51 protein-coding genes and 2 pseudogenes (1 of these 53 only partly in view) are annotated in these 53,595 nt (G+C 45.8%); 45 read left to right on the forward strand and 8 right to left on the reverse strand.

Annotation, left to right across the window (positions count from 1 at the left end; translation table 11 throughout):
• The 8 genes and pseudogenes from ACJHX3_RS18705 to ACJHX3_RS18740 all read left to right on the forward strand — a co-directional run.
• Positions 1 to 382 carry the 3' portion of a hypothetical protein gene (locus ACJHX3_RS18705; protein ID WP_042063026.1) on the forward strand. 188 nt of this gene lie to the left of the window's left edge, so 382 of the gene's 570 nt are visible here — the last part of the coding sequence; its start codon lies off the left edge, out of view; its stop codon occupies positions 380 to 382.
• 54 nt (positions 383 to 436) lie between these two features.
• The gene (locus ACJHX3_RS18710; RefSeq protein WP_001348723.1) at positions 437 to 718 is read left to right on the forward strand and encodes a hypothetical protein; all 282 of its coding nucleotides are present in this window, start codon (positions 437 to 439) and stop codon (positions 716 to 718) included.
• A gap of 2 nt (positions 719 to 720) precedes the next feature.
• Positions 721 to 1,335, forward strand: a complete 615-nt coding sequence (locus ACJHX3_RS18715) for a hypothetical protein (RefSeq protein ID WP_094321982.1) — start codon at positions 721 to 723, stop codon at positions 1,333 to 1,335.
• Positions 1,336 to 1,438: 103 nt separating this feature from the next.
• Positions 1,439 to 3,125 (forward strand): annotated as a pseudogene (locus ACJHX3_RS18720) (DUF4942 domain-containing protein).
• Between the two features lie 377 nt (positions 3,126 to 3,502).
• On the forward strand, positions 3,503 to 3,802 hold the full coding sequence (locus tag ACJHX3_RS18725) for a PerC family transcriptional regulator (RefSeq protein ID WP_042063021.1): 300 nt from the start codon (positions 3,503 to 3,505) through the stop codon (positions 3,800 to 3,802).
• 174 nt (positions 3,803 to 3,976) lie between these two features.
• Positions 3,977 to 4,465 (forward strand): MarR family transcriptional regulator, encoded by a 489-nt coding sequence (locus tag ACJHX3_RS18730; protein WP_042063019.1) that lies wholly within the window; start codon positions 3,977 to 3,979, stop codon positions 4,463 to 4,465.
• Between the two features lie 541 nt (positions 4,466 to 5,006).
• A complete protein-coding gene (locus ACJHX3_RS18735; protein WP_094321981.1) occupies positions 5,007 to 9,251 on the forward strand; it encodes an inverse autotransporter beta domain-containing protein in 4,245 nt (1,414 codons plus the stop codon).
• A 177-nt stretch (positions 9,252 to 9,428) separates the two neighbouring features.
• On the forward strand, positions 9,429 to 9,740 hold the full coding sequence (locus ACJHX3_RS18740; protein WP_042063724.1) for a DNA repair protein: 312 nt from the start codon (positions 9,429 to 9,431) through the stop codon (positions 9,738 to 9,740).
• A gap of 37 nt (positions 9,741 to 9,777) precedes the next feature.
• Here the strand turns inward: ACJHX3_RS18740 and apbC are convergent, their stop codons facing one another.
• Positions 9,778 to 10,878: an iron-sulfur cluster carrier protein ApbC gene (apbC, locus tag ACJHX3_RS18745; protein WP_072019449.1), complete on the reverse strand. Its 1,101-nt coding sequence runs from the start codon at positions 10,876 to 10,878 to the stop codon at positions 9,778 to 9,780.
• 157 nt (positions 10,879 to 11,035) lie between these two features.
• Here apbC and metG point away from each other — a divergent pair, with 157 nt between their 5' ends.
• The 10 genes from metG (at position 11,036) to ACJHX3_RS18795 (ending at position 19,729) form a co-directional block, all read left to right on the forward strand.
• Positions 11,036 to 13,069, forward strand: coding sequence for a methionine--tRNA ligase (gene metG / locus ACJHX3_RS18750; RefSeq protein ID WP_094322932.1), 2,034 nt, complete (start codon positions 11,036 to 11,038; stop codon positions 13,067 to 13,069).
• A gap of 159 nt (positions 13,070 to 13,228) precedes the next feature.
• Positions 13,229 to 13,471 (forward strand): DUF1380 family protein, encoded by a 243-nt coding sequence (locus ACJHX3_RS18755; protein WP_032252493.1) that lies wholly within the window; start codon positions 13,229 to 13,231, stop codon positions 13,469 to 13,471.
• A 294-nt stretch (positions 13,472 to 13,765) separates the two neighbouring features.
• A complete protein-coding gene (locus ACJHX3_RS18760; protein WP_032252448.1) occupies positions 13,766 to 14,164 on the forward strand; it encodes a hypothetical protein in 399 nt (132 codons plus the stop codon).
• Between the two features lie 1,585 nt (positions 14,165 to 15,749).
• Complete coding sequence (locus ACJHX3_RS18765) at positions 15,750 to 15,965, forward strand: hypothetical protein (RefSeq protein WP_162535791.1); 216 nt, start codon at positions 15,750 to 15,752, stop codon at positions 15,963 to 15,965.
• Between the two features lie 138 nt (positions 15,966 to 16,103).
• Entirely contained in the window at positions 16,104 to 16,433 is a 330-nt protein-coding gene (locus tag ACJHX3_RS18770) for a hypothetical protein (protein ID WP_022644956.1), read from the forward strand.
• A gap of 153 nt (positions 16,434 to 16,586) precedes the next feature.
• A complete protein-coding gene (locus ACJHX3_RS18775) occupies positions 16,587 to 16,898 on the forward strand; it encodes a hypothetical protein (RefSeq protein ID WP_000749407.1) in 312 nt (103 codons plus the stop codon).
• A gap of 126 nt (positions 16,899 to 17,024) precedes the next feature.
• The gene (locus ACJHX3_RS18780) at positions 17,025 to 17,420 is read left to right on the forward strand and encodes a hypothetical protein (RefSeq protein ID WP_059277745.1); all 396 of its coding nucleotides are present in this window, start codon (positions 17,025 to 17,027) and stop codon (positions 17,418 to 17,420) included.
• Between the two features lie 271 nt (positions 17,421 to 17,691).
• Positions 17,692 to 17,973, forward strand: a complete 282-nt coding sequence (locus ACJHX3_RS18785) for an ABC transporter (protein WP_094307979.1) — start codon at positions 17,692 to 17,694, stop codon at positions 17,971 to 17,973.
• A gap of 137 nt (positions 17,974 to 18,110) precedes the next feature.
• Positions 18,111 to 19,043 carry a hypothetical protein gene (locus ACJHX3_RS18790; protein ID WP_094307978.1) on the forward strand — a complete coding sequence of 311 codons (933 nt, stop codon included), beginning with the start codon at positions 18,111 to 18,113 and terminating at the stop codon, positions 19,041 to 19,043.
• Positions 19,044 to 19,246: 203 nt separating this feature from the next.
• Positions 19,247 to 19,729, forward strand: a complete 483-nt coding sequence (locus ACJHX3_RS18795; RefSeq protein WP_094307977.1) for a hypothetical protein — start codon at positions 19,247 to 19,249, stop codon at positions 19,727 to 19,729.
• A 616-nt stretch (positions 19,730 to 20,345) separates the two neighbouring features.
• Here ACJHX3_RS18795 and ACJHX3_RS18800 read toward each other — a convergent pair.
• From ACJHX3_RS18800 to ACJHX3_RS18810, 3 genes are all read right to left on the reverse strand, one after another.
• Complete coding sequence (locus tag ACJHX3_RS18800; RefSeq protein ID WP_094307976.1) at positions 20,346 to 20,576, reverse strand: hypothetical protein; 231 nt, start codon at positions 20,574 to 20,576, stop codon at positions 20,346 to 20,348.
• A gap of 47 nt (positions 20,577 to 20,623) precedes the next feature.
• On the reverse strand, positions 20,624 to 21,274 hold the full coding sequence (locus tag ACJHX3_RS18805; protein WP_094307974.1) for a hypothetical protein: 651 nt from the start codon (positions 21,272 to 21,274) through the stop codon (positions 20,624 to 20,626).
• 593 nt (positions 21,275 to 21,867) lie between these two features.
• Positions 21,868 to 22,389 (reverse strand): transcriptional regulator, encoded by a 522-nt coding sequence (locus ACJHX3_RS18810; RefSeq protein ID WP_094307973.1) that lies wholly within the window; start codon positions 22,387 to 22,389, stop codon positions 21,868 to 21,870.
• Between the two features lie 102 nt (positions 22,390 to 22,491).
• Between ACJHX3_RS18810 and ACJHX3_RS18815 the strand changes: the two genes are divergently transcribed.
• On the forward strand, positions 22,492 to 23,292 hold the full coding sequence (locus tag ACJHX3_RS18815) for a hypothetical protein (RefSeq protein ID WP_094321871.1): 801 nt from the start codon (positions 22,492 to 22,494) through the stop codon (positions 23,290 to 23,292).
• 122 nt (positions 23,293 to 23,414) lie between these two features.
• On the opposite strand, the gene ACJHX3_RS18820 is transcribed toward ACJHX3_RS18815, so the two are convergent.
• From ACJHX3_RS18820 to ACJHX3_RS18835, 4 genes are all read right to left on the reverse strand, one after another.
• Complete coding sequence (locus ACJHX3_RS18820; protein WP_094307971.1) at positions 23,415 to 24,548, reverse strand: HNH endonuclease; 1,134 nt, start codon at positions 24,546 to 24,548, stop codon at positions 23,415 to 23,417.
• Between the two features lie 140 nt (positions 24,549 to 24,688).
• The gene (locus tag ACJHX3_RS18825; RefSeq protein WP_000118608.1) at positions 24,689 to 25,255 is read right to left on the reverse strand and encodes a hypothetical protein; all 567 of its coding nucleotides are present in this window, start codon (positions 25,253 to 25,255) and stop codon (positions 24,689 to 24,691) included.
• 65 nt (positions 25,256 to 25,320) lie between these two features.
• A complete protein-coding gene (locus ACJHX3_RS18830) occupies positions 25,321 to 25,599 on the reverse strand; it encodes a hypothetical protein (RefSeq protein ID WP_001291061.1) in 279 nt (92 codons plus the stop codon).
• A gap of 2 nt (positions 25,600 to 25,601) precedes the next feature.
• Positions 25,602 to 27,161 (reverse strand): DEAD/DEAH box helicase, encoded by a 1,560-nt coding sequence (locus ACJHX3_RS18835; protein ID WP_094307970.1) that lies wholly within the window; start codon positions 27,159 to 27,161, stop codon positions 25,602 to 25,604.
• An 82-nt stretch (positions 27,162 to 27,243) separates the two neighbouring features.
• On the opposite strand from ACJHX3_RS18835, the gene ACJHX3_RS18840 reads away from it, so the two are divergent.
• The 26 genes and pseudogenes from ACJHX3_RS18840 to ACJHX3_RS18965 form a co-directional block, all read left to right on the forward strand.
• Positions 27,244 to 27,924, forward strand: a complete 681-nt coding sequence (locus ACJHX3_RS18840) for a ParB/RepB/Spo0J family partition protein (protein ID WP_000382660.1) — start codon at positions 27,244 to 27,246, stop codon at positions 27,922 to 27,924.
• Positions 27,924 to 28,592, forward strand: a complete 669-nt coding sequence (locus ACJHX3_RS18845) for a ParB/Srx family N-terminal domain-containing protein (protein ID WP_000161986.1) — start codon at positions 27,924 to 27,926, stop codon at positions 28,590 to 28,592. The genes ACJHX3_RS18840 and ACJHX3_RS18845 overlap by 1 nt, the downstream gene beginning before the upstream one ends.
• Positions 28,589 to 29,254 (forward strand): ATP-binding cassette domain-containing protein, encoded by a 666-nt coding sequence (locus ACJHX3_RS18850; RefSeq protein WP_001717191.1) that lies wholly within the window; start codon positions 28,589 to 28,591, stop codon positions 29,252 to 29,254. Before ACJHX3_RS18845 ends, ACJHX3_RS18850 begins: the two co-directional genes overlap by 4 nt.
• Positions 29,251 to 30,141: a hypothetical protein gene (locus ACJHX3_RS18855; protein WP_000129633.1), complete on the forward strand. Its 891-nt coding sequence runs from the start codon at positions 29,251 to 29,253 to the stop codon at positions 30,139 to 30,141. Before ACJHX3_RS18850 ends, ACJHX3_RS18855 begins: the two co-directional genes overlap by 4 nt.
• 9 nt (positions 30,142 to 30,150) lie before the next feature.
• Positions 30,151 to 30,417: a hypothetical protein gene (locus ACJHX3_RS18860; protein WP_000176292.1), complete on the forward strand. Its 267-nt coding sequence runs from the start codon at positions 30,151 to 30,153 to the stop codon at positions 30,415 to 30,417.
• 196 nt (positions 30,418 to 30,613) lie between these two features.
• On the forward strand, positions 30,614 to 31,246 hold the full coding sequence (locus ACJHX3_RS18865) for a hypothetical protein (RefSeq protein WP_000215413.1): 633 nt from the start codon (positions 30,614 to 30,616) through the stop codon (positions 31,244 to 31,246).
• Positions 31,246 to 32,499 (forward strand): phage terminase large subunit, encoded by a 1,254-nt coding sequence (locus ACJHX3_RS18870; protein ID WP_410236197.1) that lies wholly within the window; start codon positions 31,246 to 31,248, stop codon positions 32,497 to 32,499. The genes ACJHX3_RS18865 and ACJHX3_RS18870 overlap by 1 nt, the downstream gene beginning before the upstream one ends.
• Positions 32,500 to 32,528: 29 nt before the next feature.
• Positions 32,529 to 34,103, forward strand: coding sequence for a phage portal protein (locus ACJHX3_RS18875; protein ID WP_094321869.1), 1,575 nt, complete (start codon positions 32,529 to 32,531; stop codon positions 34,101 to 34,103).
• Between the two features lie 21 nt (positions 34,104 to 34,124).
• Positions 34,125 to 35,012 (forward strand): DUF6651 domain-containing protein, encoded by an 888-nt coding sequence (locus tag ACJHX3_RS18880; RefSeq protein ID WP_000780587.1) that lies wholly within the window; start codon positions 34,125 to 34,127, stop codon positions 35,010 to 35,012.
• Between the two features lie 25 nt (positions 35,013 to 35,037).
• Positions 35,038 to 35,913 carry a major capsid protein gene (locus ACJHX3_RS18885; protein WP_001130338.1) on the forward strand — a complete coding sequence of 292 codons (876 nt, stop codon included), beginning with the start codon at positions 35,038 to 35,040 and terminating at the stop codon, positions 35,911 to 35,913.
• 73 nt (positions 35,914 to 35,986) lie between these two features.
• Entirely contained in the window at positions 35,987 to 36,907 is a 921-nt protein-coding gene (locus ACJHX3_RS18890) for an Ig domain-containing protein (RefSeq protein WP_094307967.1), read from the forward strand.
• Between the two features lie 44 nt (positions 36,908 to 36,951).
• Positions 36,952 to 37,386 (forward strand): hypothetical protein, encoded by a 435-nt coding sequence (locus tag ACJHX3_RS18895; RefSeq protein ID WP_094307966.1) that lies wholly within the window; start codon positions 36,952 to 36,954, stop codon positions 37,384 to 37,386.
• Complete coding sequence (locus ACJHX3_RS18900) at positions 37,386 to 38,219, forward strand: hypothetical protein (RefSeq protein WP_000057118.1); 834 nt, start codon at positions 37,386 to 37,388, stop codon at positions 38,217 to 38,219. Before ACJHX3_RS18895 ends, ACJHX3_RS18900 begins: the two co-directional genes overlap by 1 nt.
• Positions 38,220 to 38,298: 79 nt before the next feature.
• Complete coding sequence (locus ACJHX3_RS18905) at positions 38,299 to 38,643, forward strand: hypothetical protein (RefSeq protein ID WP_001027663.1); 345 nt, start codon at positions 38,299 to 38,301, stop codon at positions 38,641 to 38,643.
• Positions 38,634 to 39,107: a hypothetical protein gene (locus ACJHX3_RS18910; RefSeq protein ID WP_094307965.1), complete on the forward strand. Its 474-nt coding sequence runs from the start codon at positions 38,634 to 38,636 to the stop codon at positions 39,105 to 39,107. Before ACJHX3_RS18905 ends, ACJHX3_RS18910 begins: the two co-directional genes overlap by 10 nt.
• A gap of 1 nt (position 39,108) precedes the next feature.
• Positions 39,109 to 39,492, forward strand: a complete 384-nt coding sequence (locus tag ACJHX3_RS18915; protein WP_000469440.1) for a minor capsid protein — start codon at positions 39,109 to 39,111, stop codon at positions 39,490 to 39,492.
• Positions 39,493 to 39,566: 74 nt separating this feature from the next.
• A complete protein-coding gene (locus ACJHX3_RS18920; RefSeq protein WP_000072377.1) occupies positions 39,567 to 40,313 on the forward strand; it encodes an Ig-like domain-containing protein in 747 nt (248 codons plus the stop codon).
• A gap of 55 nt (positions 40,314 to 40,368) precedes the next feature.
• Entirely contained in the window at positions 40,369 to 40,686 is a 318-nt protein-coding gene (locus tag ACJHX3_RS18925) for a hypothetical protein (RefSeq protein WP_000163861.1), read from the forward strand.
• A 125-nt stretch (positions 40,687 to 40,811) separates the two neighbouring features.
• Complete coding sequence (locus ACJHX3_RS18930) at positions 40,812 to 41,036, forward strand: hypothetical protein (protein ID WP_000952686.1); 225 nt, start codon at positions 40,812 to 40,814, stop codon at positions 41,034 to 41,036.
• Positions 41,037 to 41,043: 7 nt separating this feature from the next.
• Positions 41,044 to 45,609: a tape measure protein gene (locus tag ACJHX3_RS18935; RefSeq protein WP_094307964.1), complete on the forward strand. Its 4,566-nt coding sequence runs from the start codon at positions 41,044 to 41,046 to the stop codon at positions 45,607 to 45,609.
• 42 nt (positions 45,610 to 45,651) lie between these two features.
• The gene (locus ACJHX3_RS18940; protein WP_053900116.1) at positions 45,652 to 45,987 is read left to right on the forward strand and encodes a phage tail protein; all 336 of its coding nucleotides are present in this window, start codon (positions 45,652 to 45,654) and stop codon (positions 45,985 to 45,987) included.
• 82 nt (positions 45,988 to 46,069) lie between these two features.
• Positions 46,070 to 46,768 (forward strand): phage minor tail protein L, encoded by a 699-nt coding sequence (locus ACJHX3_RS18945; protein ID WP_000511446.1) that lies wholly within the window; start codon positions 46,070 to 46,072, stop codon positions 46,766 to 46,768.
• Complete coding sequence (locus ACJHX3_RS18950; RefSeq protein ID WP_001405045.1) at positions 46,761 to 47,558, forward strand: C40 family peptidase; 798 nt, start codon at positions 46,761 to 46,763, stop codon at positions 47,556 to 47,558. Before ACJHX3_RS18945 ends, ACJHX3_RS18950 begins: the two co-directional genes overlap by 8 nt.
• A complete protein-coding gene (locus ACJHX3_RS18955; RefSeq protein ID WP_024171470.1) occupies positions 47,546 to 48,139 on the forward strand; it encodes a tail assembly protein in 594 nt (197 codons plus the stop codon). Before ACJHX3_RS18950 ends, ACJHX3_RS18955 begins: the two co-directional genes overlap by 13 nt.
• A 17-nt stretch (positions 48,140 to 48,156) precedes the next feature.
• On the forward strand, positions 48,157 to 52,317 hold the full coding sequence (locus ACJHX3_RS18960; protein WP_410236198.1) for a phage tail protein: 4,161 nt from the start codon (positions 48,157 to 48,159) through the stop codon (positions 52,315 to 52,317).
• 144 nt (positions 52,318 to 52,461) lie between these two features.
• Positions 52,462 to 53,595: pseudogene (locus ACJHX3_RS18965) on the forward strand (hypothetical protein); the annotation flags it as partial.

Genomic DNA, 53,595 nt, shown 5'->3' on the forward strand with positions numbered 1-53,595 from the left:
ACATCATTTCGGCGTTCATTACCTTGCTGAAAAAGAGAGAGCTGATAAGTTGCAAGCGACTTTGGATATGGTGAGCGAGACTCAAGGAACTCATGACGGTAACAAAAGTGAGACGATTATTGCCAGCAAAGATCGTGAAATTGCCGGACTTAAGTTTTCTCTAACAATGTTGATGTCTGCATTCAATCTGATGTCTTCTAAGGCGGGTTATAAAATGCCGTCACTAAACAGTGACGATCCAATGGCCGTTCGTCAGCTTTTGGGAGCAATGGCCGACCAGCTCGACGACACAAAGAGTCGCCTTGAAGACATGATGCGTGAGTTAAGCCATCGACATAACCTCGCAACACAGCCACACAAAGCCTTTCAAAGCTCTAATTGATCTGATATGGCCGCATGATCGGCCATATTATGTTGATAAAAACAAGGATGAAAAATGGCATACGGTACAGGGATTTACAACAATAAAGGAATTAACGTTACTGGCTTCCTTACACCTATTTTTTTTCTTGATCGGTTTACGGCATCATCAGGCTCTAAGACGTACTCTAATCCGCCACCGGGTAAATCACTACATGCCGTGTGGTCATTAATGCCTCTTAACAACGACAACTACATCAATTTACCTGTTCCAAATGTTACTATTAATGGAAATACGGTTAGTTGGTCAAATTTATATACGGGGCTTGGTTCTTACATATACACATACTGGGGATAATTATGTTCGGGATGTCAATTACTCAATCAGATGGAAGTTTGTGGATGAGTCCTGAATTTACTCCGCAAAATCTGATTAATAAAGGGACAATGTCTGCATCTAAAGGTTCTGTTTTTAAAACATCAATCCCATCAAACAAATCATGCTTTTTCTTCATAAAAAGCAGTAATAAGGCGAACATGATGTTTATTCATGAACATAGTAACGGATACAATGCTCTCAGATTGCATCAGGTAAATGGTAGCCCCGGAACAATAACAGTTTATGCTTTTTCTGATATGGTGTTACCACATTCTGGCTATGGCATTGCCATGTATAACAGCGCAGGCGCAATGGTGTATCACGGTGAGATGATGCCCCTTGATGCGAAACTTATCACTATTTCTGACCCTCAATTTACAATAGATATGGGGTATCCGTGTGCGGTAATGCCTGCTATGGTTGGGGTTTATAACTTTAGACGAACCGATTACGACAGACCTGTCTATATAACTATGACCGGTGCAACTGGAAACCAAGTATATAACGGTCAATGGTATTCCGGTAACGTCACATGGGATATTAAGAAGATTTATACAAACAAAATCCTGGTTATAAATACCTCAAAGTATGATTAGCAAATACCTTTATTTAAAGGATTGCCTGTTAATTTCTATTTAGTACCTTTTCATTTTTGAAATAATTGCACTATTAAACAAATCTTTTCTTAATGGTGCAATTATGAATACAGCCCTTTCCATCATCGACGATGCCAGCTCAAACACGGCTATCGACTATCGTCAGGAAATGAATGTCATCCACGAAATCGTGGCCGAGTGCGAGAAAGAGATCGACTTCATGTATCAGGTACACGACTTCGTTTATGGCGACGAACGCCACAACATGATTAATCGCCTGCTGAGACTAAACCATCGACCAGATGAAGATCGCTCGCGTTTAAATCGAGGTTGGTTGGATAAAGTCGATCTGGAATGGGTGAAACAGAATATTTGGGCCGAGTACTGGAGGAAGGTCACGGATATGACTAACGTTTTGCTGATCATGCCAGCTTCCCGTCGCGACGAGTGGCGTGAGCAATTTATCGAGGGCAAGCAGGAAGTCATCAAAACTGACAGAACCGGCTATCAGATGAAGGTTAAAGAGTTCGTTGGTGTACCGGAGTTCAAAGCAGAAACGGTCATACCAACGATGCTTAATTTGCTGAATGACAGGCACAAATATCTCTCCGAGCGCGTGTATGGCTTGTTTAAGGCGCTGAGTCCTGCGCACAAGACAAATAAGACGAACGGTTTCAGCGAGCGTCTGATAATCGCTGACTGCATTTCTGATTTCTGGCGGGACAGCGTTAGTGTGAACTATCGCAAAGAGGACTATATCGACGATCTGCGTGTTTTGCTTCATTTCTTCGCGCACAAAGAATTTATTACCATCAACCGCACTGCTGAGGTGCTATCAGCTGCGTATCGGGCAAACGACTGCCAGACCGGTGACTGGATGAACGTCGATGGAAATCTGATGCGCGTGAAGATGTTCAAGAACGGCAACGTTCACTTTGAAATACATCCTGACGTGGCCTGGAAGTTGAATGAGGTGCTGGCTTACAGTATGCCTGCAGCAATCCCCGCGCCATGCCGCAGAGCGCCAAAAAACACGGGCACCAAAGCAGTTCGGGCTAATCCAGAAGACGATCTCCGTCCCGGTTCGCACTGCGCTTCGTGACGGGCGATTGAGCAAAGACAAAGGAGTATGGTACTTCTCTGATTCAGCTCTCCAGAAGTCGCAGGTGGAAGAGCTTGAGCGCACACTGAGCTTCATTGGCGGCGTGCAGGAGAAAAAGCACTGGCAGTTCCCGTATGACATCGGCCATACGCTAAATACGATTGTGGCTACCGGTTTAATACCGGATACAAAATCACACCAGTTCTACCCTACCCCACGCTTGATTGCTGAGTACGTTGCAAGAGCCACTGAATTGAAGCCTGGTGAGAAGCTGTTGGAGCCTCAAGCCGGACGTGGGGATCTTCTGGCCTATATTAACGCCGATCTGGAAGATGTTACCTGCATAGAAATCGCACCTCTCTTTGCTGATATCCTGCGTGGAAAAGGGTATACGAACACGATTTGCTGCGACTTCATAAAGTGGTCTGAGGACAACGCAGGTTATCAGTTCGACAAAATCGTTATGAACCCGCCGTACTCGCTTGGTCGTCATAGAGAGCACACGCTGGCTGCGCTGGGGCATCTGAAAGTCGGCGGGCGTCTTGTAGCAGTATTGCCGGGCACTGCGCCAATACTGGACTGGATGACGATGGATAATTACGTTTATGCCAGAGGGAAGTCGTTTACCAACGAGTTTGAAGACACAGGGATCACAGTCAGCGTATACGTTTTCAAACGCGTTAAATGATAGGTAAACACTTACTTGGTTTGTGTAAGAATGTAGTAACTAAACGATAAGAGAAAAACACATGAACAACCTCCAGTTAGAGCATTTTAACGTCAAAGGCCATTCCGCTTTTCCTTAGTTCATTCGTGATGGCATTGGGTGTTAAGAAATGTATTGACCATAGTGTTAAGGCTATAAAATAAATTTATTTTCCTAATCATTTCATAAAAAATATAGGAAGTCTACATTTTGCAAAACAGCCACATGTAAATTTAGTTTATAACTAAAAGATAAAAATATTAGTGAATATTTTCTTGCATTAGTATTAATTACATGAGTTAGTGTTAAACTCAATTTTTAGGTAGTTAATCTGTAGCATACGTTTGTTTGGAGGGGAAATGGTTAGAGACAAGAAGGCCGAAGATCTTGAGCAAAGAGGACTATGGCGCAGGGCTGCTGTTCGCTGGCAGGAAGTACTGATGGATTATCGACAGGAAGGACAGGTAGACCAACGAATATATGTTAGAGAACAAATACGCCGCTGCATGAAGCAGGCGGTGCCAAAAAACATTGCAGCCAAAGATGTTAGCACATCAAAAGAGTTACGTAAAGCTACGATACGAATAGAAAAAGAAATGGGAATACACCGAGACAGAAAGAAAGCGCATGGAGAACTATATGTTTATAGGAAAAAATAAAATTTATAAACGAAAGGTTTTACTGCTATGTGTTTTGCATTATCTGTAGAAAATTCAGGTGGCGCAAGGAATCTTGAACTGCTATACTTTATTTTACCAGTTTCATTGGGACATAGATATCACACACAGGCTACATGGTTTTTATGAGATGATTATTCAATACCGGATACAACAATGAAAAACGTGCTTTTTCTAGAAAAAATACTTGATTATCAAAAAAATAAAGAGACAGATTATCCTGTTCAGGAGCATTTGCTAATGCAATTATGTATCCGGATTAGCAATAAAATGCAGGACGTCATATCAGATGCGCTAGAGAAGCATAAAATAAACAATACCATGTTTATGGCATTATCATTATTATATTTTACTGATGGTCATTGTTTATCCCCATCTGAAATTAGTAACCTGTTGCAGGTTTCTAAAACAAATATAACGCGAATTACAGATATCTTAGAAAAGCAAAACCTTATCAAACGTGTTGATAATGAACTCGATCGCCGAGGTAAAAATTTATGTTTAACATCAGATGGAGTTTTATTTATACAAAGAATGATACGTGTGCAAAATATAATCATGAAGAAAGTTTGGGAGGGATTATCTGACGATGAACTAAAAATGTTCGAGATGATAAATAAAAAAGCACTGAATAATTTTGATTAGAAATCATGAGTATCGTTAAATGAACATTTAAAAACACTTGCAAACTATAATGCATTTATATAAATAACTACCAACTTCTAAGTTATATAAGTAGAAGGTTGTTATTAATTGATGTGGTATGTGATATAGTGTTCATTATCTCAAAGTTATTTTTTGGATATAGAGCTGACTTTATTTCTTAAAAGGCCTTATTCACGACTTAGGTCATTTATTTCTAATTTATGGATCATGTAATAATAAAAATGTTTTACTTCCCATGTTGTTAGAATAATCATCCTCTCATGTACTGAAATAGCTCCTCCTGTTATTTGGGATACATTATCAAGTAACATTGATTTTAAGTTGTTGCAACATTTTGGTTATAGGTGCCTAACAATCATTAAATCTCAGTTAATTCATGTGTTGTTGCACTTTTTCGTTTGTGATAGCATTCGCGGCCCTGTTGGGGGCATAGACACTCCAATCTAAATATTTCTGGAAGCAAATGCTTTTACTCGCAGTTGCAAATGTTCGTTAACTCGTTCATTAAGAAATTATGTCAATGTTACGTTTAAATAAAACCTATAAACAACAACGTTTCCGCTATTCCGCCTTGGCTAGATGTGTGGCATGGGCAAACATCTCTGTTCAGGTTCTTTTCCCATTAGCTGTCACTTTTACACCGTCAATGACAGCTCAAGCGCATAATGCGGCTTTGCCACGTCTAAGTACGGAAAATACTGCGGTTGCTACTGACAATAATACAGAAAAAAATATCGCGTCGGTTGCCGCGAATGCCGGTAAATTTTTAAGCAGTCAGCCGGATAGCGATACGACTCGCAACTTTGTTACCGGAATGGCTACGGCTAAGGCCACCCAGGAAATCCAGGAGTGGCTCGGGAAATATGGCACCGCGCGCGTCAAACTGAATGCCGATAAAGATTTCTCGCTGAAGGATTCTTCGCTGGAAATGCTTTATCCGATATATGACACGCCGACAAATATGCTGTTCACTCAGGGGGCAATACATCGCACTGACGATCGCACTCAGTCAAATATTGGTTTTGGCTGGCGTCATTTTTCAGGTAATGACTGGATGGCGGGGGTGAATACCTTTATTGACCATGATTTATCTCGTAGTCATACCCGCATTGGTATTGGTACGGAATACTGGCGTGATTATCTTAAGCTGAGCGCCAATGGTTATATCCGGGCTTCTGGCTGGAAAAAATCACCGGATGTTGAGGATTATCAGGAACGCCCGGCGAATGGCTGGGATATTCGTGCTGAGGGTTATTTACCTGCCTGGCCGCAGCTTGGCGCAAGCCTGATGTATGAACAGTATTATGGCGATGAAGTTGGGCTGTTTGGTAAAGATAAACGCCAGAAAGATCCACATGCGATTACCGCTGAAGTGAATTACACGCCAGTGCCTCTTCTGACACTGAGTGCAGAGCACAAACAGGGCAAGAGCGGTCAGAATGACACTCGCTTTGGCCTGGAAGTTAACTACCGGATTGGCGAGCCTCTGGAGAAACAACTCGATACAGACAGCATTCGCGAGCGTCGGGTACTGGCAGGCAGCCGATATGATCTGGTTGAACGTAATAACAATATAGTTCTTGAGTATCGCAAAGCTGAGGTGATCCGTATTGCCTTGCCAGACCGTATTGAAGGTAAGGGCGGGCAGACGGTGTCTCTTGGCCTCGTGGTCAGCAAAGCAACTCACGGCCTGAAAAATGTGCAATGGGAAGCACCGTCTTTGCTGGCCGCAGGCGGTAAAATTACCGGTCAGGGTAACCAGTGGCAAGTAACGCTCCCGGCTTATCGTGCAGGCAAAGACAATTATTACGCGATCTCTGCGGTTGCATACGATAACAAAGGCAATGCCTCGAAACGTGTGCAGACTGCGGTGGTCATTACCGGAGCAGGTATGAGCGCCGATCGTACTACGTTAACGCTTGATGGCCAGAGCCGTATCCAAATGCTTGCTAACGGGAGTGCGCAAAAGCCGCTGGTTCTGTCTCTGCGAGACGCCGAGGGACAGCCAATCACGGGAATGAAAGATCAGATCAAAACTGAACTGACGTTTAAACCTGCCGGAAACATCGTAACGCGGGCCTTTAAGTCCGCTAAATCACAGGCACAGCCAACACTGGGTGAGATCACCGAAACAGAAGCCGGAGTGTACAAGTCTGTCTTCACCACCGGTACGCAATCAGGTGAAGCAACCATTACTGTGAGCGTTGATGGCATGAGCAAAACCGTCACGGCTGAACTGCGTACCACTATGATGGATGTGACAAAATCGACTCTGAGTGTGAATGAGACGTCAGGTGATGTGATTGCCGATGGTCAGAAATCTTACACGTTGACGCTTACTGCGGTGGATACCGATGGCAACCCGGTGGAGGGAGAAGCCAGCCGTTTGCGCTTTGTTCCACAGGACAACAGCGGTGTTACCATTGGCAGCATTTCGGAGATAAAGCCGGGGGTCTATAGCGCCACGGTTTCTTCGACCCGTGCCGGAAACATTGTTGTGCGTGCCTTTAGTGATCAGTATCAGTTGGGCACATTGCAACAAACGCTGAAGTTTGTTGCCGGGCCGCTTGATGCAGCACATTCGTCCATCACTCTGAATCCTGATAAACCGGTGGTTGGTGGTACGCTTACGGCAATCTGGTCAGCAAAAGATGCTTATAACAACCCAGTAACAGGCATCACCCCAGAAGCGCCGTCATTATCAGGTGCAGCCGCTGCGGGTTCTTCAGTCTCAGGCTGGACGGATAATGGTGATGGAACATGGACCGCGCAGATTTCTCTGGGTACTACGGTGGGCGAATTAGTTGTTATGCCGAAACTCAATGGACAGGATGCGGCGGCTAATGCAGCTAAAGTTATCGTTGTGGCTGACGCTTTATCTTCAGGTCAGTCGAAGGTTTCTGTTGCTTCAGATAAAGTGAAAGCAGGAGACAGCACGATAGTGACGCTGGTAGCAAAAGATGCACATGGTAATGCAATCAGCGGTCTTTCTCTATCGGCAACTCTGACGGGGGCCGCAGCTGAAGGGGCGAACATTTCAAATTGGGCTGAGGAAAACGGCGGCACCTATATTGCTACGCTTACCGCTGGTGTAAAAACGGGTGAGATTAGCATTATGCCGCTTATAAATGGTCAGCCCGCCGCCTCAGAAGCAGCGATTTTGACCGTTATCGCCCGGGATATATCATTAACTAATTCCACGCTTGTTGCGGATAATGGAACGCCAATAGTCAAAACAACGACCAAACTGACATATACGGCGAAGGATGCGAAGGGTAATCCTATTAGTGGCCTGAAACCTGAGACACCAGAATTTAGTGGTGTAGCCAATGCTGGAACAGAAAAACCTTCGGTAGGCGAATGGAAAGAGCAGAGCGATGGCACCTATGTTACTACATTAACTTTAGGTTCTGCTGCGGGGCAGTTAGTCATCTGGCCAAGGGTAGACGGCAGAGATGCTGCTTCAAAACCTTTACTGCTGGAGGTTGTGGGTAATACCACCGAAGCAAATATCAACGACATTTCAGTCGAGGTGGATAACCAACTGGCGAATGGACAGTCAGCTAACAAGGTAACACTGACCGTTGTGGACTCCTATGGCAACCCGTTACAGGGGCAAAATGTTACGCTGACTTTGCCTGAAGGTGTAACCAGCAAGACGGGCAATACTGTAACAACCAATGCGGCGGGTAAAGCTGATATAGAGCTGATGTCAACTGTTGCCGGAGAGCGCAATATTACGTTTTCTGTAAATGGCAATCAGAAGTCAGTGACAGTGAAATTCAATGCGGATGCAGGGACCGGACATGCAAGTCTACAGGTTGATACCAACAATCCTAAAGCGGCAAATGGAGCAGATGCCTTTACGTTGACGGCGATTGTTAAGGATCAAAACGGCAACTTGGTTCCTGGAACATTGGTTACCTTTAATTTACCCAGAGGGGTTAAACCGATTACTGGTGATAATGTCTGGATTAAAACCAATGATCGTGGGGAAGCTGAACTGCAGGTGGTTTCCGTGATTGCCGGAACGTACGAAATCACAGCTACAGCAAGAGATAATCAGCCTTCGACGACGCAGAGTATCGAGTTTGTGGCTGATAAAGCTACAGCAACCATTGCCGACATTGCGGTAGCAAATAACTATGCTTTAGCAGACGGGAAGGCTAAACAAACCTACAGAATCAAGGTTGTTGACGCCAATAACAACCTCCTGAGAGGGAGTGAGGTAACCTTGAGTGCAAGTCCAGAGGGGTTAAACCTGTCTCCGAATGGGGAGGTAACAACCGATGAGCAGGGGATTGCTGTTTTCACTGCTACCACAACGAAAGCCAATACATATGTATTAACAGCAACAGTTAATCGGACCAACAGTCAGGTATCGACGAAAACTGCCGAAGCTAAATTCGTTGCAGATGAAAAAAATGCGGTTCTTACAGTATCTCCTGATGTAACTGAACTGGTGGCTGATGGGAACACAACTGCAACGATCAACCTTACTTTAATGGAAGGAGACAATACCGTTGGTGGGACTGTTTGGGTTGACGTTGAGGCGCCGGAAGGGGTGAGTGATGATATGTACAAAATTCTTCCTGCTAAAATAACCCATTTCATTAGTGGCAAAAGTTCTCGTACATTCAGTACCACTGTTGAGGGGGTTTATAAACTGAAATTCACTGCCCTTACATATGGAGGGTACGAAACTGAGTCAAAAACAGTGACTATTCATGCCAAAAAGGCTGATGTAGAGAAAGGAACAAAGTAGTTAAATAAATTAGTAACGGCCACCTCCTCTGGAGGTGGTCAATCATGTGTACTACATTTCTCATTAACGAATTCGATCTCCCTATCTTGGATTTCGGAAAGAAGGTCTTTTTTTACCCGCCAGACATTGCGCTGTTGCATACATTGAGCTTGTTCTGTATGCATAAGGTAAAATGCTATGGGCTTCCCTTCTTCTGTGGCGGATAGCCATCATCGTGAGGGAATATTGCTGGGTGCATTGCTGGTGGTCGATTCCTCACTCACTCCTGTTGATGGATCTCTTCTTGTATGTGCTCGGGATGAGGAATATCGCGTAAAAAGATACCGGAAGTATCCACGTCAGCATCTGGAGGATTTAAGAACCGGTAAGAAGGAAGCATTGCCAAAGGATGACGATGGATGCACGGGCAGCAATGCCGTGTTTGGTGTGATCACTCACATTATCAACGACGTAAGAAGTGGCGAGTTTGATGATTGTCCCGTGATGTAGGAGAACTGATTAGGCGGTGCATTGCACCGCCTTTTTATCACACTGCGCGGAATGCGATTTCGCCAGGTATTACTTCACCTTGCCAATACATTTGGGCAGCAACGCGATCTGCGAGGTCACGATAAATAGCCGTAAATTCGCTATCTGGACGACTAATAACGGTTGGTGTTCCGTTATCCAGATCTTCACGAAGAGAGATATGAAGTGGCATTTGGCCTAACAACTGCGTGTTGTATTTCTCGGCCAGTTTCTGTGCGCCACCGGTGCCAAAAATTGGTTCGTGATGACCGCAGTTACTGCAAATATGCACACTCATGTTTTCGACGATACCCAGTACCGGCACTTCGACTTTTTCGAACATCACAATGCCTTTCTTCGCATCGATCAGCGCGATGTCTTGCGGCGTAGTTACCACAACCGCACCAGTTACAGGAATGTTCTGCGCCAGCGTCAATTGAATATCACCAGTGCCCGGTGGCATATCGAGAACGAGATAGTCCAGATCAGGCCACAGTGTTTCCTGCAACATCTGCATCAGCGCCTTGCTGGCCATCGGTCCACGCCACACCATTGCATTGTCGTCGGTGACCAGATAACCAATAGAGTTGGTTGCCAGGCCATGAGACATGATAGGTGACATGTGAGTACCGTCCGGTGAGGTTGGACGTTGGTTTTCCGCGCCCAGCATGGTTGGAATTGATGGACCATAGATATCGGCATCCAAAATACCAACTTTCGCACCTTCAGCAGCCAAAGCCAGTGCCAGGTTTACCGCTGTGGAGGATTTACCCACGCCGCCCTTGCCTGAGCTGACGGCGATAATGTTCTTAACGCCATTAATGCCTGGTTGGTTTTTGACGCGCTTAAGCGTGGCAATATTGTACGACAGCTTCCAGTCGATAGCCTTTGCGCCAGTGATACGGAGCAGATCACCACTACATTGCTCTTTCAGGTCTTCAAAAGGCTTATTCCACACGAAAGGCATGATTAGTTCGACATGCAGTGTGTCATCCATCAACGCAACATGGTGTAACGCTTTAAGCGTAGTCAGGTTGTGTTTCAGGGTTGGGTGCTGAAAATTAGCCAACGTACCGGCTACCATTGCTCTTAGGGCATCCGGCGATTTGGACTCGCTCATCCCGTCTCCTTTATTTTAATTTGCGCAATTGTCGCCTTGTAGTGTACTCCAGCTACGACATTTAATCATTTATGAGAAATGCTGTTATCACATGGCAGACATAAGGCCATTTTGTTACTATCAAGCCCCTTTTCACTACAAAGAAGTAATGCCTACTATGACCCAAGTCGCGAAGAAAATTCTGGTGACGTGCGCGCTGCCGTACGCTAACGGCTCAATCCACCTCGGCCATATGCTGGAGCACATCCAGGCTGATGTCTGGGTTCGTTACCAGCGAATGCGCGGCCACGAGGTTAATTTCATCTGTGCCGACGATGCCCACGGTACGCCAATCATGCTGAAAGCACAGCAGCTTGGTATCACACCGGAGCAGATGATTGGCGAAATGAGTCAGGAACACCAGACTGATTTCGCAGGCTTTAACATCAGCTATGACAACTATCACTCGACGCACAGCGAAGAGAACCGCCAGTTGTCAGAACTTATCTATACTCGCCTGAAAGAGAACGGTTTTATTAAAAACCGCACTATCTCTCAGTTGTACGACCCGGAAAAAGGCATGTTCCTGCCGGATCGTTTTGTGAAAGGCACCTGCCCGAAATGTAAAGCGCCAGATCAATACGGCGATAACTGTGAAGTCTGCGGCGCAACATATAGCCCGACTGAATTGATCGAGCCGAAATCGGTGGTTTCTGGCGCTACCCCGGTAATGCGTGATTCCGAACACTTCTTCTTTGATCTGCCCTCTTTCAGCGAAATGTTGCAGGCATGGACCCGCAGCGGCGCGTTGCAGGAGCAGGTGGCGAACAAAATGCAGGAATGGTTTGAATCCGGCCTGCAACAGTGGGATATCTCCCGCGATGCGCCTTACTTCGGTTTTGAAATTCCGAACGCGCCGGGCAAATATTTCTACGTCTGGCTGGACGCGCCGATTGGCTACATGGGTTCCTTCAAGAATCTGTGCGACAAACGCGGCGACACTACCAGCTTCGACGAATACTGGAAGAAAGACTCCACCGCCGAGCTGTACCACTTCATCGGTAAAGATATCGTTTACTTCCACAGCCTGTTCTGGCCTGCCATGCTGGAAGGCAGCAACTTCCGCAAGCCGACCAACCTGTTTGTTCATGGCTATGTGACGGTGAACGGTGCGAAGATGTCCAAGTCTCGCGGCACCTTTATTAAAGCCAGCACCTGGCTGAATCATTTTGACGCTGACAGCCTGCGTTACTACTACACTGCGAAACTCTCTTCGCGCATTGATGATATCGATCTCAACCTGGAGGATTTCGTTCAGCGCGTGAATGCCGATATCGTGAACAAAGTGGTGAATCTGGCGTCCCGTAACGCGGGCTTTATCAATAAGCGTTTTGACGGTGTGCTGGCAGGCGAACTGGCTGACCCGCAACTGTACAAAACCTTTACTGATGCCGCTGAAGTGATTGGTGAAGCATGGGAAAGCCGCGAATTTGGTAAAGCGATTCGTGAAATCATGGCATTGGCTGACCTGGCTAACCGCTATGTCGATGAACAGGCTCCGTGGGTGGTGGCGAAGCAGGAAGGCCGCGATGCCGATCTGCAAGCGATTTGCTCTATGGGCATTAACCTGTTCCGCGTGCTGATGACGTACCTGAAACCGGTACTGCCGAAACTGACTGAACGTGCGGAAGCATTCCTCAATACGGAACTGACCTGGGATGGTATCCAGCAACCGCTGCTGGGCCATAAAGTGAATCCGTTCAAGGCACTGTATAACCGCATCGATATGAAGCAGGTTGAAGCACTGGTGGAAGCATCCAAAGAAGAAGTGAAAGCCACAGCCGTACCGGTAACTGGCCCACTGGCTGACGACCCGATTCAGGAAACTATCACCTTTGACGACTTCGCCAAAGTTGACCTGCGCGTGGCGCTGATTGAAAATGCAGAGTTTGTAGAAGGTTCTGACAAACTGCTGCGTCTGACACTGGATCTCGGTGGTGAAAAGCGTAATGTCTTCTCAGGCATCCGTTCTGCTTATCCAGACCCACAGGCACTGATTGGTCGTCACACCATTATGGTGGCTAACCTGGCTCCGCGTAAAATGCGCTTTGGCATCTCCGAAGGCATGGTGATGGCTGCCGGTCCTGGCGGGAAAGATATTTTCCTGCTAAGCCCGGATGCCGGTGCTAAACCAGGCCACCAAGTTAAGTAACTAAACAACCATTCTTCACAATGCCCGGCAACACGCTGGGCATTTTCATATAGACACAATCCCTCCTAATTTACACAAGCCCTAAAACAATTTGTTTTCTACCTTTTGTTGATTGAGATAATAAGCCACATAAGAAAACAAATTATTTAGGAGATGAAGATGTTTGGAACAGCAAAAGAAATCATCGAGAAACTGAAAAACTATCCAGAAGACGAACCCTTACTCATGGTTATGTGGCACAAAGAAGATATTGCTGAAGTAAGGACAGATCTCACTGATGAACAATGCGTACAGGTGATGCAAAAAATCAGACAATGCCATAACGCTGATGTCGGCGTTAATTGGGAGGTTATATCAACTACGGCGAATGAGTTGTTTCCGAACGGGGTGGTAAAATGCTGAAACTCACCAAATTGTATAAGACGACAGTTAGTAGCCCTACCCTCGTTACACAGCATGACTCTGAGTGTCTACCAAATATCTGTTTCGAGCACCATACGATCTCGGACTCAATTGGGTACAGAAACGGAGTATGGGGGAGTCAGGGGAGGGAAGAAAAGCTGCGTGATTACGGTGTCACATAGCAAACCATCAAGAACATTCGAAAGGTGCTCGATGTAGGATTTGATGCGGTACAATTCCACCCTGACGCTGAAATAGAAGATGGTCTGGAAAATTGGAAATTGTGAGGGATAAATGAAATATGCACCATTGGCACTAATATTTTTTGTGCTTTCTGCTAATGCCACGCCAGTTGAAGAGCCTAACACTATCGTGTACCCACGATGCATGAAAATAGATCCGGAAACACACAAGCAATTACCTGGTTACAATATTGTTATGGATATAGGGAATAAATTTAAAATCGTTTCCCCAAATGGGAATTCGGTGATATCCATCTCGCTTGCCCAAAGTGAAAAAGATAGGAACATGTTCGACGCCTCAGTCGGCGATGTTTACTTCTCTCGTTACCATGTTCAACCTGATGGGAACTTTCTATACTCAGCCTGGAGTGAAAAGGCGAAAGTTACAGTGCTGTGTAATGGTAAAAGCGGTGAGCGGCATTACGTTGACCCTATTCATTTCGAGAACTGACTACACAAGTAAACAAATCAATCAGTTGATAATGGCGGTCACAATTTGATTCTTTTCTATAAGAATCCGTTGATCGCCACTACTCCCCTTCCATACCCGCAATCATATCCTTAAATATCAATAAGTTATGGTTGTTTATACAATCAAGAAAACAACTGAATAACAGATCAACGAAACATCAACGCTTTCACCCGATTTGGTCTAAAAAATTGACGTTTTCACACATCACTGCTTATACCCGTAATTCTACGCAGCAGACAGCGCCACAGCGTCCAATTTTCACCGCAGACGACCAAACACACTACCAACAAAAACACACGCTCAAAATCGCTCCCGTTGCGTTACACAACCATATAAACAACTTATTTTCAGGTATAACAAAACAACTAAATAACACATATGCCATTACCAAAAACAACCAACCTCTTTATGGCAGGCTACCGAAAAGACCCACCTCTTCTTCCCAGGCTACCGGACAACCAACCTAACTTTCACAGGCAATCCGAAAACATTCATACGCGCGATACCCACGACACGCCATTCCCCAAACAGCGAAGAAACACCAGAATCACTGAAACCCCAACGAAGCCTGTAACCGCAAGGTTTCTCTCAATCCCAAAAGACACGAAACAGAACAATCACGGGAAACGCCATTACCCAATACACGAATAACTACAAAAGCCTTTCACACACTCCAGACAAACAACTCAAACACAACAACGAAAGGAATCGCCCACCTGCCATTACTCCATACACGGAGAAGAACAATCACCAAAACGACGAGAACACCCCATAGAAGAACCACCGCAAAACGAACGAAACCACATACACCGACAGAGAAAACAACACACCCAATTCACCAACAGAAATAGTCGCCGTATAGAACATTCTGGAAGGAGTGAGCATTAACGCCTATAGAGAGGTTGAGACAGATAAAACACAACATGTATAGCGAAGAAGCCAGGTATGTATAAGTGGGGAGGGAAGGAGGGGTGTCGCCTCCTTTTTCGTATTTATTCAACTCCTGATTTTATCCCCCGTAACACCCCTACGGTCAGCCTTCGGTCCATACAGGGAAAAGGCTGCATCCCGCTACAAAAACGGCTGGGTTGCCTTCGGGGAACGGCTGGGGATTTTCAGGGAAACGGTTGAGTTGCCTGTGTGGATTTCGGGAAAAGGCTCGATGCCGGTTCAGGAACGGCGGCGTACCGGTATAGCGAGAGGGAGAGTTGCGGCTACCCACCTGTAATGTGCGGGAAGAAGAGAGGCGCTCACGTAGGCGGACTTGCTTACCGCTGGATTCCCTCTGAATGCCCAGCTACAGCGTAATTGTGCCAGACAGTCAGCGGGTCACAATCGATTTCAGTAGGTTTTCGGGGAGAAGAAAATTCTGCCCACCAGCCCTGCGGCGCGCGTAGAGCAGAATATCGTAAATACTGGTTCCCGTGTCGTTCCCGGATACTCACTACCCGCCTGGCTTTCCCGACATAAAATCCTTTTCCGCCTTTGTCTTATTGCGATAATAACACCAACAAGTAAACAACATGTTTAGACGTTATATAAACGAAGTGAGGATGAAGAGATGATTAAGATGCCTGTGACGGTTGAGGTGTGGGGCGTGGATTCCCTGGCTGAGTGTCTGGATGCAGTGGGGCCGGAGTTGTACCGCAAGTTGTGGTCGTTCGTCCCGGCAGAAGGGGAACCGCCCAAGGGGAAGGATATCTGGCACCTGCTGAGTGAAGATGAAAAGCGGGAGCTGGTGGACGCGGTACACAGCGAGTTCCCGGGCGACGAAGATTAAGAGTGAGGCCACCAGCACGGTGGCTTTTGTCGCTATTAACCTCCGGGCAGCGCAACACCGTAACGATATACTTTGTGGCCGTTTTCTTACTGGTATTGTTTACGCAATTCAGAAAACAACATGTTTAAGGATTGCTTTATGTTTACAAATATCGACATCAACCAAATCAAGAAATTAACTCAAAAAGAGTTTGATCAGTTTTATGAGTTAGAAGGTTGGTCTTCCACTCTGATCAATTCAAGATGGGTGCTGGAGCTGATGACTCGTGATGACGCACCTGCTTTGATGATTTGCGACATGGGTGAAGATGCTGACTTTATGGATATGAGCGAATTTTGTGTGGACACATACAACCGCAGCCAGAAGTACTACTTCACATGCGATAGCGAAAATGACGTGATTTCTAAGGTCTATCTTCACCTCGTCCAGCATTGGGACGTTCAGGAGTTTCTTGAAGTATTCGAGTAACCCCAACCAAAGCCAGCATTGCTGGCTTAATTTCTCTATAGCCGCAGGGAAGAACCTGCATATCGCTCATGCGCCTGATCAATATGCTTTGTAGCCGTTTTCTTACTGGTATTATTTACGCCATTGAGAAAACAAGTTGTTTACGGAGTTGTGATGAAAAAATCATTGGTTCTTGGTCTGGACAAAGACCAGAAGAGAAAAGAGAAGCCTGCACTGGTTGCTCAATTAACTTTGCTGGACATCGTTGCCAATGGGACCTCTATTCGTCTGTTCCGTGAAACAGCGGTGTCTTTCGATAAAAACACCTTTACTCGTTATGTAATGAATGTTCGTCGCCAGCGTGGAAAAGGCTGGGTGGCATTTCAAAGAATGTGGCCGGAACATCAGCTCGAACTGGCTTTGATGGAAGTTAACCGCGTGGCCCAGCAAGAAATTCAGAGAGCATCAGTGATGGCAATAGCCTGATAATGTGCAAGTGGTAATTAGTCGACAGTACGACAGCCCCGCCATCCTTACGGGGCTTTTTTGTATTGTAAGTACATACTTACGGCTATAAAATAGAAAAATAATCAAGACACTACGGAGAGTGAAATGACCGTTAAACGCGAAAAACTGACAGTTGATGTTTACTATGCCTCTGAAACCGCCGAAGGTAAGAATGTGGCAAAAATCACCGTTGTTACGTACAACACCGAAACTGGTGCCGAAGTACAGGCCAGTACGATCGTGCGTAAAGGTGATGCCTCCGGCGGCGAGTACGCGACTCAATACCAGTCCATTCTCGATGCAACTGACCCGCTGCTGCTGAAAATCGAGAACTACTTCCGCCAGGTTGATGAAGAGGTGTTTGAAACCATGATGAATATGGTTAATTCCGTATTCACCTCCAGCCTGAACACCAGCACCACCTGGATTGGTCAGTATGGTCTGCGCATTACATCCGGCATTCCTGCTGACACCTTAATCCCTGAAAGCGTATTCGCTTAATCCTCTTTGAATGGCGCGTAAACCGCGCCATTTTCTTATACCCGATAACAATTTGTTTTCTGCCTTATCTACACCGCGATAATTACAACAACAAGAAAACAACGTGTTTATTAGGTGGTGAAATAATATGGAATACATTGTTACTGTCGCTTCGTCAGATCGGGAGTCGTTACTTGAGGCTATCAGAAGCATGGAAAACATCATCATGTCAGAGCAGGAGCTTAATGGCTATCTTGAGATGGATGATTTTCTATCAAAATGGAGGTGAAGAATGACTGACTTCACCATTACCACTAAAGCACAAAATGTATTCCTTGAATCATGGCTGGATTTGCCGGAAAAAGAACAGCAAGAAATGGATCATGTGGATTATGACGAGCAGGTAAGCACGCGATTCTTCCACTTTGAGGGATGCGTTTATGACATTGCCGACTTCATGCGAGATGACCGCTTCCCTGAATGGCACGCAAGCTATCCACTAAACGCCTTTGCCATGCTGATGATCCGTGTGGATGATTCAGGGGATACCATCGACATCGGTCTGCTCCACTGAAGAATAAGGTCACCAATGCTGGTGGCCTTAAATGACCACCCTTTGCCTTACTTCCAGATAGTTGCCTTACAAATCTTCTTTTTAGCCTATTTCATTCAGCGATAATTATCACATCGAAAACAAACGAGGAATTAAAAATGAAACCAGTATTTTTGGGACAAATTGACATTAGTGAATTGTTTTCAGTTAAAGATGGGTCCCAATATGACAGTGATTGCCTTGAACTTAATGGTCTTGAATATGAATACAGATTGGCTATTGTGAATGATGGTAAGAAGACATTTTCTGTCGAATGTTTTGAAAATACTTACTTTAAGCAGGTGTTGAGAATAAGACAGCGTGTGGAGATGTCAATTCGGGAAAACATCAAAAATAAATGTGAGTTTCTTGCGATTAAAAATGAAATAGATGCAATAAACTTTGTTACGTTCACTGATAGTGGTCGATTGGCTATGCTGGAGCTATTTCATCTGATCGTTTCTAATAACAGTATAACAGAAGCCTTGATCAGTCTTTCAACTATAGTATCAAAAGAAAGAGAAAACACTGGCGCTTTAATTGTAGAGGAGCTAGGTGGAATACTCGAGAAGATCAAAAATAAAGAGTTGATTATAGAATATGGCAAGGAAAGTAGAAAAAATAATTTACATTCAGCTTTTCGTTCCCCATATGTTGAGCGTTTAAATGGTTCGGCATCTTTTGTTAATTTAGAGTTTAATAGATTCTTTAGTTCTCTTTTTACAGAGTATGGAATTGTTATTGTGGAGGTAAATAATGAGAATGATGTGCCAAAAATCATAGTGCATTCGATGCCGGATATCCCTTTCAATGAGATTGAGAACAAACTGGAGAATTTAGACGATATAAATATAAAAAGCATGGAAGAACTCATAGAGTATCTGGCCGTAGATGCGGTAGCTATGGCTGATAATGATGTGTTTGGGGTTGGTGCACTGCATGAAGGCTATCTTGACGCCCTTGAACTTTACGGAACTGCTCGCTGGTTTCTGTCAGGATTAGTGGATGATGCGCCTTTACTCATCAATACAGATTATTCTTATTCCAGTTGAAAACAAGGCCACCAGCAGTGGTGGCCTTAAATGACCATCCTGTTCCCCGCAGGCTAAAAACACCAACCTCTTACCTCCAGGCAACCGACAAACCCACCTGTTCCCGTCCGGCTACCGCAACTTTCCACTTTGACGCCTTATTCGTACAACGATAATTAACACCAACAAGAAAACAATTTGTTATTTACGATAAGGAATTAATCATGAATTTTATCGCTACTGTAAACGCACCCGCACATGGCAATATCGCTGTAACGTTCTCTGACATTGAAAAACGAGTACTTGGTGCATGGCGCGACAATGAGACGGTAGAACTGTCAGCACAAGAAAAATGCATTATTGCACGCGACATCATTGGCAATCGTCGTTACTCGCGGGTATTTGAGAAAGCGTATGTGGTAAATTCTGGATTCGGAACGTTCGTCTTTCCGGTGCGCTCCGGGCGATTCTGCCAGTCCAAGCTGATTGAGTTCGCTACGCAGATTTCTGTCTGGATTAAAACTCAATCGTCGTTCAAATTTTCCGACGATAAAGCAGTATCGCAGGGGATGCGGATCGCCAACAATGCAATAAAATGCAAAAACATTACGTATGCCGCTGGCGTTGATACATGGAAACTGTTTTGCGCTAACTTTATGTTGAATGTATACGCAAGCAACCGCATCCACATCCTTGATGGCGTGTAACTGAGAAGAGGGCCAGAAACGGCCCTTTCTCTATAGCCACCAGCTGCCGCAGGGAAATTTTCAGAAACGGCGAGGAACGTATTCATGAGCCGACGGGAAACGGCCAGGATTTTTTCGGGAAACGGCTGCATTCGCCTTTATGTAGAAAAAACATCGGGAAGCTGGTGGAATCCAACCAGCGGTTGTCGGACAGGTGAGCGGGGAAATCATGATGACTTTCGTCGCCTGAGACATCCAGATTTCTTTCGTAGCGTAATCACATACGTGATTAAGTGGTGTGATTATGTGAAAAATCACGCGCACATAATACGCGAGCGGATACGGAACAAAACAAAATGCCGATCCGCGCCGACAAATAAACGCGGATCATAAAGCAAGACTAAAAGCCAATGATTAACCATACACCATAACGCAATATAACGCGTTTTAAGCGCGTTAATGCGCTAAGTAATGGGTATATGCTGGTAAGGATATAAAAGCTCGTCTATGGCGTTATTTTTGCGCTTATTTTTATGTTGTTGGAGTGAGTCAAAGACAATAAAAAAAAGCGCCATCATTGGCGCGTTATGGTGGAAGTATTGGAAACGAAAAAAGCGCCCATAGTGGGCGCTCGATTTTATTTATGTAAACTGATTTCAAATCCCATTTCTACAAACGCTTTTAACATTAAAAATATATCAGCGTCATTCACGTCTGCTTTTTTTCGCTCCTGGTCGCTCAATAAGTCAATTTTGCGCGTCGTTTCATCTATAAGCTCGACTGCGCGCCCAGCGTAACCAGCGATCCCAGCGATGCGATTAACAAAATATTCATTGCGCACGTTAACGCCAGCGATAATCATAAACATGATTAAGCTCCTTAAAAGCGCCCATAGTGGGCGCCAGATTCCATTAATTACGCTTTGAAAGCATCAGCCAGATAGTTATAGAAATCATTTTTAATAAAGCGATATTGCTGCGTACCAGCTTTTGCGCTTCCCATTCCTTTGACTTTCTCAACAAGTCCAAGACGTTCGCAAAGATTGATCAACTGGTTGGCTTGAGTATAGCCAGCGTCCAATTTAATTTCGCACGCTTTTTTAGCTTCATTCATTAAATCGAAAACAGCGCCATTAGTGAACGTGTCGATCTCGTCGTTAATCATATCGATTAAAGCGAATACACGAGATCCTGACATATCAGCGACGGAATAAACGCATTTACCAGCTTTAATGGATTTAACCAGATAAACCAGTTTTTCCAGTGAATAACTATTAGTCATTGCATCACGGAAAAATACTTCTGGCGCTTGTTTGCTTGCTTTAATCGCATAGTAGAAAACAGAGCATAATTTTTCGTCTTCAACAGCGTTTACAACGTTGTTGATGAAGTAAGCAAGTTTAGTGGTAGCAGCTTGCATATTTGCTTTATCTGCTTTGGTGTGCGTACCATTTTTATAATATTCGTTATATGTTTGAGTTGCCAGATCTGCTTTTTCTTTTAATTCATTTGTTACAACACGCGCAGCTTCAACGATGGATTTTTTAGATAAGATAATATTGGTCATGGTTTTATTCCTTACAAAAATTAAAATGAATTTATTTTTTACTGTCGTTAGCCAGTTCGCTTTCGACGAGTTCAATTATCGATACGCAAAAAAAGATTGCAAGTGTTTTTTTTAGTTTTTTGCAGGGACGAAAGTCCTAGAAATAAAAGCGAGATCGTCGAAGGTGTTCCCTAAATAAATAATTAATTCCGGCTTATAACCTTATATGTTTATACGGAGTAGAATTGGAGGTGTATTTAATAAATGGCATTTAAAAAAATAACCGGACTTAGCCGGTTATTACCCTTATACATTTATCGGACTGACTCTACAGCCTTACGATTGGTGTCAAATAACGCATCAACGAACTGCACAGAAGAGTTGTTCGATTCACATGGTTCATAATTTTCCACTTGTTCACATAGTTGAGCGGTCTTACCAATGTTTATCCCTAATTTTACAGCTGCTGAAAGTTTAAACATGCAAACTGGTACATTCTGAGACGTTGAGCATACGTCATTCATCAGCGACTGAATAATTGCGATATCATCCTTTGCATTGGCCGAAATTGAGTAAACTAAAAATAAAGATGTCAATAGTATCGATTTCATAACTCAAAACGGTAAAATTCGTTCAACCCAATCGAAGAATACAAGTGTTTTTCTGCCGTCTTCTAACTTAAGAGTGACCTGGCAAGCATCAACGCCTCTTGATATCCCTTCTATTTCACGACCGTCTGCCATGTAGACCCTTATAGATTTGCCGTTTTGGTAAGCCTGACGACATATCTTAAAAAAGTCACGACGTGATGGCTGATTGTCAACATAGTCTGGATGTATTGTTAGCCTACCTTTGAACTCGCGAGCAATGCCATCGATTACACCTGATTCAATTGTGCTAATGCGCTCAAGTGGGAGTCTTATACGATTTTCTTTATCATATGGAAGCGGGCATAAATCTAGCTTATTGCGGGAAGGCATTGTCCCCTGAACGTACATGCAAAACACCTGACCGTCTTCAAGCGTGACTCTTACAGGAATGTTGTTTTTCCGCCAGAACATAAGTATGTTTTCAGCATGTTCGTAGTCTCGTGGCCAGACTTCTGCTGGAATGCCGTAGGTGATGTCTTTAACCATAGTCTACCTTTTTAAGTCTTTTTTGGTCATTATATACATCTCTATGATGCGTAGACAGACTAACCGTACATTCCAACAAAAATTGATTATGGAACAAGTTTCATGAAGAATGGGGTGAATAAAAAATACTCATTAGCATTGTTAATAGCGGCTTTACTATTAACAGGTTGTGATTCTGATGAAGAGCGAGCCATAAATCTGGTCGAGAAGGATATTCGCTCTACACTGCTAGATCCTGATGCTGGTCGGTTCACGAATATGCGAGCTATTCAGTTAGGTGAAAATAGCTATTCATATATGGTATGTGGAGAGGTGAATGGCAAAAACGTCTTGAACGCCTATACAGGTGCGACCGCATTCAATGCACACATCTTTGATGTTCGTGAACGTAACCCGATTGTATTCGTTGCAATGGATAAAAATACCAACTCGGCAAGAGAACGATTACGTTTTGAACGCCAAAATCTAGTATGTAAAGAAAATGGTGTGAAACTTTATCTGGAAAACGAATCTAATATCAGGAAGGAAAAAGAGAAAATAGATGATTTAAAAAAAACTCCATTAGGTCAGGCTGTGTTTGATGCTGCAAGTGATTCGACATATGTGAGTAGAGAGTTGGGCGAATCGAGAGGTGTTAGTGAAGTGTATGCAAGAGAAAATGATAAATATGCTCTTGTTAGCGTCACCAATTATGACACTCCTGACTTTTACAAATTTAGGAAAAAAGATAACGGTGAACTAGAACCTGTTAGAGGACTGTCTTACACCGGCTATCCATTCGCGGTTACACTGTGCCATTCTGAACAAACAGATTATGACAAATGCATAACAGAAGAAGAAATCAAGTTGCTTCGAGACGAAAAGAATAAGCTCGATGATTTTGTCGTGCCACCAGAAGAATAACATATACAAAATATTTAATTGCTGTTAACATTTAATCGTTCAGACATAGGGAAAGTCCTATGCCCTCGACAAATCTTTCTGGTATTGTCGAGGGCATGTTTCACATTTATAGGTAGATAGCGTTAATTGGCGTTTTCGTTCTTCTCTTTTTTGCTAATTTCATCACATGCAAGGTTCATTATGTCTATGTTTTCTTGTTTTTGAAGGTTGCCGACAATTTTTTGGCGCAATTCATAAAATCGCTCGCGTGGTATAGCTTCCTTGTTGCCGCTGATGTGAAGTATTGCGTGACAGCTAGGGCAGACGGCAATCAGATCTGTTTTTGGGTTCACGCTTCGTGCACCTTCGCCTTGTGAAAGTGGGATGATGTGGTGAGCGTGTAGCAGCGTTTTCGTTTCTTTACCGTCAATTTCCTTGCCGTATATTTCCGACATCGTTCTGCAACATAGTTGACACCTGTAGTCTGCGTTTGCCAGAACGTCATTCCTTAACCCGGATACGCGGCTACGATGTTGCGACTGGATTAATCTTGTTTCGCCCTCTATATATTCCTCAACTTCTTCTTTCTGGAGGTCGTAGCTGATTTCTTCTTGAGTTACGTTGTCTTCTGCTTTGGCTGAGACTGCATGAATCTCTTTCTTATTCAACGAGAAAGGTGATTTGAGAGCATCAGCACTGTTTTGCCCTCTTGAATGTTGTGATTTTAGAGCAAGATTGTAAATCTCTTTTAATTTGACATTTTTTTTGTTTGTTCTAAAGAACTTTCTGCTCTCTACTTGTGAGATAATCCCTGATTCTATATATTGAATTAACACACGAAGAAAATGTTCTATAGATTTTTTACTTTTGAATGAAAAGGAATAGCCGACTTTCTTTCTCAACTCGTTTTCGCTAAAGAACTCTTTCAGATTTTCGTCGTCAGTCAGGTTAATGGTTGCACCTGCCCAGGTTGAAGCTTCTACAATTTCAGGAATAACCTCTTGGTCGCCAAGCTGATTGTTTATTTCATCCAGCATTTTAAAGACTGTCAATATTGGATACGGATTCGTCACCAGACCGTTAGAGGATTTCGTTCTAGGCCCATTCTTTTTTATAATGATGGGGTGCTGTTGAGAAGTTTTCTTTAATTGTAAATAATAAAGGTTTATATTATTATTCGTTGATATACCTGCCGGTTTTATCAAGGATAATTTTTCATCACATGCAATATCATCTATTATATTTCTTAGGTCACACGTTTTTATAAATTGACGCATATATCCTCCGAATTTCTTCGGAGGCGGAGCCTACAAATATCGTTCAGCCAATCAAGAAATTTTTTCAGCCGGAGGTGTACATTTCAAAAAATGTGACGAATGTCACATGCAGGTGCTCTCATACACCTGCATGTAGACTATTAATCATTCAATAATCTATATTTTCTTTTGATTAAATCTTCACCTTTTTTGGTGAACACAAAACCAAATTGCGATTTTTTGTTTAGACGAAGGACTCTGTTATCCAACGCATCGGTTGATGGAATCAATGTTTGATCATCTATCCAATTAAGTAGCGTAAGAAAGTTCAGCAGCCTCAACGTTGTTGTGCGAAGCTCTTTCGATATATTTTCAATGCTGGCAATTCGTCTTTCTTTTTTCTCAGGTGGTACAGATAATTGTTCTTGAGGTTTCGTGGATAGATAATCAATTTCGTTTGCTGCATCGAATGATATGTGTGGCGTAATTTTGCTAAAAAAGCCTTTCGCTGACTCACTTGATAATAAACCAGACCTATTCATATCGTTTGTTATTCTGTACAGGAGTGGACTGTGTTTCATTTCAGGATAACGTTGATAAAAGTTAAGCAATTCAAAAGCAGCATTAGCGCCAACAAGAAAATCAGAAGGATCGCTGACTTTCCAGAAAGAATGATTTTTCTTAGCGCCAGTGGTGTCAACAAATGATAATTCTTTTAACCAACTCATGATGTGCTCCTTTCTAACAAGTGAGCACATCATAGAATTAGTAGATAGGGGGTAAATATGAAATGTTACGGCAACCTGCTCAGTATTTCCTCTAAATCTTTTTTTGTCATATTGGAGTTTTCATAGATGCGCATGATTTTCTCACGCGTCTTAGCGGAAACCCCAACGGCAGATGTGACTTTGTCAAATTCAGCCATAGTCATCGTCTCCAGAATGGCATTGATAACTTCAGCCTTAGACATCTTGATTTTTTTCTCTTTGAGTTTTATTTGAAATTTTCCAAGTTTTTCATTGGCCTTATCAGACAATGCCACTTGGCAATAAGTTGTTTTTTTTTCGCTCATAACTAATCTCGTTTCAGAATTCCAAAATCGAATGCGCCATCAACAGGCAATACACCTTCCGCAAAGCCAGGTGTGGTGTCGATGATGTGTTTTCGCTCATAAGAGTGAGACAACAGGTATTTGTTGCTAGTGTCAATGAAATCAGTGATAAAACACACGTTTGCCTGATTCTTCTTGGCTCGTAAGCCACGACCGACACGCTGCCTCATTTCAACTTCTGCTTTCCCACCACCAGCCAGAATGACCGCACCAACGCTTGGCACATCAACACCGACATCCAGAATAGTCGAGCCTATTAAAACATCTATGTCGCCAGACGCTAAACTGTTCAGCTTTGCTTGCCTTGTCGACTGGTTCGATTCCCCATAAATGAAGTCAACTCTAAGGCCGGACTCTTTCATCATTTCCATCAGGATTTGCCCGTGGCGTTTAAGACGAACCAGAGTCATACAATTGAGAGAATGTTGCTTATAGAGCAATGCTTCGCGAACAATGGCCTCATTACGTCCCAAATTATACACGATCCCCAACTGATAAGCCTTTTGGTAGGCAGTGCTCATACCTACTCTAAAATTGAGGTATTTGTTGGCAAGTTCTGCCTTGATTCTGGCCTCGTCCGGCTTGTAGGCAACTTTATGATAAAGGAAGTATGGTTTTGCCAGAATGCCTCTATCAATCAGGTACTTTTCTGTGACTTTAATTTCAATTCGCCCGGCCACCGCCATCAGGCGCATGTTGGCTTCCGTCGAATCCTTCATGAACGGCGTGGCTGTAAGCGCCAGACGATAGTCTGCGTTCACACATAATCTGGCGATGTCATAGAAATTTGAGCCTGAAGACTCATGCGCCTCTTCCAGAATAAGAAGAGAGACACTTGAAAGGAAGCGTTTCACCAACTCCCGACGTTTGAGGTGGTAGCTTTTCTTATCTGGTGTTGCATCGCGTGGTGGTTCTTCGAGGAAACTTGCAAGAGTTTGAACTGTAGCGACGTTGATATGTCGTGATACCTGGAACTCACCCGAGCCAATGACTCCAACCTTTTGGTCCTTTAACCACGGTTCGCCATTTTCGGCGCGGTAGTCGATGGATCTCTGGAAGTTTTCGGCCATTTGAAACATCAGAACAGAGCGGGTTGTTAAAAATAATGTCATTCGACCGATACGTGCAGCTGCTTTGCAGGCAACGTTAGATTTCCCACCACCAGTAGCGATCTGGGCAATCATCATTCCCTCGCGAACTAGTGTTTCCACAGCCTGATCCTGATATGCATAATCAGGATTGTATGGGAATGGGTTAACCGCCGGATTTGGCTTTCCAAGCGCCGGGGCTTTGTCTTTGCGGATATGAACACATTTGATGCCCGCCTTGTTCAAGTTCGCCGCTACAGGCTTGGCAAAGCCAGCAGGGAACGAGTTTTTACTCCAGTTGAACATCGTGCTTGTGCCCTTCCAGTCGCCAGTCTCGACTTCGTAGCTCAACATTTGCTGCACCAGTTGCTTTACCTTGTCATCTGCGCCAGAAATAAGCGCATTTACTGCGTTAGATACAATCCGAACAGTCATAAACCTCTTTCCTTAGTGCCTTTTGTATGTTATTTGGTTATTATAATAAGTAAGTGATTACTTAGTGGATTGTAGCAATAAAATGGATGTAAAAATCACGATTTTGCAGGTTGATGTTGCCAACCTTCGCCCGAATACCTGGAACACCAATTCGGTTGGTGCGCAGAATTTTGAAAAACTGAAAGGTTCTATCGAAAAATTGGGCTTTTTTAAGCCAATTTTGGCTCGTGAACTTGAAGATGGATTTTTTGAAATCCTCGGCGGCGAACATCGCTGGCGTGCTGCTATTGAGCAAGGAATTTCAACGGTTCCGGTGCTTTCTGTGGGCAAAATTAGCGATGTCGTAGCTAAACAGATGTCACTGGTGGACAACGAGCGATACGGTGAAGACGACCAAATCGCATTGCAACGCTTCATTGAAGAAATTCAGTCAGAACTTGACTATCAACTGTCTGAAATCGCCCCGTATGACGACGAAATCTCGATGGTTTTAGCAAAAGAGGCGGCAATCGACCTTGAAGCACTGGAGGCGTTGTCTCGTGGTAGTGATGAGCCTGTCGATACCGACAAACGAGAGAAAACCGAACGTGTGGGTGCGGAACATCAGACCATGCGCTTCAAAGTAACTTTCGATGCGTCAGATCGTGTTGCAGAAACCATAAAAAACATCATCAAAGAGCAGGCTATTAACACCGGTAATGAAATGGAGAACGCTGGTGAGGCTCTGGTGTGGCTGGTCGACTACTACAAGGAGCGTATGTAATGACCAAAAAGTTTGAAATCGTATATCGCGACCCGGCAGATCTTATTCCCTATGAGATGAATGCCAAAAAGCATGATGAACAGCAGATCCGAGATCTGGCCGCAGCCATTAAAAAGCGCGGATTTGACCAGCCAATTACGGTCGATAAGAACGACGTAATTATTACTGGCCACGGCCGCCGTGAGGCTGCAATTTTTGCTGGACTTGAGCGCGTACCGGTTATTGTTCGCGATGATCTCAGTGATGACGAGGTTCGTGCGAAGCGCCTTGAAGATAACCGACTTGCCAGCATTGATTACGATGCAATTAAGCTACAGAAAGAGCTTGAGTCGCTTGTTCTGGACGATATCGAGGTTTTCGGCTTTGAAGAGCGTGAGTTGAATGTTCTCGTTGGCAGTATGACAGAAGAAATGGACACCGATTCGCTAGTTATCGATCTTGGCGAAGAAACTAAACGACAGAAGGATGAACACACCGAGATCAGTCGTGAAGTTGCAGCGGAAGAAGTACGTGTTGTCGACGTATTGGGCTTTAAAACGCTCCCTGCTGGCTCTGCCATTGTTGTTGGTGATTTGCTTGCCCACATGGAAGAAATGACGGGAGAAAGCGGGGTAGACGCATTTGTGGCATATGCGGAGAAGATCTCTTCCGGGGAGATGGCTGCATGAGCAAATACATCATCAACGTATCGTTTCAGACACGCGTAAATAAAACCACGCGCACGTTGGAAATCGCTGAGTCGTTCGGGCTTGGCCTGGACGAAAAAGAGTGGACGCTTTACGACAATCTGGAGCTGGAAGTGAAGCAGGGCGATGTGGTGTACATCACCGGCCAATCCGGTTCTGGCAAATCCGTTGTGCTGCGCGAGTTGCAACGCCAGATGAAGGATGAAGGGCTTTCTGTAGCCTCCATCGATGATTTTACCTTCGATAATGAGGTTAACGTCATCGATCAGTTGGGCAAAACGACCAGTGATGCGCTTGGGTTGTTATCTATGGCTGGTCTGAACGATGCATATCTGTTTGTTCGCAAGCCTTCTGAAATGTCAGACGGCCAGAAATATCGTCTCAAGATTGCCAAACTGATTGAGTCAGGCGCTAAAGTGTGGGCTGCTGACGAGTTCGGTGCTGTTCTAGACCGTGTAACCGCTCAGGTTGTGGCATCTAACCTCCAGCGTGCCGCTCGAAAGGTTGGTGCGACGGTAATGGTGGCGACGACTCACGAAGACCTGAAGAACGCGCTGCGCCCGGATATGCAGATCACCAAGCACTACAAAGAACGCGTGAAGGTGGAATATCACAATGGTAGTCATGATGAGGTTCATTTATGACGGACATCATCATTAAACGCTACCGCCCTGAAGAGTTTCCGCGTCATCTGGACTTTCTGGAGCGAATGACTGTTACAAAGGGAACTGTAGAGGACTGGCACGCTCTTAAGTCGCTTCACTACAAAACAGACGGCAAACCTTTCGCGCCAACTTACTATCGCTGCGAACTTGATGACCGTCTGGTGGGCGTCGTGGTTATGGCTTACCCGAAACTACTGTTGGCACCTCGCCACCGCATGTTTCCTAAGTTGAAACCAACCACTAATACCACCGTGGCTAACCAGTACTGGGGTCGGTACGTGAATAACAACTTTGCGGTGATCAGTCGCTCAGTTGTGGATACTCAGTATCGTGGCGTAGGCGTCTCTTATCGAATGATTAACCTGGTTAGCAGGATGCATGACCGGCCAATCATTGAGATCCAGTCCTCGATGAGCAAATACAATCCCTTCGCCATGAAAGCAGGGTTTAAGTTCATCCGCCCTGAGCGACCGAAGAGCTATGAAAGTGCACTGCGTGTATTCCAGCGCCATTTCCGTTCTGACCCGGGTGATAACGAGGCGATCGTCAAAGAGTTGTTCGCAATGAGCGAGTCTCGTCGTCGCCGTGCACTGCGTGATCTGGTGGCGGACTACCACAAGAACAGTTCCCTGGCAAAAGCTGGGCGGAATCGTGGCACGACGATTCAGGACATTGCCGACAGTCTGGTGGACGAGGCCAGCATTGTGAAGCTGCTCAAGGACATTCACAACCTGAGCTTTACGTCTCCGTTGTATGGTGTGTACCGAAACCCTGACTTTGGCCGTCGACTGCCTGACACGCTGCCACTGCTGGCATTCGACAAACAACCTTTGGATAAACCGTTAGAAATTGCTTTACCGGCATAAGGATTTGCCATGACGTTAACCGACAAACAAAAGGACATCATCAAAACGCTCAATCTCGGTTATGAGCGAGGTCATCTACTTGATCTGGACGAATTGCTTGAAGTTTTGCCGTACAAGACAACAAAGCAAAGTATCCAGTTCTCAATTCGCGCTCTGATAAAAAAGGGGCTGGTGGAGAAAGGGCATACGCGCCAACGCAGTGACAATCGCTATCACCGCCGGACTCTTGGGTTAACCACTTTAGGTCGAGCCAAAGCGAAGTTACTGGTGATGTAATCGGTCTGGGAGCTTATTTAAAGACCTGCTTCTGTATATATAAATAATAAGTAACTTATTAAATATATACGGAAGCAGGCTTAGTAAGACATGCCCAGACCTAATTAAACACCCCAGAAAACAAGTTGGTTAGCATACGCAGTAAACAAGTTGTTTTAGAGCGCATGGACGCGCTCTGTGTGTTTTAGAGGGATCTATGACGGTCGAAAAAGACGAGGTAAAAACTCGCCTGACACCAGCGGAGTGGGCCGAAGCTGAAGCCAAATGGACGTCAGGCGAATATACACTCTCAAAGCTGGAGGAAGAGTACGGCATTCGTCGTGAAACACTCTCCAGACATTTCAAAAAGCGAGGATTAGAGAAAGGCGCGGACTCTGTTGGGAAGATGGTTCGTGAGTCTCTTAAATCTGACGCAGAGCTTCGCGCTAAAGCTCGTGCGGAAAAGATAGAAGAACGTCGTACACGTTATGACGGCTGGGCGTATGCGTTGGGGCAGATGGTGATGGTCGAAGTCACTACGGCCAAACGTGAGGGTAAGCCTTTAGGGGCGATTGAGGATTCTCTCAAGAGCTTACAGAGAGCCAGTAATACCCTTGCAAAATGCTTTGAAGTTTCGTCCAAAGCATTGGGCATGGATCATGCGGAAAATGACGAGGAAGAAATTCCGAACCTGGTATTTGGTGAGCTTACGCCTTCCCAGGTGGCGAAATTACGTCAGGAAGACGACGAGCCTGAAATCATCGATGACGAATTGCTTGAGACGTTGGAAGAAGAAGCTCTAAGCGAATTTGATGCGACAGATGATGGAAGTGAAGGGGAGGACGAATAATGGCAATCCCGTCCTCGCTCAGTCTTGTGCAACTGCATTCTGGACAGATGAAAGTCTTCCAGTCTCCGCATCGATTTAAAGTTGTTTGTGCTGGTCGACGCTGGGGAAAATCCCGGTTGTCGATCTCCACTATTATTCGTGCGGCGGCAAAGGAAAAAAAGCAAAGGGTCTGGTATGTCGCTCCTACTTACCAGATGGCTCGCCAGATTTTGTGGGACGATCTACAGGAAGTTCTGCCTCGTAAGTGGGTTAGGAAAAAGAACGACACCACGATGACAATCGTGTTGAAGAACGGTTCGGAGATCGCCCTCAAAGGTGCTGATAAGCCTGACACTCTGCGCGGCGTAGCGTTGCATTTTGTAGTGCTTGATGAATTTCAGGATATGAAGGCTGACACCTGGTACAAGGTGTTACGACCTACTCTTTCATCGACACGCGGCGGTGCACTGATCATTGGTACGCCAAAAGGCTTCTCGGAATTTCACAAACTGTGGACTATAGGCCAGAACGTAGAGCTGCAAAGAAAGGGACAGTGGAAGAGCTGGCAGTTTGTAACTGCCGATTCTCCGTTTGTGCCTACGGCGGAAATTGAAGCTGCTAAGAACGATATGGACCCGAAATCGTTCGCTCAGGAGTACCTGGCGAGCTTTGAGAACATGTCCGGGCGCGTTTACTACCCGTTCGATCGTAACGTGCATGTAAAACCGCTTCAGTTCAACCCTCGGTTGCCTATATGGGTAGGGCAGGACTTCAACATTGACCCGATGTCTTCAGTAATTTTGCAACCTCAGCCAAATGGTGAGCTATGGGCAATTGATGAATTGGTGCTCTTTTCCTCTAACACGGCAGAGGTTTGTGATGAGCTTGAGAGACGCTTCTGGCGCTGGAAATCACAGATAACGGTATTTCCAGATCCGGCAGGTGCTTATCGCCAACATGCTCGCGGGGAGTCTGACGTCGACATTTTCAAAGAGAAGGGATTCTTACGTGTCGATTATTCGAAAAAGCACCCGCCAATTGCGGATCGTGTTAATGCTGTTAACCGAATGCTGATGACCGCATCTGGAGATATCCGGTTGTATATCGATCCGAAGTGCAAGCATTTGATTGATTCACTGGAAAAAGTCATCTACAAGCCTGGAACACGAGATATGGATAAGACAGGTGGCATTGAGCATAGTGCAGACGCATTGGGCTATCCAGTACATCGTAGGTATCCAGTCAAAAACCGTGTTATTCTTGGTGGTTCTTGATAGGTAGGTAATTATCTAAGGTTATTCAAATGGAATTGAACGATAAACAAATTAAGGATCTGGTGGCGCGACGCCACCCGGAATACGAAAAGAAAAAAGAACATTGGGACTTCCTCGCCAGCACTTACGCTGGCGGGCGTGGTTGGTTTACAGACAATATCTTTCGTTACTTTAAAGAGGGAGATCAGGAGTTTAAGGAGCGAGTTGAGCGTGCTTATCGCTTCAACCACACTCGTGAGGTGGTAAACCTCATCAACAAATATCTCTTTAAAGAAGACATTCATAGAAATATCGAAGAGGCACCAGAGCAGATCCGCAATTTCTGGAAACGTGCGACTCGCCAGAATGCCTCTATTGACTCATTTATGGCCGCTATTGATTTGCAGTCGTCTATTTACGGTCGCATATGGGTTGTTGTCGATAGCACGATGAGTGGTGATGTTGAGTCAGTAGCTGACGAGAAAAAGAAAGATGCTCGCGCCTACGCCTACTGGATTTCACCTCAGCAAATGCTGGATGTGGCATGGGACGACGACGGGAATATGTTGTGGGCGTTAATTGTGGAGGTCGCTCGTGATGACGCAGATCCTTTTACTTCTACAGGTCAGGAATACCAACGTTATCGTCTGTGGACACAAAACGAGTGGTATCTGTTCCGTGAGGAAGTGAAGAAGGGCGCTGGTGGAGCAGGTCGCCGTCAGGCAAAAGTTATTTTAGAGGATAGCGGTGAGCATAATCTCGGCGTAGTTCCTGTGTTTCCTGTTGATTGTATTGGAGAAAGTGAATCACCGTATTTCAGCCCATCGTTGATCGATGATATCGCTTATCTTGATCGTGCGGTTGCAAACTATCTGTCAAACCTTGATGCCATTATTCAGGATCAGACATTTAGCCAGTTGGCTATACCGGTACAGTCGCTTTTACCTGGTGATGAAAACCACACTAAAGTGCTTGAAATGGGCACAAAGCGAGTCTTCACCTACGATTCTGAAGGTGGAAACCAGCCGTTTTATCTGTCACCAGACCCGAAACAAGCTCAGATGATCATCACTACGATTAAGACGGTGATTAACGAAATCTACCATTCAGTTGGTGTAGCTGGTGAGCGAACGAAGCAGGACAACGCACAGGGAATCGATAACTCATCTGGTGCCGCAAAAATGTATGACTTCCAGCGTGTAAATAGCTTGCTTGTCACAAAAGCAGAGCGTCTGGAAAGGGCTGAACGCCAAATCATGCTACTGGTTGCGAAATGGATGGGGGTAGATCTGGACGAAGACCACTCTTTAATTGCGTATCCAGAAAGTTTCGATATTCGTGGCCTTACAGATGAATTTTCTGTTGCCGAGAAACTGTCATTACTTCAGGCACCGGGCTCTGTACGTCGTCACCAGATGGAAATGCTTATTGAGAAGATTTTCCCGAACATTACTGAGGCGATGAAAAAGGAATTTGATAAAGATCTCTTGAATTTTCCGCCAAAAAATGATCTAAATACCCTTGAAAATAAGTCAGTACTTACTTATGATTGTGGTGCAGCCCAAGAAAGCGGGCAAGATCAACCCCGAGGGAATGGGGACTCATCTACTCAAGAGAACGAGTGATAAGTAACAAAGGGAATTTTTATGAAACTGTGGCAAATGCTTTTGGCCCGTCGTGGTCTGATGGATGTTGCTGAAGCGCATGAGCGTGGAGGCGCTGGCGGTGTAGCTGCTGATAATGAGCAGAGTACACAAGATCCTGACAAACAGGGTGAACAAAAAGAGCAGCCGAAGGGTGATGACGAATACGCTGGCATGACTCATGAAGAGTTACTGGCCGAACTTCGCAAAACCAAGAAAGCTGGTGCTGAACTGCTGAAAGAGAACATGAAGCGCAAAGAGAAAGAGCGCACATTGGCCGATCAGCTTGCTCAGTACGGTGATATCGACCCGGCGCGTGCTCGCCAGCTTTTAGAAGCTGAACAGGCCGCAGAAAACGCACGTCGTGAGGCGGAGCAAGCTGAACTGGAGCGTCGTGGTGAGTTCGATGCTGTTAAAAAACAGATGATCGAAGCACACCAGGCAGAGCTGGCACAGCGTGACGAACGTTATGCAGCACTGGAAAGTGAAAACGCATCACTGAAATCTCAATTAGTCGAGATGACCGTGGGCGCTTCCTTCAGTAACTCTCTCTTCCTACGTGACAAAGTTCTGATGACTCCGGCAAAAGCCCGCGTGATCTACGGTTCTCATTTTGAAGTGGGTGAAGACGGTAGCGTAGTGGGTTATGACAAACCGGCAGGTCATAAAGAACGAGCTGTTCTGGTTGACGGTGAAGGTAAGCCGTTGCCGTTTGAATCCGCGATTGAACGCATTGTGCGGGCAGATCCGGAAGCTGACGCATTGATGCGTAGCGAAGCCAAGCAGGGTGTAGGCTCACATTCCAAATCAACCTACACAATATCCCAACCGAAGAACAAGTCGACTATGGATAAGTTGGCCTCCGGTCTGGGGAAAATTGGACTTAAGTAACATCTAAATCAAAGGGAATTGATAGATGCCATTACTGCGTGAAGAAGCTGAAAAGCTGTCTAACAACGAACTTGAACAGGGTGTGATCGAAACTATCATCGATCGCGATGACCTGTTTGCCATCCTGCCTTTTATGAAAATTAATTCAAAGGCATATCTGTACAACCGTGAAAAAACGCTGAGTGAAGCTACCTTCATCGACGTTAACGACACCATCCCTGAAGGTGCAGCAACCTTCGAAGAATGCGTTGCGAAACTGCGTATTCTGGCTGGTGACGTAGACGTTGATAAATTCCTGGCAACCACTATGGCCGACACCAATAACCAGTTGGCTATTCAGGTTCGTCAGAAAGTTAAAGGTCTGGCTCGTGCGTTCCGCCGCAACCTGATTTTGGGTGACTCCAGCTCCAACAACAAAGCGTTCGACGGTATTCCACGCCTGATGCACGCAGATCAGAAGATCGATATCGCCGGTGCATCTATGACTTTCTCTATGTTCGACGAACTGGTCGATGCGGTGAAAGATCTTGGTGCTGACTGCATCATGATGCGTTCAGAGCACCTTCGTGCTTACCGTGCGCTGCTGCGTACAGTAAATGTAGGTCCGTCTGAAATCATGATGGAGAACTTCGGTCGTCCGATGCTGTGTCATAACGGCGTTCCGTTCATCATCAACGACTTCATCCCGACCGATGCTGGCAAAGCAAGCATCTACTGCTTGCATCTGTCAGAAGAGAACGGCGTTACTGGTCTGTATGGCGGCGATAACGCAGGTATCGTTGTTGAAAACATTGGTACTGTACAGAACAAAGACGCAGTACGTACCCGTGTGAAGTGGTACTGCTCTCTGGCGAATAAGCACGATAAGGCTATCGCTGCACTGACCAATGTAAAAATTTAATCAGTGCGGTAGATAAGTAATTATCTATGTTTAAGGGTGGGCTATACGCCCACCCTTTTTGTAGGAGCAAGAAATGCCAGAACAAAAGATGAAGATTACGGAAGAGGCATTTTCGGATTTTACGGGGCATATGTGCCGCGCCGGATTTACCAATTCTATCTCCGATGAACCTTTAACCGAGCGGCAACAAAGTCAGCTATCTGCTTGTTTGCAGGCGGTTCCCCTCTCCCAATCCGTAAACATAACCCCGGCTTCACCGTCAGTTTTGGTTGGGAAAACTGTTCAACTTAGTGCAGGTATTAGTATGGGTAAGAGTGCCAGTTCATTCACCTGGAAGTCAGCCAATGATCAAATTGCAACCGTTAACGGCACTGGATTAGTAACTGGCGTAGCACCAGGCAAAGTAAAAATTACTGCAACTGATCAGGAAACCCAGCTTTCCGCTTCAGTGGAAGTCACCGTAAATCCGGTAGCCGTTCAATCCGTAACGGTAACGCCAGACTCAACCTCTGTTGAGAAAGGGAAATCAGTCAGTCTGAAAGCGAATGTTCAGCCGTCAAATGCGACGAATAAGGCTGTTACCTGGTCTTCTAAAAATGAAGACAAGGCAACGGTAGACCAGAGCGGGAACGTTACTGGTGTAGAAGTTGGCACTGCGACGATTGAGATCGTTTCCCAAGATGGCAGCAAAAAGGCAACTGCAACGGTGGAAGTAACTGCGCCTGTTGTGGCTGTTACTGGTGTCGAAATCGACCCAAATAGCACAACCGTTGAGGCAAACAAAACTGTTCAGCTGACCGCAAATGTCGAGCCTGCAGGAGCCACAAATAAAACCGTTACTTGGGAATCCAAAAATACCGAGTTTGCAACGGTGGACAGCGAAACCGGTGTTGTAACTGGTGTTGCGGCTGGTACTGCCACAATCGAGGTTACTACCCAAGATGGTAGCCACAAATCGACAGCGACCGTAGAGGTCACTGCCGTACAGGAATAACCGATATTGGGCGGTGAAAGCCGCCCAAGTGGAGAGAAAGCGTTATGAAACCAGCAAAAATTGTTTTATTAGAACCGCAATTTTCCGGTTATTCGGGAATGCTGTGCGGCGTTCAGTTCGAGAACGGGGTATCTGTAGCGGAGTTGCCTTTTATCGATCAGCAGAGGATTTGTGCTTCAATGCGAGCGTCAACAGTAGAGGGCAAAAATGTCTCTCCGTCTGCCGCATACAGTGCTCGTGGTGAATTGACAGCAGACCTGATTACCGAGCCAGCAGCGCCTGACATTGTGCCAATGAAACGTGGAACACCAGATGAACCGGCCAAACAGATCCAGGCTTTCACACGAGAAGAGCTGGAGTCCATTGCAGACAACGAAGGTATTGCCGGTCTACGAGTTATTGGTAATCAGGTTGGTGTTAAAGCGAAAGGAATTGTCGAGATGATTGAAGGCATCCTGAAAGCACAAGGCGGTGAGTAATGGCGCAGATCGACTCGTATCGTAGCGGTGAAGCTGTTTCTCTTTCATTTGCCTTCAACGTGCTGGATATCGAATCTGCCACCTACACAGTAAAGGACAGCACCGGGGCTATTCTCGTTGATGGCGAGCCGCTAGAAATTACCAGCGGGCAAATGTCGATTCCGGTTGTCGTGTCGGCTGAATATAACCAGCTCTCTGAGAAAGAACGCGATCTGCGGTACGTCATTGTGAAGGCTGTTGCATCGGGTCTGACGCATGAAGAGCGGCAAATGTATGTTCTGCTGAATAGTTTTGAACTGTCGATACCAGAACAGTCGTTTGCAACTGTCGCTGATGCTCAAATGCAGGCGATCGATATGCTGAATGGGGACACTTTGCTATCGGATGGTGAAGGCTTAATGCGCAAGCGTCTCATTGAGGCTACCAGACGAATTAAAACTTTACCGTTCTCAATCCGCAAAATTCTACGTATCGACTTTGACCGATACGATCGCCCTCAAAATATGCTGAATGTGTATGACATTCCGTGGGGAGCAGATGGAGCGTATCGGCATGATTTAGTCGATTGGGAAAAGATGACGCAGGAGAAGTTTGAAGAGTTCCCTGACTACTTCAAAGAAGCGTTGATGCTTGCCGTTGTCAACGAAGCGTGTGAGATCGCAAATGGCAATGATGTTGCCGCAGCACGAGAAGATGGCATTTTGTCAGAGTCCATCGGTGAAACAACCAACATGTACCGTACCGGCAAAGCTGCAAACGTGCATGTGGCTCGCAGTACCTGGCGCTTGCTGGTCAGTTACATCAACAACCGTATGATTGTTCGCCGTGCGTAACGCCAGTCGCATTATTTACTTTTGGTCTAAAGGGTTTTTGGCCAGTAATGAGAGCGACCGACAACAACAGGGAGAGAGCATGAATATTTCATGGCAAACAGAAATTGCGATCTACCGCTTTGGCGCAAAGAACGTTTACGGTGAGGCGCAATTACAATTCGTCAGGAAGACGAATGTCGGCGTGGTTAAGTTCGAACAGAGTAATGAGAAATCGTCAGTTCGTGCTGATAGCTCTGGTAGTCGTGGTAAGGCGAGTCTGGAGCTGTTTGATGCTGTGTTAGTTGTCCCTTTGGAAGCGGCTGTACAACTTGATGATGTACTGATCCTTGAAGGTCAAAAATTAAAGGTGTCCAGTGTTCATCGCCGCTGGGGGCTACGAGGAAGACCTGGGCATCTTGAAGTGGGGGCGAATATATGGGTCTGAAATACGATGTGCATCAGTTCAAACGTGCGGGGAATAGACTCAACAACAGCCAGAAAGCATTTAAGCGATATCTAATTCGGGACATGGAAAAGCTGGCGCGTTTGGTTGAGCGTCTCAGCCGTGCAATGGCTCCGCTGGAAACCGGATCTCTGGAGACAGCTATCTTTGCCAGGGTGATTAAAGAAGGTTATTCAGGGCTGCGCATTGAGCTTTCTGTGTCTGGAGCAAAACCACGTCAGGGGCATCCGGGCGTAGAAGTAGGTGACTATGCTAAGTACATGGAGCTGGGTAAATATCGACTCGGTTATCTTTCTCGAATGAAGAACGTGACAAACCCACCAATTGTCGGTGTTAAACCTCGTGTTGGGCCACACTTTCTGGAAAGAGCGGTGGAAATTAGCGAGAAGCAGTTCTCAGAAGCGATTCTTGAGGCTGCCAGAAAAGCCGGTTTTACGAGAGGTTAATGTGTTTATCGAAGCGTTTGCAAGTTTGATGCAGAAGGCAAAGATTGGCACGGTCGGGACTGACATTTTCTGTCACTACTTGCCTGCCAATGTGAAATCTGGCGTCCTGCTTATTAACCCAAATACCGGTATCAGCATCGATCATGAGCTACAGGGCTTTTATCACGAATCATTCACAATCATTGTGCGTGGTTCGTCAATTACTACGACGGTTGAGAAAGCCAATAAAATCATTGAGATGTTTCCAGTAGAGGAAACGGAATCTGGTGGTGTTTATTTTCGACTTGTACGACCGATGGCGATGCCAATCATTTATCCCAAAAATGATGGGGCATTAATAGAAGCAGGCATTCCTGTTGAATTTGCTGGCTATTTATTGAATTAACTCAATTAGTAAGTATATACTTACTATTAGCGCAATGAATGCGTAGAATTAACGGAAAAAGGAGTTTTCCATCAATGTCTAATACCCATGTAAAAAACATCAAACTTGGTGCCTGTAAGGTGTCGTTTGGTGGTGTGGATTTGGGTTACACCAAAGGTGGTGTTCAGGTTGAAGTAGCCACTGAAACGCTGAAAGTCACCGTCGATCAGTTGGGGCAGACCGTAATTTCCGAATTAGTTCAGGGGCGCAACATTACCATCACCGCGCCTCTGGCTGAGTCTGTACTCCAAAACATGGTTGACCTGATGCCTGGTTCTACTCTGAGCGAAGATGACAACTCTGTCACGATCACATCTGCACAGGGCGTTAACCTGATTGATGTGGCGAAGGAGCTGGTTCTGACTCCGCAGGACACCACCGACTATGTGTTGACCATCCCGAAAGCGGCAACCGCGGGCAACTTCACTATGACCTACCAGTCTGATGATGTTCGTGTGTTCTCTGTTCAGTTCAGCGCATACCCGGATGATGAAGGCGTTCTGGGCAAAATGAGCGGTCCTAAACCGGTAAAAACTGTGTCGATCTCACCGGAATCTCCAACCGTAAAAGCTGGAGAAACTGTGCAACTGACAGCCGAAATCACTCCAGCTGATGCCGCAGACAAAACCGGTGTTTGGGAATCCGAAGACCAGGAAAAGGCCACGGTAGATCAAACGGGTCTGGTACGTGGTGTGGCGCAGGGTTCTACAAATATCTCCTTCACCAGCAATAGCGGTGGTAAGAAGGCAACTAAGTCAGTAACGATTAACCCCGCAGATTAATCAGTAATTAAGCAGAGGCTCAGGATGAGCCTCTCTTTTAAAAGGATTTTAACCAATGACCAAATTACTCGATCTAGATTCCATTCTGCCTCCGAAGAAAAGCATCAAATTTGGCGGTCAGGAATATCCCATCGTTGAAATGACGGTAGGTCTGTTCGTTTCCATCAAGCAGATGGAAGGAAAAGATCTCATGAACATGTCTCCTGTTGAGCAAGTGACAGCTTATGCAGATCTGGTTCGTAAGGTTATCCCTTCAGTACCTGACGAAGTTCTTGAAAAACTGACTGTTCCGCAACTCCAGCAGATCTTCACCTTCGCTATGGAAGTGATTGATGAAGAAAACGAAAAAGCGGCTGGCGAAGGGGCAAAGTAATTTCCCGCGATGAATCCGGGACAAGGACCGTTTCAATAGATCTCGGATTCTATTTCAGTCGTGTAGTTGCTCACTACGCTGTGTCGCCATTAGAGCTATTGAACATCCCTCTCACGATGTTCTGGATGCTCAGTCGCAATATAGACCGTCTGCGTGCGGAAGAGGATGTCCGCAACTTACAAGTCGCTCGTGCGTCCCAGGCGGATGGCGAGGCTGTGAAGGCGTTCATGGAGGGTTTGCAACTCAGGATTGGAAGACCAGTCGTAACAGATAAAGTCTACGATCCAAGCCAGGATAAGGCAGACCCTGACGCCAAAGAGCAACTGATGCAAATATTTGGCAGAGGATGACAAGGGAATGTCACAAAACGTAGAGTTTATCCTGTCGCTGGAAGACAAACAGTTTACAGCGTCAATCGATCGTGCGGGGAAACTGCTTACTCGATTTGGTGAGCAGGTAACAAAGCCTGCTCAAAAAATCCAAACCTTTGAACGCTCTTTGGGTTCGGTCGCCCGTATCATTGGCGTTCTGGAAAGCAAGCTCGATTCTACGGCAGATAAACTACAGGATGTAGCTGCCGGTTTTGAGCTTGCTTCAGATGCTACGCGTAAAATGCGTGGCAACATCACCAGCCTCAATTCTGGTCTTAAAGCCCTAATTGAGCGCGTCGATACGACAACTTCTTCAGTAGATAAACTCACCGCGTCATTACGTAAAGTGCAATCAGAGCTAAATGATTTCTCTGATTGGGCGACCTATGCAAGCAAAAGCGCAAGCCGCTTTGATACGGAGGTCAAAGAAGCCTCTGCGTCCGTGAGTGGCATGAATACGCGCCTTAATACCACGACGAAGCGACTCAGTAATTGGGGTGTCACAACGACTCAGGCTGCCGAGGGACTGAAAAAGGTTCGTGAGCAGATGGACGAAGTTATCGGGCGTCAGCAACTGATTAGCAAGCCGGTACGTGTTCGTACATCTGGAAGTGGTGATGGTGGTAGCGGTAGCAGGCAGCGTAGCGGCGCTTCTGGCCACAGCGGTAAAAATAACGAAGGAGGTATATTCTCTGGCCTTCGTGGCAACATTTTCCTGCTTGGCGAGATCGGAGATGCAGCCAGAACGGTTACTGACATCATGTTTGGGTGGCAGAAGCCTATTGTTGAAGCTGCGGCCGAAATGGAACGTATGCGGGTGATGCTTCGAGGGTTGAATAAGGAGAAGCCCAACCCTGGCCAGGCTGCCGCTGATGATATGAAGTACATCGTAGACATGGCTCAAAATGCGCCGTTCGCGATGCAGGCGTTAACAGACTCCTTCGTGAAGTTTCGTTCTGCTGGCTTAGATCCAACCGATGGTTCTCTGAAGGCGCTGGTGGACTCCGTTGCTCGTTTTGGTGGTGATAGTGAGCTGTTGAAACGTGCGGCTGTGGCCGTTCAGCAGATGTCCGGTAAGGGCGTTGTGTCAATGGAAGAGCTACGTCAGCAATTAGGTGAAGCCGTTCCTAACGCGATGCAGGCAATGGCAGACGCCGCAGGCATCACTATGGGGGAACTGACTAAAGCCGTTGCCAGCGGTACGGTTGAGGCAAAGCAGGCGTTGTCTCTGATGTTTGTTGGTCTGCGTGCGGAGAACGAGAACGCAGCGAAAGACATGATGCAAACCTACACAGGTGCGCTGGCGCAACTTCAGACGTCATTCACGTTATTTGCTGATCGAGTTGGTCAGGCCGGATATCTGGATTCTCTATCAAAGGGGATGAAAGAACTGGCTTCAATCATGAATAGCGCCGAAGGGATCTCGTTTGCCAATTCTTTAGGTTCGGGGTTAACGACGGCAATCGATGGGTTGCGTCAGCTTGCTCAATGGTTAGCAAAGAACCAAGAGCTGGTAATTAATCTCGGTAAGGTCGTGGCCGCGATGGTTGCGTTCAAACTGATGCGAGCAGGGATCATGGGGGTAGTTGGTGCTGGCAGCCAGATGGTTAGCACCTTTGCCACGATGGCGACCGCCATACAGACTCCATTTAACCTCGGCGCTACAGCAGTAACTCGATTCAATCGTGCGGCACGTATGGGGCTGGCTCCGATCCCCTCTCTTATTTTCGCCATCCGTGGGGCGATTACGGGGCTTAAAGGCGCTTTTGCTGGCCTGACTGCGTTTATTGCGGCGAATCCGATAGGTTTTGTTTTCACTGCTGCAATGACCGCTGTTGCTGGCTTAATCACGTATATGACCATGCTTCGTAGCGAAACTTCAAAGGTCGTTGACGAGATTAGGAAAATACCAGAAGCGATGACGGCGGCTAAACGTGCACAGATGGCCGAGTATAAAGCGCGTCTTGAGCAACAAATCACGCAAAAGGAACAAGAGTTAAAATCTGGCGAAAAGGTGGTTTATGGGCCGGGTATGACCGGAACTACAGTAAAGATTAATCATGATGAACGTAAGCGAATAGAAAATGAGCTAAATGAACTTCGTAAGAAACGCGATGAAACCAATGAAACTATTGCCAGAGGGGATTTGGCTGTAGCCAAACGTCTGGCAAAAGAGACGGCAGAATCCCAGATAGAGAAAATACTCGAAGAGAATAGAGACTTTGCGGCAACGTTCGTGAAAGCTCGTCAGGAGGCTCTGGAGAAAATCCAGAAAATCAAGGATGACGGTTCACTTTCGGATGACGAAAAGAACAAGCTATTGGCACCGTTACGTGAAACGGTAAACAAAAGCTATCTGGAGCCTGCGCAAAAACTGGTTGATTCACTTTCTTCTCGTAAGAATGCGACCGAGAAGCAAATCGCGACTCTTAATGATCAGCTTGAAAAAGCGAAAAAGGAAGGAAATACCGAGCAGATTCAGAAACTGCAAGGAAGTATTCGTGGCTATCAGGAGCATTTGGAAGTCGTTGCTCAGGAACTGACTCAGGCAGAGTTTAAGAGGGATAACGCGGCCAAAAGTGGTAATGGCTTAGTGTCAATCAATGGAGATGTTCTGGGGTTAGGTACAACTGATAAAGCAGCTCAGAAGGCGCTGGCGCAATATATGCGAAACCAGATGGATTCTGCGACTTATCAGCGTACTCTGCCTGACGGCACTCCGATGATGGACTTCGAAGGTAAGCCGATTATTGGGCCTAAACAACTCAAGACGCAGCTTAATTTGCAGAAAGCATCCAGCGCCAGCTCTCTGGAGAAAATGAGCGATGAAGAGCGTGCCGCAGCCATTGCTGCACTGACTAAAGCTCGTGAACAGGATGCAGCAGCTGCCGAGAAAGCAGCCCAACGATCAGCTAACGCCTCGCAGCGTGCGGCCAAGAAAGAACAGGCAGCGCAACAGAAACTGGCGGCCGGATATCAGAAGTCTCTGGATAAAGCCGATCAGCTTATGGGGCAAATGGGTGAAAGCTCTAAGGCTACGGTATCGTTTGATCAGTCTCTTCGCGATACAACGAAATCGCTGACAGATTTGGCTAATGCGGTTCCTAACGAGTTCATCACTCAAGAGATGATCGACAAGGCGAAAAAACGTCTTGAAGACCTCAAAAATGCGACACCTGAATATCGCGAGATGTTTAATCGCCGCAATGTTGAGCAGATGATCTCCACTTGGGCACCGGAGGCGGATTCCATTATTAGTGCTGGCTATACGCCGTCTCGTGAAGAGAAAGTTGCTGATTTCGAAGACACTTACAACCGCAATCTCAAAGCGTTGATAGAACTTCGTGATGAGGCGTCTGATCCTAAAGTTGTGGCGCTTTATACAAAGAAAATCAATCAACTGATTGCTGCTGGCAATACCGCGCTTATTAAAGAGACGGGGACTGCGACGCAGAAGTTGGCACTGGAATACGAAAACTTGGCAGAGCAGATCGAAAGCACCTGGACTGATTTGTTTAGTGGCTTAACTGATGTCCTGACTGATTTCGTTATTAACGGGAAGATGAGCTTCTCCAGCCTATCTCAGTCCATTTTGAAAGATATCACCAATATGGTCGTGAAGTCGCAGATCACGCTGCCTCTAATGAACATGTTGGGGATGGGAACCACCGCAGCTGGTAGTTCACAGAGTGGTAATTTGCTGACCGGGGTTGCTTCCGCCGTTGCCAATCAAGGGGTACGAATGGGCAACACTGTTAACGGCGACAAGTCGGTAGGAGAAGCCACGAAGGAGACGTCCAGTTCGGTAACTGGATTGGGGCAAACAACACAGCAGACCACCAGCGCAATTGGCACTGCAACAAATGCGATTGGTAGCTGGGTATCAGGGCTATTTGATAGCACTGAAGCCAAAGATGCCGAGACAAAAGCCGTGAAGGACTCCATCTTTTCGATGCAGAACCTCAGCTCTGTTACCGGCGCGCTGTCTGCCGCGTTTGCAATGCTTGGAGCTAATGCTTCCGGCTCTGGTAATAAGTGGTTGAGTTTTGGAGCAACGGTTGCATCTGGTCTTGTTTCAGCTTGGGCTGGCGGTGGTTTCGACAGCGTGACATCAAGCTCTGCTAAAACCGCAACTAGCAGTGTGGCTGACGGAACTAAAGGCATTCCTGCAATCCCGAAGTTTGCAAATGGAGGAATATTCGGAAAAGACGGCGTGATCCCGCTCCGGGCATACCAGAAAGGCGGTATTGCTAACTCGCCTCAATTAGCGTTGTTTGGGGAAGGTTCTATGAATGAGGCGTATGTTCCATTGCCTGATGGCCGAACAATCCCTGTAACGCTCAGTACCGATGGTATGAGTGGAGGCGGAAATGTTCTTTCTCCTGTATCAATTGAGATCAACGTCCATAGTGACGGTAGCACGACAGAATCCGGCGATACAGAAAGCATATGGAACAATGCTGCTAAACGGGTGAAAGCCGTCGTACTTGAGACTATCGCTCAAGAAAAACGCCCTGGCGGATCACTCAACCCAAACACTCAACGTAACTAACTATCGACTGCCCCGGTCGGGGCTGTCTCACAAGGATGTGAGATGGAAAGACAAACGTTTAATTGGTATCCAGATTACGAATCTGAAAAAAGCGTAAAACCGAATGTAACGGTACTTAATTTTGGTGATGACTACGAGCAGCGACAGGCTCAAGGTCTTAATCGTATTAAAGAAGAATGGTCGTTAACCTTTACCAGATCATACAACGAAATTAATGCAATCGATGACTTCCTGACTGAGCGAGCAGGTGTTGAGTCGTTCTATTGGGTTAATCCAAGAGGAAAACGGATTGTAGTTGTATGCGACAGTCATACGGTCAAGCGATATCAAGGGTACGCAGTATTAACCGCTCCATTCAGACAAGTATTTGAGGCTTAAGCACCTGGATAAGTAAGTACTAATTTACTATTATTGTGGCGCTGACAGGATGTTAGCGCCTACTTATTTCAAGGATGAAACAATGGGAATTAAAGCTGATATTCAGAGCTTATCTCCCTCTGCACTCATTGAGTTGTTCGTACTGGATATGTCGAACACAACTTCAGGGGGGAAGCTATTCTTCCACGCCGGAACAAACGAACTGATGCAACCGGTCGTCTGGCAAGGAGTGACATATGAGCCGTGGCCAATCAAAGCATCAGGTTTTGACAAAACGGGCCAGGGAACGTTGCCACGTCCAAAAATTCAGGTGTCGAACTTTGCCGGAACCGTCTCTGCGGAAGTTCAGGCAAACGACGATCTTGTTGGCTGCCGCATTATTCGCAAGATGACGCTGGCTCGCTTCCTCGATGCCGTTAATTTTAAAGACGGCAACCCAACAGCAGATCCAAACCAACATTTCCCGGATGAAATGTGGTTTATCGAACAGAAAACTCTCGAAACTCATCAGGTTGTCGAGTTTGAATTGTCCAGTGTGTTCGATTTGATGGGGGTGCAACTGCCGTATCGTCAGATCATTAAAAACACCTGCCCGTGGAAATACCGAGGGCCAGAATGCGGCTATACCGGTCCATATTTCGACAAAAATAACCAGCAGACGTCTATGTCTGGTGCTGATTACTGCACAAAACGTTATGACGCCTGTAATGCGCGTCGGAATTATTTTGCCAACGGAGTGATCCATTTTGGCGGGTTTATTGGAGCTACGCGATATGGGTAATAAAGCAATCCCTGAGCTTGGCTCTGACGTTATGCAGCAAATCTATCTCTGCGCCATAAATCGCTACCCTAATGAAGCGTGTGGCTTTCTGGTTAGAACTAATGGCGACAAATATCGCTTTATGGAAGCGCGGAATGTATCGGAGAACCCGCAGAACACTTTTGTAATGCACGTTGACGACATTATGGCGGCAGAGGATGCGGGTGATGTTATCGCAATCTGGCATTCACATACTGATGAATCAGCAGAAGCATCTGATGCCGATCGTGCAGGCTGTGAAGCGACGGAAGTTCCGTGGATGATTCTGGCTATTCGCAAGAATGTTGAGGGAGATGCCCCTTTCCATTTTAGCGAGATGAATGTGATCACACCTGATGGTTTCGAAATGCCATACCTGGGTAGACCGTATGTATTTGGCGTATTCGATTGCTGGATGTTGTGTCGGGACTATTTGAAGCGTGAGTTTAACGTCGAGCTTAACCCGAACGCACACCTGCATATTCCATCGTGGTACACCGGCGATAACGACATTCTCGACCAGAACTACCGAAACGAAGGGTTGGTACGGCTTGCGCCTGGAACAGAGCCTCAACGTGGGGACGTCTTCTTTATTCAATACGGGAAAATGCCAGATCACTGCGCGGTTTATATCGGCGATGGAATGATTCTTCATCACCAGATCGACCGTCTTAGTTGTCGTGCTTATTACGGCGGAATGTATCAGAAACATACGACGCATCACTTGCGTCACAGAGACTTGCTCAAGGGAGATGAGACGTGTCTGAGTTAGTTCATGTGCAGCTTGGCGGACCTATGGCTAAACATTTTGGTCGCCACTGGCATCTAAAGGTGCGCAATACAAAACAGGCTCTGGATTTAATTGAAGCCAACAAGCCTGGGTTTAAAGCATGGATGAAGCGCAATATCAAAACCTATGACAGTTACCACATCCAGATCACCAATAAACAGGGCCACAAGTGGTCTGTTGACGAAAGTGAATATCAGATGATGGGGCAGTCTGACAACATTGCCAAAATCCGCATTACACCTGTTCCGCGAGGAAGCGGTGGATCTGCTTTTGGGTGGTTTCAGACGGTAGTAGGGGCCGCTTTGTTGGTTGTATCGGCGGTAGTGATGCCTGCTTTAGCACCTCTCGGTTTGTCACTGATGATGGGCGGCATATCACAAATCATATCGCCGCAAGCCACTAACGAAAGTGTGAGACAGGCAGATAACTCGAACTCTTATTATTTCGACGGCCCTCAAAATACAGAAAACCAGGGCAACCCAGTACAACTTATCTATGGCGAGGAAATTCTGGTTGGCTCACAGGTTGTGAGTTCTTCAATCACGATTGACCAGCTAATGTAAACAAGGATTTTTTGAACATGGAACAGTTCAAGAAGAAAAAGCTACCGCTGTTTATTGCCGGTGCGGGTGGTAAAAAAAGCAGCAAAAGCTCCAGTCGTACACCGGTTGAAGCCGACGATACCGTAAATTCTTGTGCAATGGCCGCTATCCTCGATCTTCTTGGGGAAGGGGTAATTGGCGGCTTAGTAAATGGCGCAAGATCTATTTTTATCGACGATCTGCCGATTGTAAATGAAGACGGTTCCTCCAACTTCAGCGGAATCACATGGGATTTTCGCGACGGTTCACAAGACCAGACTCCAATGTCTGGCTTTGATTTCGTTGAAACGCCTAAATCCGTCAATATCCAGTTAAAAAAAACACATTATGTAACGGTTTCAATCGATAACGATGAAGCTGATCGGGTTCGTGTCATCATGAAGTTTCCTTCTTTGCGAAGCATAGATAAAAAAACTGGTGACACGAACGGTACGACTGTTGAGTACAAGTTCCAGATAGCAAATGGCGACTCAACATTTGTAGATGTGGTCGCGGAAGGTGAAAAAAGCGTTGGCATTAAGCTAACAGCAAAGAAGACCGGCGTTTATTACCGTAGCTACGAGCTGAAGCTGCCTAAGCCTGGACGCGCATACAAGGTTCGTGTAGTCCGTATTACCGATGATAACAGTAGCCAGTATCTCTATAACGATACATGGGTGGATTCAATCGGGGAAATTGTCGATACACCGATGAACTATCCAAACTCTGTTTTGGTTGGATTGAAGGTAAACTCTGAGCAATTCGGCAGCACCATGCCATCTCGCTCTTATCTGGTGCGTGGCCTAAAAATTCGAGTACCTTCAAACTATAACGAGTCAAGTAACACTTACGCTGGGGTATGGGATGGTACTTTTAAGCTGTTGTCTTCTTCGAACCCCGCGTGGATTCTCTTTGATTTGCTGACCAATGCTCGATATGGCCTTGGTCAGTATGTGTCGGAATCTATGATTGACCTTGGCCAGTTGTACCAGATTGGTCGATATTGTGACGAAGAGGTCGATGATGGCTTTGGTGGCAAAGAGAAACGCTTTGTAATCAATACGCAGATCACCAGTCGACAGGACGCATACCGGCTAATTCAGGATATTGCTGGAGCATTCCGCGGCATGGTGTTTTGGGCTGGTGGGATGGTTAACATCATGCAGGATAGCCCATCAGATCCGGTAATGATGTTTACCAACTCCAACGTCAAAGATGGATTGTTTACCTATAAAGGTTCTGCGCGTAAAGATCGCCCATCCGTTGCGCTCGTAACCTACAACAACAAGGAGGACGGTTATAAGCAAAACATCGAGTACGTCGAAGATCAGGACGCAATGCGCCGTTATGGTGAGCGTAAAACAGAAGTCGTAGCATTTGGCTGTACAAGCCGAGGGCAGGCTCACCGAGTTGGTTTGTGGCTTTTATATACCGCCAGAATGGAGTCGGATGTAATTACATTTACTGCCGGCTTAGACGCGTCATTTCTGATGCCTGGTGAAACCGTTCTGATTCAGAACAAATATCGCGCAGGCAAACGTAACTCAGGTCGAATTGTGGCGTTTACCAAAAACAGCGTCACACTCGATGCGCCTGTGTCGTTAGCCAAAGGCGGCTGCTTTATTCGAATACTGAATCAGGAAGGCAAAATCGTTGAACGCGATGTTCTTGAAACTGGCGAAAATATAACAAAAGTTACGTTTTCAAAAGCCCTGTCTTCGGCTGAAACGCCTGTTTTGAACGGCGTCTGGACTATTACAGAACCAGACCTCGAACCTATGCGCGTTCGCATCGTTAACATCGCGCAGGGGGAAACGCCGGGTAGCTTTGACATCACCGCTGTTGAGAACAATCCGTCTAAATATGAGGCGATCGACAATGGTGCAACGCTTATCCCGCAAAATACGACGGTATTGGACCCGACTTACTCCAAGCCGTCTAATTTGCAAATCACCGAAGGGACTTATCTCTCAAGCCCTGGCAACCTGTCAGTAAAACTGACTGCAACATGGGAAGGGAAATCTCCAGAGTATTGGATCAGTTGGCGACGTTCTGATGAAAACAATGTATCGAACTGGCAATCGGCGCGTGTAACCGAAGAGCAATACGAAATCGTTAATGTTGCGGAGAATGGACGCTACGACTTCCAGCTGTATGCGGTTTCATTCAACGGTAAAAAAACAGAGATTATCAGTACCGTTTATCAGGTGCTGGGCACAATGACACCGCCGGATGCCCCAACGTCATTAACGGCCGTTGGGGACTATCGTAATGTGATACTGAATTGGGTTAATCCAGATTCGGTAGACCTTGATCACATTAATGTTTACGCATCCCAGACCAACAATCTGGATACAGCGAAACTGATCGCAGAGTCTGCAAGCACCACCTTTACACATGCTGGTCTTGGGGATAGCGAAACGTGGTATTACTGGGTTCGAGCATCGAACAAGCGAGGTATGTTAAGTCCTCCGAACTCAAACTTGGGGACAGAGGCGACAACTCGCGATGTACTGTCGTTCCTGACAGGCAAAATTACGTCTTCTGAACTTGGCCAGGCTTTACTTGAGGAAATCGACTCAAAAGTATCTCAGGAGGCGGTGGATTCCATCTATGAACAGATGGATGAAAGTCTGAAAAGCCTTGATGACAAGTTTACAGAGACAGATCGGCGGCTTGAAGAAGCTCAAAACGATCTTAAAACGGATGTTTCCAGTACTGTAAGCAAGGTGGAAGACGCACTTAAGGAGGTTGCAAACTCTAACGCTGCCTTAATTCAGTTGCAGGAAACTGTATCAGAGCAGGGTAAAGCTGTAGCTGGAGCTGTTGAGGCGGCAAATGCAGCACTTGACAATTCATCGGCTTTAATTGCGGAGGAGCGTGAAGCACGAGTTGAGGGTGACTTGGCAAACGCGAAAGAAATCGAGGCGATGAAGTCAACTGTAGATAGCAGTTTAGCCACCATTGAAGAAATGAAAAAAACCGTGGCTGAAGTTGAACGTTCTAGTGCCGAAGTTACGACAAACATTGAGGCATTGGCTAAAACAAACATCGATCTTGCTTTGCGTCAGGATGAAGATCAGCACAAGCAGATGGTGAGTAATGCGAAGATCACCACAACTCAGAAGGCTTTTGCAGACGATATATCTGCAATGGCTACGAAAATGGAAGAAATTCGCGCTGAAATAAATGAGGATATCAGAGCTTCAATCACTGAAGAAACAACGGCTCGTGTAGATGCTGATAATGCTATTGCAAGCAGAATCACCAAACTTGAATCAAAGATTAACGATGATATTTCTGCCGCAATTGTGAGTGAACAAGAGGCACGAGCTAGTGCCGATGAAGCACTTTCAAAAGAAATACTATCGTTACAAGCCAAAATTGAAGGCGATATTAGTGCAGCTATATCTGAAGAAAAAATTGCCCGAGCAACTGCTGATGAATCTTTAGCACAACAGATAACCACATTGAAGAGCCAGACGGGTAAAGATATTAAGGCGGCTGTAGCAGAAGAGACGAAAGCCAGAACTGACGCTGATTCGGCTTTGGCTTCTAGTATCACTAATCTACAGGCGCAAACGAGCAAAGATATTAATGCCGCGATTACGTCTGAGGCGACTGTGCGCACAAACGCCGACAATGCTCTAAGTGGACGAATTGACACCTTAAAAGCATCAGTTGATGGAAATACAGCGACAATTCAAGAGCAGGCAACTGCTATTGCTGATACTAACAAAAAGGTTTCAACCGCGTGGACGTTGAAGATGGAAACGTCAACAAGTGGTGGGCAAAAATATGTCGCAGGTATTGCGCTTGGAATTGACACCACGGGGCTTTCCCAGTTTTTGGTGCAAGCAGATCGATTTGGTCTAGTCAACTCAGTTAACGGAAAGATCACCACACCATTTGTTATCGAAAACAGCGTTGCATACATGAATGGTGCGTATATTAAGGATGGTACTATCACAAATGCAAAGGTAGGTGACTTGCAATCAACAAACTTCGTAAGCGGACGAGCCGGATGGCGATTTGGTAAAAATGGAACGCTTGAGATCAACAGCAATAGTGGCGGCAATGGGAGATTGGTTATAAATGGTCAGAGGATTGACGTTTATGATGACAATAATGTCCTTCGAGTTAGGATTGGTCAGCTTTGATTGTGGAAAAAAATAATCATTTCTGTAAAAATAGGTAGGTACTAACTTAATGGTGGGCATGGAACGCCCACCATATCTAGGAGCAAAGGATAAATGTGGTACAGGGAAGGTACAATAAATCTCACTAAAGGAAATAAAACTGTAGTGGGAACAGGCACAGCCTGGGGAGTGACGGCGAACGGCGTCCTTCCAGGTATGATATTGATTGGCCCCGATAATAAGTTATATGAAATAAAATCAATCGAGAGTGACACTTCGTTAACTCTTGTTGAAGCCTACGGTGGCAGCACCCAAACAAATGTTCCGTGCAGAATAATTACGACCTATGAAGGTGATTTGACCCAATTTAGTGCTCGTTTTACTGCGCTTATGTCTCGCATGTCAGCCGATTCAAAAATGATGCGTAGTTGGCTGACTGCTGTGGATGAAATAACAATTGAGCGTGAAGATGGCACGGAATTAACCGTAAAATCCCTTACGCAGATCGTTAATGAGCACAATGAGAACCTAGAATGGTATAAAGAAAATACTCCCATAATTAACACCGCTGCACAAAAAGCTAAAGAGGCGGCAGCGAGCGCAACAGCGGCCAAAAAATCAGAAACTAACTCAAAAGCGAGTGAGACAGCTTCAAAGACCAGCGAAACTAATGCGAAAAATAGCGAGGTAGCTGCAAAATCGAGTCAGAGTGCTGCCGCCAACTCCGCTACCGCAGCAAAAAACAGCCAGGATGCAGCAGCCGAAAGCGAGAGTGCTGCAGCTGGTTCTGCGACTTCAGCAGCTGGATCAGCAACTGCTGCGGCTAACAGCCAGAAAGCCGCGAAGACGAGCGAAACTAACGCAAAGTCCAGCCAGACGGCAGCGAAGACCAGCGAAACGAATGCTAAAGCCAGCGAAACTGCGGCGAAAAGCAGTCAGGATGCAGCGGCCCAAAGCGAGAGTGCCGCAGCCAGTTCTGCAAGCGCGGCGGCTGCTTCTGCCACTGCATCAGCTAACAGTCAAAAAGCAGCAAAAACCAGTGAAACCAACGCAAAGGCGAGCGAGACTGCGGCGGCGAACTCGGCGCAAGCATCGGCAGCAAGCCAGACAGCAGCTAAAGCAAGTGAAGACGCAGCCAGAGAGTATGCAAGTCAGGCAGCAGAGCCGTATAAATATGTCTTACAGCCACTGCCTGATGTGTGGATACCGTTTAACGATTCACTGGATATGATTACGGGCTTTTCGCCATCATATAAAAAGATTGTTATTGGTGATGATGAAATAACAATGCCTGGCGAC

The organism is Escherichia sp. WS1265, assembly GCF_046487585.1.
Classification (GTDB): Bacteria; Pseudomonadota; Gammaproteobacteria; order Enterobacterales; family Enterobacteriaceae; genus Escherichia; species Escherichia coli.

Coding starts and splice junctions, on each gene's coding strand:
- ACJHX3_RS18900 (WP_000057118.1), top strand. CDS start 37,386: ATGGCGCAGATCGACTCGTATCGTAGCGGTGAAGCTGTTTCTCTTTCA.
- ACJHX3_RS18730 (WP_042063019.1), top strand. CDS start 3,977: ATGAAAAACGTGCTTTTTCTAGAAAAAATACTTGATTATCAAAAAAAT.
- ACJHX3_RS18950 (WP_001405045.1), top strand. CDS start 46,761: ATGGGTAATAAAGCAATCCCTGAGCTTGGCTCTGACGTTATGCAGCAA.
- ACJHX3_RS18875 (WP_094321869.1), top strand. CDS start 32,529: ATGGAATTGAACGATAAACAAATTAAGGATCTGGTGGCGCGACGCCAC.
- ACJHX3_RS18885 (WP_001130338.1), top strand. CDS start 35,038: ATGCCATTACTGCGTGAAGAAGCTGAAAAGCTGTCTAACAACGAACTT.
- ACJHX3_RS18845 (WP_000161986.1), top strand. CDS start 27,924: ATGACCAAAAAGTTTGAAATCGTATATCGCGACCCGGCAGATCTTATT.
- ACJHX3_RS18960 (WP_410236198.1), top strand. CDS start 48,157: ATGGAACAGTTCAAGAAGAAAAAGCTACCGCTGTTTATTGCCGGTGCG.
- ACJHX3_RS18835 (WP_094307970.1), bottom strand. CDS start 27,161: ATGACTGTTCGGATTGTATCTAACGCAGTAAATGCGCTTATTTCTGGC.
- ACJHX3_RS18850 (WP_001717191.1), top strand. CDS start 28,589: ATGAGCAAATACATCATCAACGTATCGTTTCAGACACGCGTAAATAAA.
- ACJHX3_RS18710 (WP_001348723.1), top strand. CDS start 437: ATGGCATACGGTACAGGGATTTACAACAATAAAGGAATTAACGTTACT.
- ACJHX3_RS18735 (WP_094321981.1), top strand. CDS start 5,007: ATGTTACGTTTAAATAAAACCTATAAACAACAACGTTTCCGCTATTCC.
- ACJHX3_RS18825 (WP_000118608.1), bottom strand. CDS start 25,255: ATGAGTTGGTTAAAAGAATTATCATTTGTTGACACCACTGGCGCTAAG.
- ACJHX3_RS18940 (WP_053900116.1), top strand. CDS start 45,652: ATGGAAAGACAAACGTTTAATTGGTATCCAGATTACGAATCTGAAAAA.
- ACJHX3_RS18910 (WP_094307965.1), top strand. CDS start 38,634: ATGGGTCTGAAATACGATGTGCATCAGTTCAAACGTGCGGGGAATAGA.
- ACJHX3_RS18820 (WP_094307971.1), bottom strand. CDS start 24,548: ATGCGTCAATTTATAAAAACGTGTGACCTAAGAAATATAATAGATGAT.
- ACJHX3_RS18740 (WP_042063724.1), top strand. CDS start 9,429: ATGGGCTTCCCTTCTTCTGTGGCGGATAGCCATCATCGTGAGGGAATA.
- ACJHX3_RS18715 (WP_094321982.1), top strand. CDS start 721: ATGTTCGGGATGTCAATTACTCAATCAGATGGAAGTTTGTGGATGAGT.
- ACJHX3_RS18790 (WP_094307978.1), top strand. CDS start 18,111: ATGAAACCAGTATTTTTGGGACAAATTGACATTAGTGAATTGTTTTCA.
- ACJHX3_RS18805 (WP_094307974.1), bottom strand. CDS start 21,274: ATGACCAATATTATCTTATCTAAAAAATCCATCGTTGAAGCTGCGCGT.
- ACJHX3_RS18895 (WP_094307966.1), top strand. CDS start 36,952: ATGAAACCAGCAAAAATTGTTTTATTAGAACCGCAATTTTCCGGTTAT.
- ACJHX3_RS18860 (WP_000176292.1), top strand. CDS start 30,151: ATGACGTTAACCGACAAACAAAAGGACATCATCAAAACGCTCAATCTC.
- ACJHX3_RS18920 (WP_000072377.1), top strand. CDS start 39,567: ATGTCTAATACCCATGTAAAAAACATCAAACTTGGTGCCTGTAAGGTG.
- ACJHX3_RS18830 (WP_001291061.1), bottom strand. CDS start 25,599: ATGAGCGAAAAAAAAACAACTTATTGCCAAGTGGCATTGTCTGATAAG.
- ACJHX3_RS18800 (WP_094307976.1), bottom strand. CDS start 20,576: ATGTTTATGATTATCGCTGGCGTTAACGTGCGCAATGAATATTTTGTT.
- ACJHX3_RS18930 (WP_000952686.1), top strand. CDS start 40,812: ATGCTCAGTCGCAATATAGACCGTCTGCGTGCGGAAGAGGATGTCCGC.
- ACJHX3_RS18840 (WP_000382660.1), top strand. CDS start 27,244: ATGGATGTAAAAATCACGATTTTGCAGGTTGATGTTGCCAACCTTCGC.
- ACJHX3_RS18795 (WP_094307977.1), top strand. CDS start 19,247: ATGAATTTTATCGCTACTGTAAACGCACCCGCACATGGCAATATCGCT.
- ACJHX3_RS18925 (WP_000163861.1), top strand. CDS start 40,369: ATGACCAAATTACTCGATCTAGATTCCATTCTGCCTCCGAAGAAAAGC.
- ACJHX3_RS18935 (WP_094307964.1), top strand. CDS start 41,044: ATGTCACAAAACGTAGAGTTTATCCTGTCGCTGGAAGACAAACAGTTT.
- ACJHX3_RS18855 (WP_000129633.1), top strand. CDS start 29,251: ATGACGGACATCATCATTAAACGCTACCGCCCTGAAGAGTTTCCGCGT.
- ACJHX3_RS18905 (WP_001027663.1), top strand. CDS start 38,299: ATGAATATTTCATGGCAAACAGAAATTGCGATCTACCGCTTTGGCGCA.
- apbC (WP_072019449.1), bottom strand. CDS start 10,878: ATGAGCGAGTCCAAATCGCCGGATGCCCTAAGAGCAATGGTAGCCGGT.
- ACJHX3_RS18770 (WP_022644956.1), top strand. CDS start 16,104: ATGTTTACAAATATCGACATCAACCAAATCAAGAAATTAACTCAAAAA.
- ACJHX3_RS18725 (WP_042063021.1), top strand. CDS start 3,503: ATGGTTAGAGACAAGAAGGCCGAAGATCTTGAGCAAAGAGGACTATGG.
- ACJHX3_RS18815 (WP_094321871.1), top strand. CDS start 22,492: ATGAAGAATGGGGTGAATAAAAAATACTCATTAGCATTGTTAATAGCG.
- ACJHX3_RS18755 (WP_032252493.1), top strand. CDS start 13,229: ATGTTTGGAACAGCAAAAGAAATCATCGAGAAACTGAAAAACTATCCA.
- metG (WP_094322932.1), top strand. CDS start 11,036: ATGACCCAAGTCGCGAAGAAAATTCTGGTGACGTGCGCGCTGCCGTAC.
- ACJHX3_RS18870 (WP_410236197.1), top strand. CDS start 31,246: ATGGCAATCCCGTCCTCGCTCAGTCTTGTGCAACTGCATTCTGGACAG.
- ACJHX3_RS18810 (WP_094307973.1), bottom strand. CDS start 22,389: ATGGTTAAAGACATCACCTACGGCATTCCAGCAGAAGTCTGGCCACGA.
- ACJHX3_RS18785 (WP_094307979.1), top strand. CDS start 17,692: ATGACTGACTTCACCATTACCACTAAAGCACAAAATGTATTCCTTGAA.
- ACJHX3_RS18880 (WP_000780587.1), top strand. CDS start 34,125: ATGAAACTGTGGCAAATGCTTTTGGCCCGTCGTGGTCTGATGGATGTT.
- ACJHX3_RS18775 (WP_000749407.1), top strand. CDS start 16,587: ATGAAAAAATCATTGGTTCTTGGTCTGGACAAAGACCAGAAGAGAAAA.
- ACJHX3_RS18945 (WP_000511446.1), top strand. CDS start 46,070: ATGGGAATTAAAGCTGATATTCAGAGCTTATCTCCCTCTGCACTCATT.
- ACJHX3_RS18780 (WP_059277745.1), top strand. CDS start 17,025: ATGACCGTTAAACGCGAAAAACTGACAGTTGATGTTTACTATGCCTCT.
- ACJHX3_RS18865 (WP_000215413.1), top strand. CDS start 30,614: ATGACGGTCGAAAAAGACGAGGTAAAAACTCGCCTGACACCAGCGGAG.
- ACJHX3_RS18760 (WP_032252448.1), top strand. CDS start 13,766: ATGAAATATGCACCATTGGCACTAATATTTTTTGTGCTTTCTGCTAAT.
- ACJHX3_RS18890 (WP_094307967.1), top strand. CDS start 35,987: ATGCCAGAACAAAAGATGAAGATTACGGAAGAGGCATTTTCGGATTTT.